Genomic DNA, 57,671 nt, shown 5'->3' with positions numbered 1-57,671 from the left:
GTCCCCGGGGTACTGCTGGGCGAGGTCGGCCAGCCAGGGGAGCCCGCCGCCGGCGAAGCCCTCCACCTCGTCGGCGGACGCGTCCAGGGCGGTCCGCAGCGCGCGCCGCCGTCGCTCGCCGTCGGACCCCGGCCCGGTGAGGTCGGCGCGTATGCGACGCGCCAGGTCCGCGTCGAGCCGGTCGAGGTCGCGGACGCACTCGGCGACGGGTCGGAAGCCGATCAGGCCGGTGAACGGCGTCAGGGCGAAGACCATCTCGGGCTTGTGGACCGGGTCCTTGAACCGTCGCCGGGGATCGTCGCGCGGAATGCCGGCCGCCTCGTCCTCGCGGAAGCCGGCCTCGGCCAGGTGCGGCTCGGGGTGCACCTGCAACGAGACGGAACGGCCCGGGGCGAGCAGTTTCACCAGGAACGGGAGCCGGTCGCCGGCCACGTCGCGAAGGGTCTCGTCACTGCCGGCGACGGGGCTGGGCGCGTCCTCGTGGGCGCCGAACCAGACCTCGGCCACCGTCCGGTCGGGATCCGGCGGGTCGCCCAGGAACTCGGGGATCACGGTCGGCGATCCCCAGTCGTAGTGCCGGGCGACACCCAGGATGCGTTGCACTGCTTGTCCTTCGAGGTGGTCGGGATGCTGGGCTAGCGGCGGCGGACGACGTTGAAGGCGATCTCGCTGCTGCGGTGGTAGTCGATGGCGTACAGCAGCCGCTCGCCGTCGCGGGTCACACAGGTCTCCTCGACCAGCAGCCAGGGGTCGTACCTGGACAGGTCGTAGGTCGTCGAGTACTCGGCCGGAAGGTTCGCGGCGGACAGCCGGGCGATCGAGAAGACGATGTAGTGCCCGTGCCCCTCCAGGCTCTTGGTGACCGACGCGCCCCAGTTGCGGAACTCCAGCGGGCCGGGCAGCGCGTCGCGCCGCATGATGTTGATGCTGAAGACCAGCGGCTGGTCGTCGCCGAGCCGCAGGCGCACCAGCCGGATGATCGGATCACCCTCGTCGATCTGGAGTTCGCGGGCGATTCGCGCGTCCGCGATGCCCTCCTCCACGCTCAGCACCACATTGGTGACCTTGTAGCCGAGGCCCTGCAACAACTCGGTGATGCTCTCGTAGATGTTCACCGGACGCTCGATCGGCAGTGAGCCCAGGGCCGACACGAACCGGCCGCGTCCCTGGATGGCGGTGACCAGGCCGTCCTGCTCCAGCAGCTTCAACGCTTCCCGGATCTTGTTGCGGGAGACTCCGAAGTGCTCGGACAGCTCGGGCTCGGTGGGGAGCTGGTCGCCCGGCCCCATCCCGTCCTCGGTGATGAGCTGGTGGATGGCTTCCTTGAGCTGGGGAGCCATGGTCGAGCGCTTGGCGGGGCGAGCGCCGGCTGGGGACGTCAAGGTCTTCTCCTCGTCGGAGCGCGTCACGGGGCAGGAGGCATGGTCACTGTACGGTCGGTGGCCGAGTCCGCCGTGGCGGAGACTGCGGTTCGCCGTCGCACCAGTTCAGCGCGGCACGGGCGAGGAAGGCAGCGGACAGGGCGATGTTCTCCAGCAGCACGCGCTCGTCGGCGGCGTGGGCACGACGGACGTCGCCGGGCCCGCACACCAGGGCCGGGATCCCCATCGCCTCGTAGAAGTTGGCGTCCGACTGCGCCGCCGCCGTGACCGGCGCGGCCAACGGGTTGACCCGCGCGTCGGCGCTCGCCAGACGCGACCGCTCGGCCATCATCCGCCGGGTGAAGTCGCCGTCGGGGTCGGTGTACGCCGGGGGCCAGGTGTCGGTCCAGGTGAACTCGACCGGGTGCTCGCGCAGCCACGGGTCCAGCTCCGAGGCCGTACGGATGTGGTGTTCGATCTCCGCGCGGATCTGCTCGGAGGTCTCCCCCGGCGGGAAGGACAGCAGGTAGTCGATGCGCGCCCGGTCGGGGAAGAACGGCGCCGCCTCGACGCCGACGTCGGCGCGCAGCACGCCGGGGTGGATGATGAAGGCGCCCGGCGGGAAGGCCGGATGGGCCTTGCTGAAGGCCCACTGCTCCTCGAGCTGGCGCATGGCGTGGTAGACGTAGACCGCCTTGTCGATGGCGTTGACGCCGACCGCGTCGCCCGTGCCGCCGGCGCGGATGGCGAGGTTGCGCGCGGCCCAGTGCGCCGACCTGCCGCGGACGGTGAGTGAGAAGAGGTAGTTGCCCGCCGCGACGTTGGAGACGTCGAGCACCCGTGGCTCCGGCGACGTGGGCTCCGGCACCAGCGCGCCGTCCACCGTGTAGCCGGCCTTCAGCACGGCGGTCGTGCCGATCTCGTGGCTCATCGTCTCCTCGCCGACCACGGAGTGGATGTGCAGGTCGCCGGCGAGCGTGACGCCGGTGTCCCGGAGCGCCTTGGCGGCGAGCCACATGGCCGCGTGCCCGGCCTTCATGTCGGTGGCGCCGAGCCCGTACAGGTAACCGTCCTCGACGACCGCCGTCCAGGGGTCGTCGAAGCGGCCCCGCTGCGGGGCCACGGTGTCGATGTGCCCGTTGAACGCCAGCGAGCGACCGCCGCCTCGGCCGGGCCGCACGGCGACCAGGTTGGGCCGGCCCTGCGCCACCTCGACCCAGTCGAGGTCGAAGTCGAGCGGACGCAGCGCCTCGGCCAGGATCTGGTTGGCGCGACGTTCGCCGCCCTCGTAGTCCGCCGCGTCGACGCCGGGCTGCAACGGGTTGACGCTGCGGCAGGCGACGAGGTCGACGAGCAGCTGTTGGGCGTCGCCGGCGGACGCGGCGATCGAGGCGTCGATCGCCGCCAGGGTGCCGTCGAGATCGTTCACCGTGACTCCTTGTCCAGTGGCAGGTGCGGCCAACCCGAGCGGTACGCGCAGGTGGCCGCCGCGAAACGGGCGCCGGTCGCCAGCGCCTCGGGCAGGGTTCCGTGATCGAGGCGGGCCGCGATGAAGCCGGCGATGAAGCTGTCGCCGGCGCCGGTGGTGTCGACGACGACCGCGGGCAGGGCCGCCTGCTCGTACCATTGGTTCTCGCTCAGGCAGACCGAGCCCTCCGCGCCACGCGTCGCGACGACCACCTCCACCCCGGCGGCGGCCGCGTCGGCGGCCAGCTCGCGGACGTCGCCGGTCTCACCGGCGCTGAGGAACGCGACGTCGAGGTCGGTCAGCCCGGCGGCGACCGCGCAGTCCTGGCTGACCGTCGTCCGGCCGGCCAGCGCCGTCCGCAGGCGTGTCGCCTCCGGCAGCATGCCGATGTGCACCCAGGCGGCCCCGGCGATCCGGTCGAGCTGCGACCGGGTCGGGAAGTAGTCCACGGTCACGCCGAAGTCCTCCCGGTCGAAGGTGCGGTCGCCGTTGGCGGCGACGGTGATCTCGGTGACCGCCGTGGGCCCGTCGAGCACGGTGAGGTCGTCGGTGGGGATGCCGTTGACTTCGAGCCCGGACCGGATGACCGCCTGCAGGGCGTCGGTGCCCACCGCGCCGAAGTAGCGGACCGTCACTCCGGCCCGGGCGAGCTGGACCGCCACGTTGAAGGCGTTGCCCCCGGAGTAGTCGCGGTCCTCGCCGCCCCGGTAGCGGTCGACGCAGTTGTCGCCGACGACCGCTACCCAGGGCGTTCGTCCGGTGCTCATAGGGTCTGCGCTCCGGTCATGATCGCGACGGCGTCGGTCATCGAGTGGCTCTGCGGGGTGATGGTGCCGGCGCACTTCCCCAGCCGCTGGATGTGGATGCGGTCGGCGACCTCGAACACCTGGGGCATGTTGTGGCTGATCAGGATCACCGCGGTCCCCCGGTCGCGCAGGGTCCGGATGAGCTGGAGCACCTGGTTGGACTCGCGCACCCCGAGCGCGGCGGTCGGCTCGTCCAGCACGACGACCTTCGACCCGAAGGCCGCGGCCCGGGCGACCGCGACGGCCTGACGCTGGCCGCCGGAGAGGTTCTCCACCGGTACGGTCACGTCCTGCAACGTCGAGATGCCCAACTCGGTCAGCTCGGCCCGGGCCCGTTCGCGCATGCCCTTGACGTCGAGGGCCCGCAGCACGGTCCCGGCGAAGCCCTTGCGTCGGATCTCCCGCCCGAGGAAGAGGTTGGCGGCGACGTCGAGCGCCGGGGAGACCGCCAGCGTCTGGTAGACCGTTTCCAGTCCCGCGTCCCGCGCGTCCTGGGGTCGCTTGAAACTGACCGGCGTGCCGTTGACGAACAGCTCACCCGAGGTGGGGATCTCCGCGCCGGTGAGGCACTTGATCAGCGTGGACTTGCCGGCGCCGTTGTCGCCGACCACGGCGAGGATCTCACCCGGGAAGAGCCGGAGTCCGACCCCGTCGAGGCCGACCACCCGGCCGTACGTCTTGACCAGGTCCCGTGCTTCGAGGACGGGCTGGCCGGCTCCTGTCTCGACGGTCATGACTTCGCCTTCCGGATCCACTGGTCGACTGCCACGGCCAGGATCACCAGGACGCCGACGGTCAGGGTCTGATAGAGCACGTCGAGGCCGGCGAGTGCCAGGCCGTTGCGGAACACACCGACGATGAGGGCGCCCAGCAGGGTTCCCCAGATGGCGCCCCGACCACCGAACAGGCTCGTCCCACCGATGACGACCGCGGTGATGGAATCGAGGTTGAGGTCGATGCCGGAGTTCGGGCTGGCCGCGTTGGTGCGTCCGATCTGGATCCACGCGGTGACCGCGATGATCGCCCCGGCGACGAGGTAGACCGAGGCGAGCACCCGGTCCACGCGTACGCCCGAGAGCCGCGCGGCCTCCTTGTCATCGCCCACGGCGTAGACGTGCCGCCCCCACGCCGTCCGGTTCAGGACGTACGCGACGAGGACGTAGAGGGCGAGCATGATGAGCACGCCGATGCTGATCTTGATGCCGAGCACCGGCAGCGTGTTGCCGGTCAGGGTGAGCGTGTCGGACAGTTCCGAGCCGCGCACCGTGTTGCCGCCGGTGTAGAGCAGGGTCAGGGCGGTGAAGATGCTCAGCGTCCCCAGGGTGACGATGAACGGCGGAAGCTTGAGGCGGGTCACGAGGAGCCCGTTCAGGCCGCCCGCGGCGATGCCGGCGAGGAGGCCGAGCACCAGGCTGAGCACCGGCGGGATGCCCGTGGACGACGCCGACTGAGCCATCACCATGGCGGACAGGATCATGGCGGCGCCGACCGAGAGGTCGATGCCCGCGGTCAGGATGATCAGGGTCTGCGCGATCGCGAGGGTGCCGACGACGGCGACCTGCTGGGTGATCAGGGAGAGGTTGGCCGGTGCCAGGAAACGGTCGTTGAGCAGTCCGAACACGAGCACCGAGACGACGAGGACGACGGCGGGGCTGATGGCGGGATGCCGGTGCAGCAGGTCGCGCACCCGCGAGAGAGGTGTCGAGCGGTCGAGGAAGGCCGAGGACAGATCCGGTGTCGCGGTCGGCGGCCGTACCNGTGCTCACGCACCCCCGCCCGCCAGCCGTCAGAAACAATCCTTGAGGCCCTCGGCCGTGTCGACGCTCTTCACGCCGTCCGTCCTGGGGGTCCTCGGTCACCAGGTTCACGCCGGTGCTGACGAAGTTCTTGCCCTCGTCCGACTTCGGTTCCGTGCCGTTGGCCACCAGGTCGTGGATGGCCTTGACGCCCATCTCCGCCATCTTCAGCGGATACTGCTGGGCGGTGGCCTGGAGGATGCCGTCCTTGACGTAGTTCACGCCGTCGCAGGCGCCGTCGATCGAGACCGTGATCAGGCCCTCGGTCTTGCCCGCCGCCTTCAACGCCTGATAGCCGCCGTACGACGCCGGCTCGTTGATGCCGTAGATGACGTTGATGTTCGGGTTCTTGCTGAGCAGCGTCTCGGTCGAGGTGCGGCCGCCCTCCTCGGTGCCCTGCGTTGGCAGGTTGCCGACGATGGTGTACCTGCCGCCCTTGCCGCCGGTGTAGGTTCCGGTCTTGGCCTCGTCACCGTTGACCTTGGGGTCCGCGACGTTGATGCCCATCCCGGTCAGGAAGCCCTGGTTCCGGTCGTAGTCCACGGTCAACACCTTGTCGCCGAACAGGTCGAGCAGGGCGATGGTGGCGTCCTTGCCGTCGAGCTTCTTCGCCGTCCACTCCCCGACCAGGCGGCCCGCCTCGAAGTTGTCGGTGGCGTAGGTCGTGTCGACAAGCGACGCCGGGTCCGGAACCGTGTCCAGGGCGATGACCTTCNGATGAGGATGCCCTGGTCGCCGCGGGAGACGGCGTTCTCGATGGCCTGGATCTGGGTGTCCTCGTCGCCGTCCACCTTGCCGGCGGCGACGGTCAGGTTGACGCCCAGATCCTTCGAGGCCTTCGTGGCGCCGTCGGCCATCTTCTTGAAGAAGGAGGTGCCCTGGGTCTTGATGATCAGCGAGACCGACACCTTCTTGCCGTCGCCGCCGGCCGAGGCGTCGTTCTCCGACGAGCAGGCGGTGAGGGCCGTCATGAGCAGCGCCGCGCTGGAGGCGGCGAGGACCTTCCGAGTAAGCATGGGGGTTCCTTATCCGGGTCAGTAGTCGATGCGGCGGTAGTACCGGCGGGTCGTCAGGGGGTGGTTGCGGACCTTCTCCAGGTGCGCGCTGAAGCGCTCGAGAACGGTCGCGTGCACGACGTGGCTGACCAGGGCGCGCAGTCCGGCGTCGACGCCGGGCATCGCGAAGTCGGCCGTGTCGATGACGGTGAACGTGTCGGTCACGGTCGGGACGAACCGCTCGACCCGCTCGGCCAGCTCACGGGTGGGGCCCTCGCCCTTGAGCAGGAAGACGCTGACGCCCTTCTCGACGAGTTCCAGCGTGCCGTGGAAGAAGTCCGAGGCGTGCACCGGACGCGTCCGGATCCACTGCATCTCCTCGAGGATGCAGGTGGCGTAGTACCAGGACTGAGTCCAGGACGCGCCGGCCCCGGTGAAGATGTGGTAGCCCTCGTCGGCGAACTGGTTGGCCAGTTCGGCGGCGCGGTCCTCGAACGCGCGCTTGGCCTCGAGCAGGTGACCTGGCAGCGACCGGAGTCCGGCGACCAGCTCGGCGTAGTCCTCCCGCTCGCCGCGGTGCTGCTGGATCGAGAGGGCGATCAGCAGCGACTGGAGGTAGAAGGACTCGGAGGAGGTGTCGTCGGCGGCCCGGACGGTGAAGTTGTGATCGGCCGCCGTCGCCAGCGGGGACTCGTCGTTGCCCGTCAGCGCGACGACCGTGGCGCCCTTCTTCTGCGCGAACTCGCTGACCGCCAGGGCCTCCCTGGTCGTGCCCGACAGCGAGGGGATGACGACGATGGACTGCGGGCCCAGGTTCTTCGAGTCCACGGCCAGCAGCTCGGCCGCGTTCTCCAGGAACGTGGGAAACGCCGACTCGCGCTGCATGAGCTGCGCCGCCGGCTGCATGAGGACACCGGCGCCGCCGGCGCCGAGGAAGAAGAGGTTCTGGGCACCCGCGTCCAGCAGCCGGCCGACGAGGGCGTCGATCGGTTCGGCCAGGTCGACCGCGGACGCCTGGATGGCCAGGAAACGGTCTTCGTCGAAGTTCAGCAAAGCTTCGGCTCACTTTCGTGCGGACGCGCGGTGCTCGCGCTGAGCGATCGGGCTTCCGCCCACTTCTTCTGACCTGCGACGCGTCACCGACCCCAGTTGTCTGATGACTCAGCAAGTCAGTGGACGATAGTTTTCTGTTGTCTGATGAGGCTGTCAAGAGTGTGAACGAATTCGTAACCGGGGTTGACGGAGGAGCAAAGTCCCGTCACGGACAGTGCGGTAGCCGAGGCGCGAATCCGAGAGGTCGCCTGCCTCCCGGCCCGCGACCGCACCGGCACAGCCGAGGGTCCGCGAGGCGGGCGCGATCGAACACACCCCGCTGAGCTGCGGCAACACCTTGACAGGTTTAAGTATTCTCCTAATACTTATCCCCTCCGAGAGAGGGGGCGCCATGAGGCAGCCCAGAGCGCGCGGAGCGCGCAGAGTGACAGCCACCGTGGCCGCGGCGATCACCACGACGCTGGTGATCGCCGGATGCGGAGAGGACGCCGGCGGTTCCGAGGACAAGACCATCACCGTCGCGATCTCCTCCAGCCCCAGCGCCACCGCGCTGAAGGCGCTGGCACCGGGCTTCGAGAAGGAGACCGGGATCAAGGTCGAGTTCGTCGACATCCCCTACGCCCAGTTGGCCGCGAAGACGTTGCTCGCCGCGAAGCAGCCCAAGGGCGGCTACGACGTCGTCCAGTTCGACAGCCCCATGCTCGCGCCGCTGGCCGGCGGTGGGGCGCTCACCGACATCGGCGGCCGGGCCGAGGGGTCGTCGAGCTACGACTACGCCGACATCCCGGACCAGGTGAAGGACTACGCCAAGTACCGGAACACCACGTACGGGCTGCCGCTGTCCACGGAGCCGTACGTGCTCTGGTACAACAGCGACCTGTTCTCGAAGAACAACCTCAAGCCCCCGACGACCTGGGACGAGTACACCGCCAACGCGACGAAGCTCAAGGCGGCCGGGGCGTACGGCAGCGACTCCGGCTTCGGCAGCGAGATCGGCGCCTACTACTGGCTGGAGACGATCTACACCTTCGGCGGGCGACTGCTCAAGGAGGGCACCTGCACCCCGGCCCTGGACAGCCCCGAGGTGCTCGCCGCCACGAAGACGTACCTGTCGTTGAAGGACACCACCCCGGCCACCGCCGTCAACGGCGGCGGCAACGAGATGACCACCGCGTTCGTCCAGGGTGACGTCGGCCAGATGATCAACGCCACCGGCTACTACTCGATCATGGCCGACCCGAAGCAGTCGAAGATCCCGGGCAAGTTCGCCGCGGCCGTCCCGCCGCTGGCCGGCGACCAGGGCCGCACCCTGCTCTTCGGCTGGCTGATCGGACTCGGAAAGAACTCCAGCTCGCCGGAGAACGGCTGGAAGTTCCTGGAGTACGCGATGGGCAAGGCGAACCAGTCCACCTTCATCGAGCAGGGCGCCCCGCCGCCGGCCCGTAAGTCGCTGCTCACCGATGCCGAGGCGCAGAAGAGCCTGCCGTACCTCAAGACGTTGATCGACGCGGCGGAGACCGGCGTCCACCTGCCCTACATCAGCCAGATGCCGGAGATCATCACCGCCCTCTCGGCGCAGCTCAGCAGCGCCGCCACCGGCGGACAGTCGGCGGAGCAACTGGTGAAGGCGGCCAACGACAAGGTCGCGTCCATCCTCGACGGCGAGGACGACTGCTCGTGACGGTCGCTCCGGTCCCGGGCGTCGCGGCCACCGGGCGGCAGCCGTCCCGGTCGCGACGCCCGGGGCGGCCCGGCCGGCTGCGGTGGCTCGGCACGCTGCTGACCACGCCGGCCTGGCTGCTGCTTCTCGGCGCGGTCGCCGTGCCGCTCGCCGTCGCCGGGTACGCCTCCCTCACCGACGAGAGCCTCAGCTCCGTCGGCCCGGCCGAGGTCGTCGGGGCGGAGAACTTCAGCCGTGAGGTGCTGCACGGCGGGTTCTGGCACAGCCTGCGGGTCACCGTGATCATCATGGCCGCCAGCCTCGCCGTGCAGATCCCCATCGGGTACGTGCTGGCCCGCGCGCTGGTCCGGCCGCTGCGCGGCCGGGCGGTGTTCCGCACCGCGATCACCCTGCCGATGATGCTCACGCCGGTCGCGGTCGGCCTGATGTGGCGCTTCCTGTCCGACCCGGACCTGGGTCTGACCCGGGTGGCCGCGTCGGCGTTCGGTGACTCCTCGCCGGTCAACCTGCTCGCCAGTCAGTTCGGCGCGCTCGCGCTGGTGGTCGGGGTCAACTCCTGGATCAACATCCCGTTCGTCACGCTGATCCTGCTCGCCGGGCTGCTCAGCGTGGACGAGGCGCTGCTGGAGTCGGCCGCCGTGGACGGGGCCGGCTGGTGGCAGGTCGAGCGGTACGTCCGGCTACCGATGATCGCCCCGGTGCTGGGCGTGTGCTGCGTGCTGCGCGCCGCCGCCGACTACCGGATGTTCGACCTGGTCTACACCGTCACCCGGGGCGGCCCCGGCGACGCGACGCTCAACCTGTCCATGCTCGCCTACCAGCAGTCCATGGTGAACTTCGAGATCGGCCGCGCGTGCGCGATCGCGGTCGCCATGGCGGTGCTGGCGCTGCCGGCGTACTGGCTGTTCACGAAGGTGACCCGACCATGACCGTCCGGATCCGCTCGATGCTGCGCTTCGTGCTGCTGACGATCGCCGCCCTGCTGGCGGTCGGCCCGGTGCTGTGGACCGTGTCCACCTCGTTCAAGACGCAGGTCGAGACGCAGACGTACCCGCCGACGGTGGTGCCGAACGAGGGCACGCTGGCCAACTACGCCCGGCTCTTCACCGACCCGCAGTTCCTCTCCGCGTCGCTCACCTCGGTCGGCGTCGCGCTGGTGGCGACGCTGCTGGTGCTGGCCGTGACATTCCCCTGCGCGTACGCGTTGGTGAGGTTGCGCCCGCACGGCCGCCGCTCGCTGATCCTGCTGGTGATGCTGGCGCAGACCGTACCGTCGATCGTCTTCGTCATCCCGCTGTACTCGATGGCGCTGGAGGTCGGCCTCTACGACACCCGCCTGCTGCTGATGCTGGTGTACGCCGGGTTCCTCGTGCCGTTCACCACCATCCTGCTGGCGTCATTCGTCCGGGGCCTGCCCGAGGAGGTCGAGGAGGCGGCCCGGGTCGACGGGGCCGGTTACCTGCGGATGCTGCTGCTGATCGTGCTGCCGATGATGCGCGGCGGGATGGCGTCGGCGGCCATCTTCACCGGCTTCTACGCGTGGAACGAATTCCTCATCCCGGTCATCCTCGGCGGCGAGCAGGCCCGGCCGTTGACCGTCTACGTCGCCTCGTTCGTCACCCAGAAGACCATCGAGTGGGGACCGCTGACGGCCGCGGTCACCCTGGTCCTGCTGCCGGTGGTCGTGGTGGTGCTGACCCTGCAACGCCACCTGGTGGCGGGGCTGACCGCCGGCGCGACCAAGGGGTGACACCCCGGCCGGGGCACGGCACCGCCGGGCGCGTCGACGCGTCCGGCCCGAGCGGAACGCACCGCTGTCGAAAGGAAGGCACGACGTGGGGAACAGGATGCGGATCGGCATCATCGGCGCCGGGGTGATGGGGCGGGTCTACGCCCGTACCGTCACCGACGGTGACCTGCGGTGGCGGGCCGAGGTGGTCGCCGTCTGCGACCGGGACCGCGCGCTCGCCGCGGAGCTGGCCGGCCACTGCCGCGCCCGCGACTTCGACGACGCGGAGCGGATGTTGCGGGAGGTCGAGCTGGACGCCGTCTACCTGGCCGTCCCGGACCACCTGCACTGCGCGCCGTTTCTCGCCTGCATGGCCGCCCGCGTGCCCACGCTGGTGGAGAAGCCGCTGGCCACGACCATGGTCGACGCCGAGCGGATGCGCGCGGCGGCGCGGGAGGCCGGCGTGCCGGTGCAGGTCAATTTCTCCAACCGGGCCAACCCGGTCTTCGTCCGGATGCGACAGGCCATCGCGGCCGGCGACATCGGCGACGTCGTCGGCGTCAACGCCCGGCTGAGCAACATCGTCGACTACCCGACCCGGATGCTGTCCTGGGCGGGCAGCACCACCTGCGGCTGGTTCCTGCTCAGCCACGTCTTCGACCTGGCCGCCTGGCTCACCGGCGCCCGCGCGGCCGAGGTGACCGCCAACGGCGTGAAGGGCCGACTCACCGGCGAGGGCATCGACACGTACGACATCATCCAGGCCCTGGTCCGCTACGACCGCGGCTTCGCCGGGCTGTACGAGTCGGCCTGGGTGCTGCCCAACTCGCTGCCGTCGCCGGTGGACTTCAAGGTGGAGGTGGTGGGCAGCCACGGCGCGCTCTACGCCGACACCCAGGACCAGATGGTGCACGTCGCCAACGACAAGGCGTACACCTGGCCCGGCACGCTCGACTGGACCCAGGCCCGGCTGTCGGACTTCCTCGACCTGGTCGCCGGGGGTGACGCGCCGGCCGACGCGCTCGACGACGCGCTGGAGAACTCCGCCCTGCTGCTGGCCCTGCACCGGGCGGTGGCCGACGGCGGCACCGTCGCCGTCGCCGACGTGCTGGCCCGGACGGCGGCCGGCGCCACGGCGACCACCGACGGAGCGTCCCGATGAGCGCGGCGACGGGCGACCCGGCGGCGCTGCTGCTCGCCCCGGCGCTCGCGGCGGCGGACGCGGAGCGGGAGACGGTGGCGCGGGTGGCGTCCCGCGTCGCCGACCGGCTCGCCGACGGCGGCCATCTCTACACCTTCGGCGCGGGGCACTCCTGGGCGTTCGCGGCCGAGCTGTGCTCCCGGGCCGGTGGCCTGCGGCCGATCACCGCGATGAACCTCGACGACCTGCGGGACACTCCCCGACCGGCCTGGCGGCAACTCGCCGACTCGATGCCGGAGCGGGACCCGGCCAACGGCCCGGCGCTCCTCGACCGGTACGACGTCGGTGGACGCGACTGCCTGCTCATCGCCTCGCAGAGCGGCCGCAACGGCGCCAGCGTCGCGATGGCCGAGCAGGCCCGCCGCGATGGCGTGTACACCGTGGCGGTCCTGTCGAAGGCGCACTGCGCCGCCTACCCGTCCCGGCACCCGTCCGGCCGGAAACTGCCCGAGGTGGTCGACGACGTGATCGACAACCACTGCCCGATCGGTGACGCGGCGGTGCCCGCGCCGGACGGTGGCCGGGTCGGCGCGGCCTCCACCGTCTCCTTCGCGCTGCTGGCCCAGCTTCTGGTCGTCGAGATCGGCGCGGCGCTGCACCGCCGGGGGCGTACCGCCGAGGTGATCGTGAGCGCCAACGTGGACGCGCCGACCCGATGAGCGCCCCAGCCGTCGCCGTGGACATCGGCGGCACGAAGATCCAGGTGGCGGGCGTCGGCGCGGGCGGGCTCACCCGCGTGGTGGAGCTGCCGACCCCGGTGGACGCCGGCCCGGAGGCGGTCGTCGCCGCCGTCGTCGGCGCGGCGGCCGAGCTGCGCGCCGCCGGCCCGACCGTGGTGGCCTGCCCGGGCAGCCTCGACACCGCCGCCGGGATCGTCCACCACGCCGCCAACCTGCCGTTCGCCGGCTTTCCGCTGGCCCGCCGGTTGGGCGAGGAACTGGGCGGCCCGGCCCGGCTGGTCGGCGACACCGTCGCCGCGGCGGTCGCCGAGTTCACCACCGGCGCCGCCGCCGGCACGTCGCACGGGCTCTACGTCACCGTCTCCACCGGCATCGGCATGAGCATCGTGACGCACGGGCGACTGGTCACCGGCGCCGAGGGACAGGCGGGCGAGTTCGGTCACGTGCCGGTTGTCCACGGCCCGCGTGCGCGGCCGTGCGGCTGTGGCCAACGCGGCTGCCTGGAGGCGTACGCCTCGGGCCGCGCCCTCGCCGACCGCGCTCCGACCCGGCTCGGCGGGCCGGGTCCGGTCACCGCCGCCCGGGTCGTGGCCGCCGCCCGGGCCGGTGACCCGGACGCGCGCCACCTGGTCGGCACGGCGGTGGACCTACTCGCCCTCACCGTGGCCGGCACGGTCCGGGTGCTCGCCCCGGAGGCGGTCGTGCTCGGCGGCGGGCTGCTGCTGGCGGGAGAGCTGGTCGGGCCACTGCGTGAGCGGGTGGTGGAGCTGCTGTCGCGGACCGTCCCGCACGTCGGCGAGGTCCTGCGCCCGGCCCGGTACGGCCGGCTCAGCGGCCTGTACGGCGCGGCGATGCTGGCCCGTGGCGACCGTGCCGCCGAGCTGCTGCTCACCGGGCCTGCGCCGGGCGACCCCGCCCCGGCCCGGAGCGCCGGACCGGTCGTTCCCACCCCGACCCGCGTCACGGTCCCCGCCGAGGGCCCGCCGTCCGCACCGGGGGTCCGACCGTGACCGGGCCGCTGCGCGTCGGCGCGGCCCGCGTCGCCGTCACCCCGCCACCGGGGGTACGCATGTCCGGGTACGCCGCCCGCATCGACGTGGCCGATGGGACGCTGGACGAGTTGTACTGCCGGGCGGTGTTCCTCGACGACGGGGTCGCGCCGGTGGTGATCGCCGTCTGCGACCTGCTCGCGGTCACCGCGCGGCTGCGCCGGCGGGTGTGCGCCCGCCTGCGGGAGCGGCCCGGCCTCGACCCGGCCCGGTTGCTGCTCGCCGCCACGCACACGCACTGCGGTCCGGCGGGGCTGGCCACGCCGGACGACGAGCCGGTGCTCGACCGGATCGTGGACGGGATCGTCGCCGCCGTCCGCGCCGCCGCGGACGCGGCGGAGCCGGCCCGGCTGCTGACCGGCGAGGTCGACGTGGAGGGGATCGGGGCGAACCGCCGCGACCCGGACGGCCCGCTGGACATCACCGCGCGGGTGGTGGCCGCCGTCCGCCCCGGCGACGGCGGCGTCATCACGGTGCTGGCGAACCACGCCTGCCACCCGACGATCCTCGAACACACGACCACCGGCTGGTCGGCCGACTTCCCGGGCGCGGCGGTCGGGACGATCGAGGCGCTCTGCGGCGGCACCGCGCTCTTCCTGCAGGGCTGCGCCGGCGACGTGAACCCGGTGTTCGTCGCGCACACCCCGGCCGAGGCGCACCGCACCGGAGCCATCCTGGGGGCGGCCTGCGCACAGCGGGTGCTCGCCCTGCAACGGTCGGCGGCCGATCCCCGCGTGATCAACCTGAGCTGGGAGGAGGAGACCCCGGCGCCGGCCCCGCGCCTCGGGCGCGTGGTGCCGCCGGCTCCCCTGCGGGCGGAACTCGTCGACGTGCCGGTGACACCCCGGCAGCGGACCGATCCCGAGTGGACCCGGCGGGAGGCGGCCGCCGCGCGGGCGGCCCTCGCCGACGCTGACGGCCCGGCCGCCCGGCGTGCCGCCGGACCCCGCGCCGCCCAGCTCTGGATCGAGGACCTGCTGCACGCCCGCGCCGCCCACTTCGACTGCCTCGACGCCCCGCCCGCCGGCGACGCCACCCTGCCGGTGCAGGCGCTGCGAATCGGCGACGGCCTGGCCGTGGTGGGCCTGCCCGGGGAGCCGTTCACCGCGACCGGCGGGCTGATCCGCGCGTCCGACCCCGGCACGGTGCTGGTCGTCGGTTACGCCAACCACTCGTCGGGATACCTGCCGACGCGGGAGGAGTTTCCCCGCAGCGGGTACGAGGTAGGCTGCAGTCAGTACGCGGTCGGCACCGCCGAGCGACTCACCGAGGCGGCCACCGGCCTCCTGGCCGCGTTGAGAAAGGCCTGACCGATGGGCCAAGCCCCCACCGACGACGCCCAGGCCCCCACCCGCACGGGCCGCCGCACCACGCTGCTGTCCAGTGAGGACGTCGGTGCCGCGAACCGGGCGAAGATCATGCAGGCGTTGGCCGACCACGGCCCGCTGTCCCGCGCGGAACTGGCCCGGATGGCCGGCGTGCCCCGGGGCACCATCGGCGTCATCGTCAGCAGCCTGATCGAGTCCGAGCTGCTCCAGGAGACCCGGGTCCGGCGGACGACCGCCACCGTCGGCCAGCCACCCCGACCGCTCTGGTTCGGCCCACGGCTCGGCCCCACCGGCGCAGTCGTGATCCAGCCCGGCACGGTCCGCACCGCCGTGGTCGACGTACGCGGCCGCATCCTCGCCGCCGACACCGCCACGTTCCCCGTCGATGCCGGCGGGGAGGAGCTGGAGCGGCTGCTGACCGGGCACGTACTCGGGGTGCTCGCGCCGTTCGCCGGGCGGATCGCCGGCACCGGCGTCACCGTACCCGCGATCTGCGACCCGGCCACCGGCGAGATCCTGGCCTGCACCCCGCTGCCCGGCCTGGTCGGCTCCGGGCTCTCCGCGCAGCTCGCCCGCCTCACCGGCGCACCCGTGACGCTCGAGGAGGACGTGCGGGCGCTCGCGCTCGGACAGCGTTGGTTCGGCCGGGCCCAGGGCGCCGAGGACTTCGTCGCGTTGCAGCTCGGGCCGGGCATCGGGGCGGCGATCATGAGTGGCGGCCGGCTGCTCCGTGGTGACCTGCGCATCTCCGAGATCGGGCACACCTGCGTGAACGTCGACGGTGAACGCTGCCCCTGCGGTCTCACCGGTTGCTGGGAGACGATCGCCTCCACCCGCTGGCTGCGGCGGGAGGCGGCCCGGCGCGGCGTCGGGGACGCGGCGTCCACCACGCCCGCGGAGCTGGTCGCCCTGGCGGAGAAGGGCGACCGGCCGGCCGACGAACTGCTGGACGACTACGCCGACCATGTGGCGGTCGGCATCGCCAACCTGGTGCACATGCTGGCGTTGTCGCTGTTCATCCTGCACGGCGACGTGGTCGGCGGCGGGGTCGTGCTGCGCGACCGGGTGCGGGCCGCCGTGGACGCGCGGGTGCTGCCCCAACTCGCCGGCCGGGCCCGGGTGGAGTTCTCCGAGCTGGACCAGGAGGCGGGCCTGCTCGGTGCCGCCGCCGTGGTGATCACCCACCAGTTGGGCATCGTCGCCTGAGGCACACGTCCCCGGCGACACCCCACGGGCTGGGTCAGCTCGTCGTGCTCCCGATGAAGTACGGCTCGGCCGCTTCCAGCCGGGGCACCGGCACGCCCCGCCTGCGTGCCTCCGCGAGGGTGTCGCGGCAGACCGCCCGGAGTTCCTCGGGGTTGGCGTGGGCCTGCGTCACCCGGCGCGCCGGCGGGAAACGACGGAGCAGCCAGGACAGCGCCGGCGCGGCCAGCCAGACGGGCGCGGTGAACGGCAGCAGGCTGGCCCGGTGCCGACGCAGGTCGACGCCGCGCGCCTCGACGAGCGGGAGCAGTTCGCGGGTGGCGAGGATCGCCTCGCGGGCGTCGCCGGGCGTCAGCGTGGACAGCGAGCCCCGCAGGCTCCGCGTGTGCAGCCCCGCGTTCTGGACGAAGTGGATCCACAGCCAGCCCCGGAAGTCGGCGTTCTCCTGGATCTTGAACCCGGCCCCGCGAAACACCTGGCGCACGGCCCGCTCGCGCTCGGTCGGCGGGCGGTCGAGCGTGCCGAGGAAGACCACGGGCAGCAGCGCCGCCCGCAGCACACCGTCGTCGCCGAAGCCGCCGCCCGCACCGGGAAAGCCCCAGGCCACCTGGTCGGCGGGGAGGTGTTCGATCGCGGTCAGCGGCTCGACCCACAGGTTGTTGAAGACGAGCACGGTGGCCCCGCCCACCCTCGGCCCCAGGAACGCCGCAGCCTCCGCGAAGCCGTAGTGCTGCACGCTGAGCACGATCAGGTCGAAGTCATGATCCGGCTCCAGCGACTCGCGGTAGCGCACCGGCCATCTCTCGGCGACACGCCTGCCCCACGGCCGCCGCCGCGCGTCGAGCAGATCGAGTTCGATCGCCTCCCCGTACGCCGCCGCCCGCCCCGGCCGGACGTAGAACTCGACCTGGTGCCCCGCCCGCTCCAGGGCCCACCCGTACGTCACGGCGATCACGCCCCGGCCGAACATCAAGATCTTCACGCGCTCACCCTCGTGCCTATAATCGGAGGTCATCTCCACTTCCAAAATATGGAGACCGTCTCCACTTGTCAACCCGAGGTCCCGCATGAGCCACGCCAAGCCACTACGGGCCGACGCCCGCCGCAACCGCGACGCCCTGATCGCCAAGGCCCGCGAGCTGTTCGCCGGCGGCTGCTTCGACCTGCGCTTCGACGACTTCGCCAAGCTGGCCGGCGTCGGCACCGGCACGCTCTACCGCCACTTCCCCACCCGGGAAGCCCTGGCCGAGGCGGTCTACCGGGAAGAACTCACCGCGCTGTGCGACCGCGCCCGGGAACTGCAAGCCACCCTCCCGCCCGACGAGGCGTTGGAATCCTTCCTGCGGGGCCTGGTGGACCACCTGCACGCGAACGAGGGCCTCGCCCGCACCTTCGCGACGCTCATGGCCACCCGCTCGGGCACGCTGGCCGAGGGCACGCTGGCCGAAGGCACCCGGGCCGTGGGGCAGGTCGTGGCCGACCTCGTGGCCGCCGCCGCCGGGGCCGGAACCATCCGCGACGACGTGGGCGCGGGGGCCGTCATGACGGCCCTCCAGGGCATCTGCGCGACCTACGGCCAACCGTCCCACCGGGACGACTCGGGCGACCTCATCACCCTCGTCCTCGCCGGCCTCCGCACACGACACCCCCAGTGACGCCCGGTCGCCGCATCGAGACCTCTCGGCGTGTCGCCGCCACCGAGGCAATGCCGCCGAGCGCGCCATGACTCAGGGTCATAATTATGACCCTGAGTCATAGCACTCTATGGCGCGGGGCTACACCAGGGCCGTCACCAGGTGGCCAGATCCGTCCGACCGGTGCGATGATCGACACACGGGTCGCTAGCTCAACTGGCTAGAGCATTCGACTAAGTAGCGCGTCCACTCTCCGCCAGCGCGGCCATGGGGGCGCTTCCTTCTCCTTGTCGGATCGAAGGGTTCGGGGTTCGAGTCCCCGGCGACCCACCGTTTCGCGGCGGCAGGCCGGAAGGAGGAGCACGTGCTCGACAAGCTGATCATCCAGCGGACACTGCGCGTGCCGGCCAGCACCGGCGCGGCCGGCGACGGCACGGCGGTGGCTCGGCAACTGGACGCGGCGCTGCTCGATGTCGGGTTCGCCGCGTCGCGGGCGCTGCTGGACCACATCGGCGCCCTGGCGCCCGCGCCCGCGATGGACCTCGCCGCCACGGTCGTCTCGGCGGTGCGCGAACTGGTCGGCGACCACGTTCAGCACAACGCCTACTTCATCGGCTTCCCGGACGACGTGCCGGACACCGTCGAATTCTGGGTCGACCGGCTGCGGGCCGCCGTGCTCACCGGCGGGGGCACGGCGACCGACGCGCAACTACGGGACGCGGTGGCCTCCGGCGGGGTGAACCTGCTCGACCTGCCGGGTTACGGGACCTACCAGCACACGTACGCCGAGTTGCTGGCCGCGCACGACGACCTGATCCGTGCGGTCGGCGACCGGGTGACCCTGCTGCGGCTCGGCGACGTCGCCGAGGTGGAGGCGGAGCGTCTCTACCTGGCCCTGGCCGGCCGTTCGACGCCTCTCGGCGAGACGGACCTCGCCCTCCTCGGCGAACTCACGGTCGCCTGTGTGGACGGCGCGCAGCCGGCCGAGATCCCGGTACGGGGGAACCGCGCCGTGCTCAACGGGGTCCGACTCGTCCTCGGGCGGCCGCTGGTCGGCATGGACACGACGACCGACGTGCTGCGCCTCGCCTGCCAGGCCTCCGGCGGGGACGTCTCACTCGTGACTCCCACCCGGTTCCGTTCCTTCCGGCGCCCGGAGCGGCGGATGCTGCTGGCCGCGCTCGACGCCGTCGTCGGCGCGAGCCCGGCCAAGCTCGGTGACGTCGCGCGTTACGCCGAGCGGTGGAAGCGGCTCGGGGAACGGCTGCACCCGCACGAGTACGACCAGTGGCCGCACGCGCGCGAGGTGTTCGCGGTGGCGCGTGGCGAGCGACGCGTACCCAGTCTCGCCGGTCGTGCCGAGGCGGCGATCCGCGCCGGGGCCGTCGGCCCGGCCGCGGCGGTGCTGTCGGCGGCGCCCGGCCTGCTCCTGCGATCCGCGGACCGGTTGCTGCGGTTGGCGTCGGCGTCCGAGCGAAGCGAGGTCGTCGGTGCGGTCACCGCCGCGTTCGGCTCGGCGTCGGGCCGCGTGCTCCTCTCGCTGCGGGAGCATGTCGACAACCGGTTGACGCCCGCGTCGGCCCGGATGTACGCGAGCCGCTCGCGCACCGCGTGGGTCGGTCCCGACGAGCGGCCACCGCTGCCCGCCGACCTGGTGGCCGAGCTGTCGCGGCTTCTCGACGACGCGGTCGCCGCCCGGTTGCCGGATCCGCAGCGACCGCTGCTGGTGGATCCGGAGGTGCTCGACGTCGCGCTGCCGCTGTCCGGCAAGGCGACCGAGGCCGGTTTCGCGGTCCTGCCGCGGGGCTCGCGGGCACCGGTCTCCGGTGAGCTGCTGCGCTTCTTCACCTTCTGGCGTCAGACGAGTCGTCGCACCGACTACGACCTGTCGGTGCTGCTGCTCGATGCGGACTTCCACAGCGCGGGCCAGGTGTCCTGGACGAACTACCACCACGACGGGGTGGTCCACTCCGGCGACGTCACCGACGCGACGCACGGTGCGACCGAGTTCATCGACGTGCCGCTGGCCGACCGGGGGCACTACGTGGTCCCGCAGGTGAACATCTACGCAGGCGAGTCGTTCGACCAGGTCGCCGAGTCGATGTTCGGCTACCAGACCCGTGACCGGGACCAGCGCGGCGCCCCGTTCGACGCCCGGACCGTGCGGGCGCGTTCGCAGTTGCGCGGCCCGGGCCGGGTCGCGTTGCCGGTGGTGTTCGCCCGGACCGAGCGGGGCTGGCAGGCCGTGTGGCTGCACCTGTACCTGCGGGGCTGGCCGGTGTTCAACCGGGTGGAAGGAAACACCTTCACCACCGCCGACCGGGTGCGAGCGCTGATGGAGCGGCGGTACCTCACCGTGTCCTACCTGGTCGACCGGTGGCGTACGCGGGCCGAGGTGAGGACGTGGGACGGTCGACTGCCGGACGAGCCCGTCACGTTCGTCGGCATCGACGCGCCCGAGGGTCTGCCCGACGGATCGGAGGCGTACACGCTGGATAGACTCAGCGAGTTGATCCCTGGGTGAGCGGCGAGAGCCGAGGCCATGCGGGCGCTTCCTCCCCACACCGTTCGATTCGGGACCTCCGCCATGCGGAGGACTGGCAGCAAGCGCCCGCGCTCTCCTCGGCTCTCGCGAGCACCGTCGTCGCGTGGCGCGTCAGGGATCCAGCTTCGCCAGCCTGGCGTGGACCTCGCCGACGTCGGGGTGCTGTAGGTCGTCGAGGATCGTCAGGGCCTGTCGCCAGGCGATCCGGGCGGCCTCGGGGTCGCCCGCCGCAAGGTGGGTGTCGCCGAGATGGACCAGGACCTCCGACTCGGAGTAGCGGGCACCGACGTCGCGCGACAGGTCGAGAGAGCGCTGATAACAGGTGATCGCCCGGACGTGGTGGCCGAGGTGGTGGTGGGCGTAGCCGATGCTGTCCCAGGCGGCGGCCTCGCCGGCCCGGTTGCCGAGTTCCTGCTGCAGGGCGAGCGCCTGGTGGCAGTAGCTGAGCGCCTGCCGCTGGTTGCCGAGTTGGGCGTGCTGCCAGCCGACCTCGTTGAGGGCGTTGGCCTGTCCGCGCCGGTGGCCGATGGCCGAGTACAGGTCGAGGGCCCGCCGGGCGTGGTCGAGCGCCCGTCGGTGATGGCCCTGCTGCGCGAACACGAGGCCGAGGGCGATGTGGGTGGTGGCCTGGCCGGCGTGATCGCCGGACTGTTCGTGGACGTCCAGGCTGCGTCGGAACTGGGTCCGGGCCTCGCCGAAGTGGCCCAGGTTCCGGTGCGCCGTGCCGACGAAGTAGTGCGCGTGGGCCTGTGCGGGCCGGTCCGCCAGGCGTTGGGCGGCGGCCAGGGCGGCCTCCTGGGTGGCCGCCAGGTCGTGCCAGTGGCCCTGCCGGTCGAGGTAGATCGCGAGGGCCCCGGCGAGTTGCCAGAGGTGGGCGTCGAAACCGGCCGTGGCGGCGTGCCGGATGGCGGCCAACAGCACCGCGTGCTCGGTCGTGAACCAGGCCAGCGCCCGGCCGGGATCGGTGTGGACCTCCGGGGTCACGCCGGGCCGCGGCGGTGCCGGCGTCGCCCACTCGCGGGCGGGGCTGAGCAGCCGGCAGGCGGTGTGGGCGGTGTGCAGGTAATGGTCGAGGATCCGGTGCGTCGCGGCCCGGCGCTGCTCGGGGTGGTCCTGGGCGTGGACGAGTTCGGCGGCGTAGGCGCGTAGCAGGTCGTGCAGGGTGTACCGGCCTCGGATGTGTTCCACCACGAGGCTGGCGCCGGTCAGCTCGGCCAGCAACGGCCGGACCAGGGGTGGTGCGAGGCCGGCGAGGCTGGCCGCGGCTTCCGCGGTGATGTCCGCGCCGAGGTGCAGCCCGAGCTGTCGGAACAGTCGCGCCGCATCGGGCGTGAGAGCCGCGTAGGACCAGGAGAACACCGCCCGGAGGTCGGCGGCCGGGTCCGGGTCGGCCAGTACATCGAGGCGCGTACCGGCCTCGGTCAGGTTGGCGACGAGATCGGTGAGGGAGAGCTGGGGGTTGGTGGCGGCGCGGGCGGCGACGATGGCCAGCGCCAGGGGCAGTCGCGCGCACAGGGCGGCGAGCGCGTCGGCCGCCTCGGGTTCGTCGGCGATCCGGTGGGCGCCGAGGCGACGGGTGAGCACGTCGCGGGCCTCGTCGGCGGTGAGCAGGTCGAGCGGGATGACGTGGGCGCCGGTGGTGGCCACCAGGCTGGTGAGCCGGTCGCGGCTGGTGACCAGGACGAGGCAGCCGGGTGCTCCGGGCAGCAGCGGGCGGACCTGAGCGGTGTCGCGGGCGTTGTCGAGCACCACGAGCATGCGCTTGTCGGCCAACTGTGTGCGGTAGAGCGCGGCCTGGGCGTCGCGGTCCGCGGGGATCCGTTCGGGCGGCACGGCAAGAGCGTCCAGGAAACCGCGTACGGCGTCGGCCGGCTCCACCACCGCCCCGCTCGGGTCGAATCCCCGCAGGTTCACGTAGAGCTGTCCGTCGGGGAACCGCCGGGCGGCCTGGTGCGCCCAGTGCACGGCGAGGGCGGTCTTGCCGACGCCGGCGGTCCCGGCGATCGCCGAGATCACCACCGCGGCCGAACCGGCGTCCCGGTCGACGGTGGCAGCGATGGCGTCGAGGCGGGTGAGGTGGTCGCGTCGGCCGGCGAAGCCGCGCACGTCGGCCGGGAGCTGCGCCGGCACCGCCCGCACCGCCGGGAGTACGCCGGGAGGTGGGGGCAGGTCCGCCTCCCGGCGCAGGACGGCCTGGTAGACGGACTGCAACTCGGCGCCCGGCTTCTCGGCCAGTTCCTCCTCAAGCCGGGCCCGGGTCGTCGTGTAGCAGTCGAGGGCGTCGGCGCGGCGGCCGGCCGCGTAGTGCGCCCGCATCAGCATCGCCGGCAGCGCCTCGACCAACGGATAGCGACTGACCAGTTCCGTCAGCGGACCGACCACCGTGCTCGGGTCCCCGGCCCGGATCTCGGCGTATGCCCAGCCCAGGACCGCGTCCCGGTACTCACCGTGCCAGGCGTCGCGGGTGCGGTCCACCCACTCCCCGTCCAACGCTGCGAGCGGCTCACCCCGCCACAACCCCATGATCTCGCGCCACAGCGCGGTCCGGTCGGCGTCCGCCGGCCCGTGCCTGGCGGCGTTCGCGACCAGGCGACGGAAGCGGTGCACATCGACCATGTCCGGGTCGACGTCGAGCACGTAGCCGCCACCGCGGCGGACCCGGACCGTCTGGCCCGGGACGCCGATCCGGTCGAGCAGGGTACGGATGTGGGTGATGTGGGTCTGCACCGTCCGCCATGCTCCCGACGGCGGCGACTTGCCCCAGACCCGGTCGATGAGCACCTCCCGGGGCGTCAACCGGCCGGCGTCGGCGGCCAACGCGGCCAGGACCAGGCATCGCTGCGCCGGGCCGACATCCACCAGTGCGCTGCCGGCGCAGAGCTGCACCTGCCCCAGAAGCCGAATCCACATCCCTGTCCACCAGTCCCAGGACGGATACCGTGGGTGACTTTACATAGACCGTTGACAATCGGTCAACGTAGCGACCTACATACCCCGGCGACCCTCGACGCAGGTCGCGCCCCACATCCGGTGGCCGGCCGGCCGACTCGAATCCGGGTCGGGACGTCAACCGAGAGGTGGCTCTGGGACATGATCCAACGACGCGGTATCCGCACGGCTCTGCTGGCGCTGGCGCTGGCGGTGGGGACCCTCATGGCCGTGAGCGGTCCGGCTCAGGCATCCACCGGAGCCTCGGCCGGTTCCGGATCGTTCGCCCGCACGGCGTTCGACCCGGCGACGATCAGTGCGGCGAATCTCCGGGCGGCCAAGGTCACCAACGTCGCGACCGAGGCCCGGAAGGGCACCGACGGCGTCCTGCCGGGGTTCTGCACCCTCGACGGCATCCAGGGCGCGACCTCCTACATCACCTGCTCGGTCGTGCAGCCGGCCACGGTGTACGTCCTCTGCAGCAGCGGGGACATCTTCGGCGGCTACCTGCCCGGGCCGGGGATCTACTCCCTGTCGGCCACCCCGTGCTGGGCCACGCAGTACGNGGCCACCCGGTCGGGTGGCCGCCCGCGACCGGACATGGAATCGGTCAGGCGCGGGTGCGCTGCCGCAGCCGGGTCGAGACCACCGCGCCGACCGCCATGAGGACCGCGACGACCAGGGACGGCAGGGCGTCGGGTCGGCGCAGCAGCTCCCCCGTCGACATGGTGTTGCCCAGTTGGTGCAGCGTGCCCAGCAGCAGGGTGGGCACGACGGCGATCAGCAGCCGCTGGTCGGCCGTCGCCACCCACAGGAAGGCGGCCACCCCGGCGACCACCATGGCGGCGGCGACGACCTGCGACCTCGTGTCGGCCAGCCGGAAGCCCTCCGCCGAGATCAGGTGCAGGGCGAGCACCCCGGCGGTGACGAGGACGGCGTTGGCCCGGGGTGCCGGCGGCACGTCCGCCGGACGCCGCAGACTCACCAGGATCAGCGGCGCGGCGACGACCGGCGCCCACCACTGCGGCAAGCCGTTGAGGAACAGGTACGGGGAGACGACGGTCGGCACCACCGCCGCGGCCACCACCAGTACGGCAGCGGTGCGGGTGCGGCCCGCGACGAGCGCCACCAGCGCCGCGCCCACCATGACCTCGTGGACGCCCTGGTCCCGCAGGACGCGCAAAGGATCCGAGAGCCCGCCGAACTGGAACGCCTCGACGAGGTCGTCCAGGCCGATGAGCACACCCAGCGCCAGCACCGCCATGGCACCCAGGTGGACGCCCTGCCAGAGCAGCACGGCGGTGGGCCGGGTCGCGGTGCTGCCGCCGTACACCCTCAGGGCGCCCCGGACCAGCGAGGCCGACTGCCGGACGCTGGGCCAGCGGCGGGTGGTCGGTTCGTCGCCGATCAACGTGTCGATCAGCTCGTCGGCACGTTCGCGGCGGTAACCGGCCGGATAGGCCCGCAGCAACATGCGGTAGCGCTTCTCCAGAACATCGGAACTCATGCTGGTCTGATCCTCGTGGTAGAAGGTGCACTCAGGCTCGACAGACGGTCCGTGACCACCCGGGCGGCCCGGGCGAGCCGGTCGGCTTCCTCGGCGAGCACGCCGCGGCCCTCGTCGGTGAGCCGGTAGTAGCGGCGGGCACGCCCGTTGACGATCTCCTCACCGTCGGCGGCGACGAGGCCCTCACCGAGCAGCCGGTCGATCACCGAGTACAGCGAGCCGGCGGCGAGGGTCACCCGCCCGTCGGACAGCTCGGTCACCCGCTTGATCACGGCATAACCGTGCAGCGGGCCGCCGAGCAGGGCGGCAAGGACGAAGTACGACGGTTCCCGCAGCGCGGGACGCGAAGTCGATCGCATGGCACCGAATATACAACTAACATGAGTATCTAGCCAAGATGACTGTCCACGTTCGAGGTCAGCGGGTCCGCTGGGGATCGTCGCGCTCGGGTCCGGCCGGGCCGGTCGCCGTGTTCCGCCGCCTCACCTCCTCGGCGATGCGGAGGACGTCACGGGCGATGGTCGCCACGGCGCAGGTCCACGTTCGACAGACGAGGCAGCGTCCGTCGGATCCGGGCCGGTGGTCGCGGAGGACCCTGCGGGCGGTGAGGATCAGCCGGTTGCAGACCTGCGTCAGGGACAGGAACGGGCCGGTCATCCTCAGCCCGCTCCGAGCGTGGCGGCGAGGTCGATGAGCGTCGACGGGGCATCGGGCTCGCGGGCGACCCGGGCGACCAGGTCCCGGCCGGCTGGCCGGTGACGGATCTCGGCCGGCGCGATGCGGTCGGCCCCAATCAGGGTACGGCCGGCGTTGACCGGGTCGTCGGCGTGGAGGTAGGCGCGGGCGGCGTCGATCAGGTACGCGGCGCGGTGTTCGGCGTGCAGCCACCCCCAGCCGTCCCGCGTGATCACCTCCTCATGCCGGACGACAGCCTCCCTCGCGTCGCCCAGCTCCACCATCGCGGCGATCCGGGCAAGCTCCACCGCCGTGGGGCCGAATCCGGTCCGGTGGTGGTCGTGGCCCTCCCCCACCCGCGCGGCCATCCCGGCGGCCTCGTCGATCAGCGTGGCCGCCGTACGGTCGTCCCCGTCGCAGGATGCGGCCAGGGCGGCCTGGACGAGGAGCGTTCCGCAGAGGGACAGCTCGGGTGGGGTGCCGTGCTCGATCACCGGCGGGGCGACCGAGTAGGCGGCGGCCAGCATCGCCGACGTCGCCACCCTCGCCCGCCCCGACCCGCGCAGGACCGGGCCGAGCTGCACCGCGACGGCAGCCACCGAGAGCCGGTCACCGGTGGCAGCGATCATCGCCCGGTCGACCGCCAACCACGCCACGTCGGCGACACCGAGCTTCATCAGCAGCGAAGCCGTCACCCGGTATGCCTCCACCAGCGGCGCTCGACCCGCCTCCGGATCGTTCGCGTGGGTGCGCTGCGCGTCGACCAACAACTGCGGCGCCAGGTCGATCACCTGCGGATACCGGGCGTGCTGGAAGGTGCTCCACAGGTGCGCGACCTCCCGCGACAGCGCCTCGACCGACAGCACCGGACGGCGTCCGGCCGGGCGCCCCAAGGCGATCTCGTAGCTCGACAGCGCAGCGCGGATCCGCTCCACACCCTCGACGCGCTCGGCCATCCCGACCGGCAGTGCGTGTCGACCGAGCAGCACCGCCAGGTCGATCCGCAGGGCGGTGGCGACCTCCCGAAGTGTCGACACCTTGTCCAGCGACCGGACACCCCGCTCGACCTTGTCCACCCAACTCTTCGACTTACCCAGCCGGTCGGCCAGCATCTGCTGGGAGAGTCTGCGGCGACCCCGCCAGTACGCCACCTGACGGCCGACCGGAAGCAGGTCAACGCTCTCCACGCCGCCACCGCCGGTCCGGCACCGCCCGGGTCGTCTCCTCGGCCGGTATGCGATCCGCCTCGGCCTGCCGGAGGATCCGCTGCCGGGCGGCCTCCCGCTCCGGTTCCTCGATCTGCTCGCCTCGGCTTCCGGCCCGGGCCTGCTCGCTCATCCCCACCTCCGCTGACGGGGGCGCGGCGGCGTACTCCGGCAGTCGGCGGGCGGTTTCACCGGCGAATTCTCGAAATCGAAAGGCATGCGTCGACGATGCCGGCCACCGGCGGCCGGCTCCATGGCAAGCAGTCATGTCACGGTGACATGAGACGGCTCGACCAGCGCGATTGGGCACCATACGCTCACAACTCGAACACCATGAGTAGTCGGAACGCAACGCTGGGAGCCGCCGTGCTGCTCGATCCGCTTCGGATACCGGAGGACGCGTGGTCGCACGGCGAGGTGCTGACCGCACTGTCCGTCCGCGACATCGGCAGGCTGTTCCACTGGATCACCCGGCTCACCGGTGCGAGCCAGAGCCGGATCGGGGCCGCGGTCGGGCTGGAACAGGGCTACGTCAGCCGGATCATGGCCGGACGCAAGGTCACCTCGATCGACGTCCTCGAACGGATCGCCGACGGATGCCGAATGCCGGACCAGGCACGTACCACGATGGGCCTGGCGCCCCGACAGACCGCACCGCCGGGCGGTAGCGGCCAGCTCACCCCCGAACGGCCCAGCGAGCCGCCGACCAACCGGACATGGCAAGACGACGTACGCAGTGCCGCAGAGCTTTGGCGAGGTGACGTGAACCGTCGAGACGTCCTCCGGCAGGTGGCATTCAGCTCCGCCGGCTACACCCTGCCGGCGCTGCGCTGGTTCACGGCTCCCAGTCCGGCCCCGGTCACCCAACCTGGACGCAGCTCGGTCGGTCAACCGGAGATTGACACCATCCGCGCGATGACCGCGACCTATCGCCAGTTGGACAACCAGTACGGCGGCGGACACGCCCGCGACACCGTCGCCCGCTACCTCCACCAGGAGGTGACCCCCCTGCTCACTGACGGCCGGTATGACCACGCCATCGGTCAACGGCTGCTCAGCGCCGCCGCCGAACTGGCTCAACTNCCCTCGCCCTGGACTTCGCCCACGCCGCCGGTGACGACGGCCTCGGTGCGGAGATCCTCGCCGCGATGAGTCACCAGGCCATCTATCTCGGGCACACCACCACCGGCCTCGACCTCGCCCGCGCCGCCGGCCAGACCGCCCGTCGCGCCGGAGTCCCCGTCCTGACCGCCGAAGCCCACGTCATGGAAGCGCACGCCCTCGCCAAGGCCAACGACGAACGGGCCTGCGCCGCTGCCCTGCACCAGGCGGAACAGGCCCTTGACCGGGCCGACCGCACCACCGACCCGCACTGGCTCAGCTACTTCGACGAGGCGTACCTGTCGGCCAAGTTCGGCCACTGCTTCCACGCCCTCGGCCGCAACACCCACGCCGAACGCTTCGCCGCCCGATCCCTACGCATGGACGATCGCTACGTACGCGGCCGAGCCTTCAATCTCGCCCTGCTCGCCAGCATCCACGCCCAGCAGGGCGAGCCCGATCGGGCCTGCGCCCTCGGCGCTCAGGCCCTGGCCCTGACCACCCAGCTACGCTCTGCCAGAGCCGTCGGCTACCTGCGCGACCTGCAAGCCCAGCTCGCCCCGAACCGGCGGCTGCCCACCGTCCGGCACTTCACCGGCCGCATCGACGCCACCCTCGGCCCACGACGCTGACCATCACAACTGGCCCCGGGCCCTACGCGCGATCAGCTCCAGCACCGCGATCACCGTGCCGGCACCGACGATCTCGCCCCGAGCCACCAGCCCGTACGCCTCGTCGAGCGGAATCCACGCGACCTGCTCAGCCTCGTTCACGTCGACAGGAGTGCCGATGTGCTCGGCCTGCCGGGCCAGGAAGAGCAGGTTCTCGGCATCGGCGGTACCGACCCACGGTTGGAAGGACAGCAGCGGCTCGACTTCCTGGGGCCGCCAGCCGGTCTCCTCTTCGACCTCCCGCACCGCACACGCCGACGGCTCCTCCTCGTCGTCCACGTAACCGCCGGGCAACTCCCACACCCAACGGTCGAACACGAACCGGTGCCGCCGCATCAACAACAGGCGCTCCCACTCGTCGAGCACGGCGACCATGGCTGAGCGGGGAGCCCGGATCACGTACTGCTCGAACCGAACCCCGTCCGGCAACTCCACCTCGGCGATACTCAGCCGCGTCCGCCTGGTGTCGTCCACGACCCGCTCGCCGTGGATGGTCCACCGGGTCGAATCCGCCGACTGCTTCTCCACCACCCCGCCAGTATCCGCGCCGAACGCTCTCCTGAGCCGCGCGGGCCGTTGGCGTNCCTCGTAGACCTCGCGCAGCGTCGACCGCGCCATCTGGTCGGAAGGACCCGCGATCATGAAGTTAGCGGCCGGCTGAGCCAGTTTTGCCACAGTCAACTTCATGATCAACGGATCGGTGACACCAGGCGTGCCCGCCGGGACGGCTATCCGGGGCCGCCGCGAGGGCGGCCCCGGTGCCGGATCAGCTCCCGCAGATGGCGTATGCGTTGAGGCTCCACGAGCCGGCGAAGCCGTCGGCGTCCTCGTCCGCCCGCACCCGCACGGTGTTCCCCCCGGTGATGTTGACAACGCTCAGCAGCACCTNCACGGCTTCAGGCCGGTGTCGGACGGGTTGCTCGCGCTCGTCCCCGTCGTCACGACCCGCTCCAGCCCGGCGGGCCCGTTGGCGCAGACCGCGATCGAGGTGGCGCTCCAGCCGGACGGTGCGGTGCCCTGCACGGCGACTGCCCGGACGGTCACCGAACTCAGGTCGAACGACGGCACCACCTGGTCGAGCACGACGTCGCCCAGGCCGCTGTTGATCCGCCCGCCCATCCCGATGACCTTCTTCGTCCCGCAGCTCGCCGTGACGAACTCCGTCCCGACCGCTCCGGTCGCGGTCACGACCTGGTATCCGGTTGGGGCGGGGGCACACTGGGCGAGGGCCATCAGCCCCCAGTCGCCGCCGAAGTTGACCGGGCCGACCTCCCGCATGGTCGCGATGAACCCGGTGCCGTTCGCCAACGGCTCCAGCCGGTCCAGCCCGACCCGTCCGGCGGCCGACGAGCCGGTGGGCAGGAAGGCGCCGCCCCCGGTGACCACCTTGCCGGCCGGGCAGGACGCGAGCGCCGACTTGTCCGCGCTGCTCTCCGCCGCCGACTGGCTGACCGTTTCCAACCCCGCCGGCCCCGCCGACGCCGGTGCCGCCCAGCCCAGGCCGCCCACCACGGCAGCCGTCGACACGACGGCCGTCAGCATGCCCCGTCGCTTGGTTACTCNCCCCCCCCCCCGCCGTACCCACGGGTTCGGCGGCTGGGGAAAGCCTCGGCGGGGCCGCTTGTCGTCTGCTATCCGACGGCTTGGCGCCGGCCGTGCCGGCCGCGCCGTCAATAGACTGTGGTCGTCCGATCACGACTGACGGGGAAAATCATGCGGTGGTCCCTCCTCGGCCCCGTCCAGGTGACCGCCGGGGGTCGGGTCCTTCCCATCGACCGCCCCCAGCAACGCGCGGTGCTCGCGCTGCTGCTCCTCAACGCCGACCGGCTGGTCCCCGTCGGGCAGCTCGTGTCGGCGCTCTGGGCCGACGACCCGCCGGCCAGCGCCCGGACCCAGGTCCAGGTCTGCGTGTCCCGGATCCGGGCGGCCCTGCGGGAGGCGGGCGCGACCGACCTGTTGACGACCCAGGGCGGCGGCTACCGACTGACCGTACGCGGGGGCGAGCTGGACCTCGCCGAGTTCACCGTGGCGGTCGAGCGGGCCCGCGCGGAGGAGGCGGCCGGCCGGCGGGCGGAGGCGGCGCGACTGCTGCGCGACGGCTTGGCGCTCTGGCGGGGGCCGGCGCTGGCCGGCGCGGCCGGAGCGTTCGTCGACGCTGCCGCCGCCGGCCTGGACGAGCAGCGGCTGCTCGCGTACGAGCGGCTCGCCGCCGTGGAACTCGACCTCGGCCGGTTCGCCGCGACCGCGCGTACCCTGCGCCCCCTGGTGGCCGAGCATCCGCTGCGGGAACCGCTGGTGGCCGGGTACCTGCTCGCCCTGGCCGGGTGCGGCCAGCAGGCCGCCGCGCTGCGGCTCTACGCCGAGACCCGCCGCCACCTCGTCGACGAGTTGGGCGTGGAGCCCGGCCCCGAGTTGAGCGGGGCCCACCTGCGGGTGCTGCGGGGGCGGACGCCGGCCGAGCCCGCAGCCGCAGCACCCGCACCCGCGGAGCCCGCGACCGCCGTACCCGCCGGTCCGCCGCCGGCGCAGCTTCCCGGCGCGCCCGCCTGGTTCACCGGCCGCGCGGCGGCGCTGCGGCAACTGGACGCGTTGCTGCCCGCCGGGCCGACGGGACCGGCCCGGGACGGCGGCGAGGGCGGTCCGGGGCCAGCGGTCGTCATCTCCGCCATCGCCGGCACCGCCGGGGTCGGCAAGACCACCCTCGCGGTGCACTGGGCCCACCGGATCGCGCACCGCTACCCGGACGGGCAGCTCTACGTCAACCTGCGCGGGTTCGACCTCGACGGCCGGGCCGTGTCGCCGGGCGAGGCGCTGCGCGGCTTCCTGGAGGCGCTGCACGTACCGCCCCAGCGGGTGCCCACCGACCTGCCCGGTCAGGCCGCCCTCTTCCGTACCCTGCTCGCCGACCGCCGGCTCCTGGTGCTGCTCGACAACGCCCGCGACGACGAGCAGGTACGTCCCCTGCTGCCGGGCTCCTCGGGCAGCCTGGTCGTGGTGACCAGCCGCAACCGGCTCACCGGCCTGGTGGTCAACGCCGGGGCCCACCCGGTGACGCTGGACCTGCTGCCCCCGGCCGAGGCCCGGGAACTGCTGACCGGTCGGCTCGGTCGCGGGCGCGCCGGGCGCGAGACGGCGGCGCTGGACGAGATCGTGCGCCACTGCGCCGGCCTGCCGCTGGCCCTGGCCGTCGTCGCGGCCCGCGCCGTCGGGCAGCCCGACGTGCCGCTGGCGGCGCTCGCCACCGAACTGCGGGACACCGACCCGGACCGGCTCACCGCGCTGGCCACCGGCGACCCGGCGACCGACGTACGGGCGGTCTTCTCCTGGTCGTACCGGGCGTTGGACGCCGAGTCGGCCCGGTTGTTCCGGCTGCTCGGGCTGCACCCCGGCCCGGACGCCGGGCGGGCGGCGGTGGCCAGCCTCGCCGGCCTGCCGCCGGCCCGGGTCGGCCCGCTGCTGGCCGAGCTCACCCGCGCGAACCTGCTCACCGAGCGGACCGCCGGCCGGTACGCGATGCACGACCTGCTTCGCGCGTACGCCTCGGAGCTGTGTCACGGCACCGACCCCGAGGCCGAGCGGAAGGCGGCCCGACGCCGCCTGCTCGACCACTACCTGCACGCCTCGCACGCGGGGGACCACCTGCTCGACCCGTACCGGTTGGCGCGGCCGGCAGCGCTGCCGCCGCCCGAGCCGGGCGTGACGGTGGGCGGCCGCCCGGAGCATCCGTGGGCGATCGCGTGGTTCGCCGCCGAGCACCACGTCCTGCTGGCGTGTGTGGAGCAGGCCGCGGACGCCGGCCTGGACCGGCACGCGTGGACGCTGGCGGCGGCCCTCACCACGTACCTCGATCGCAGCGGACACTGGCCGGAGCTGGCCGCCGCGCAGCGGACCGCCCTGGCGGCGGCGCTGCGCCGGGGTGACCTGGCCGGTCAGGCCCTGGCGCACCGGGGTCTCGCCATCGCCTGCACCTGGTCGGGCGACCACGAGGCGGCGCACCGGCACTACCGACGCGACCTGGAGCTGTACCGCGAGTTGGGCGACGACACCGGTCGCGCGCACACGCACATCGGGGTGAGCTGGGTGCTCGCCCGGCAGGGCCGGCTGCGGGCGGCGCTCGACGAGACCCGGCTGGCCCTCGACCTGTACCGGGCCGCCGACTACCGGGTCGGGCAGGCCAAGGCGCTCAACAACCTGGGCTGGATGCACGCCCGGCTCGGCGAGCCGGGGCCGGCGCTGCACTGCTGCCAGGCGGCGCTGCGGCTGCACGAGGAGACCGGCGACCGGCACGGCGCGGCGCTGACCTGGGACAGCCTCGGCTACGTCCGGCACGGTCTGGGCGACCACGACCGGGCCGCAGACTGCTACCGGCGGGCGCTGGCGCTGCACCGGGAACTCGGCGACCGGTACGACGAGGCGGAGGTGCTGGACAACCTGGGTGACAGCCTCCAGGCGGCCGGCGACCTCGACGCCGCGCGCCGGGCCTGGCGGGAGGCGCTGACGATCTTCGACGAGCTGCGCCACCCGGACGCCGACCGACCCCGGGCCAAGCTGGCCGCCCCGGCCGTGCCGGCGGCGTCGGCGGGCTAGGTGTTCTGAGTCAGATACGGGCGGCGGTCGCGGCGACGGTTGCCAGGTCGTCGCCGGTGAAGCCGGCGCGGCTCAGCACCGCCAGGGACTTGTTCGTCGCCAGCGCGCACAATGCCCGCTCGGCCGCCTCCTGCTCACCGACCCCCGCCGCCAGCAACGCCTGCTCCAGCATCGTCCGCAGGCTGACGATCATGGTGCGGACCATCGTCTGGCTCTCCGGGTCGAGTGCCGGGAGCTGCGCGGCCGACATGGTGAGCAGGCAGCCGTCCGGGACCGCCGGGTCGGCGATGCGGTTCAGGGTGACCCGCAGGTAGGCGGTGATCACGGCGCCCGGGTCGGCGTGGGGGCCGGACAGCGCTTGAAGGTAGAGCGGGTGGTAGGTCTCGGCGTACCGCTGGAGGCTCTTGCGGAACAGGGTGCCCTTGTCGCCGAAGGTGCCGTAGAGCGAGCCCCGGCCCAGGCCCGTGCCCTCGGTGAGGCGCTCGATCGAGGCCTCGGAATAGCCCCAGCGCCAGAAGACGAGCATCGCGCGTCGTAGCGCCTCGTCGACGTCGAACTGCTTGCGGCCCGCCATGTGGGTCAGTCTAACCATCTTGTACTGATCGTTCAAAGATGCGTATGCTTCCCGGCATGACAACCTTGAGTTCGCTGCGGCTGCCCGACGGGTTCACCGACGTCTTCACCAGCCGCCTCGTGGACGTGGACGGGCTGCGGCTGCACGCCGTCACCGGCGGGCACGGCCCGGCGCTGCTGCTAGTCGGTGGCTGGCCCCAGACCTGGTACGCCTGGCGGAAGGTGATGCCCGCGCTCGCCCGTGAGCACACCGTCGTCGCCGTCGACTCGCGTGGGGCCGGGCTCTCCGACAAGCCCGACGACGGTTACGACGCCGGCACGCTGGCCGCCGACCTGGCCGCGCTGATGTCCGCGCTCGGGCACGACCGGTTCGACGTGGTCGGCCACGACATCGGTACGTGGACCGCGTATGCCCTCGCGGCCGATCACCCCGATCGGGTGGGGCGGCTCGCCGTGCTCGAAGCCGTGATCCCCGGAGTCGTCCCGTCCCCGCCGTTCTTCGGCCCGGCCTCGGCCAACCAGAAGCTCTGGCAGTTCGGCTTCAACCGGCTCACCGACCTCAACGAGGACCTGGTCCGGGGGCGGGAGCAGCTCTTCTTCGGCTGGCAGTTCGCCACCAAGGCCGCCACCCCGACCTCGATCCCCGCGTACGCCGTCGACGTCTACGTCGACGCGATCGTCGCGGACCCGCGCGGGCTACGGGCGAGCTTCGCCTACTACCGGGCGCTGGACGAGACGATCGCGCAGAACCAGCAACGCAGCAGGACCCGGCTGACGCTACCGGTGCTCGCCGTCGGCGGCGCGCTCTGGAGCGGCCCGGGCGCCGCCCACACCATGCAGCTCGCGGCCGACGACGTCACCGGCGTGGTCCTCGACGACTGCGGCCACTACCCGGCCGAGGAACAGCCGACGCGGTTCACCGAGATCCTGACGGACTTCCTCGCCGCCGACCGGTAGCCGGCTCGCCGGACTACCGGGCGTCGCGCCGACGACGCGCACGCTCGAACTCGGCGACGTCCGACATCCAGGGCCCGTGCTGGTCGAGTGCGGCGCAGCCGCCGCGGACGAAGGCGCGCACCAGCTTCCGGTACCCGCCGATGCCGTCGACCAGGCGGTACTCGACCTGGTACTGCGGATCCGCACCGGCCTGGTGTCGCACCGTCGTGATCCGGGCGATGGAATCCGCGTAGAAGTGCAGTTGGATCCCCTCCCCCAACTCCTCGTCCTCGATGGTGAACACCTCGTTGTCCGAGGCCGAGCGATCGGCGACGAACGCCCAGAACTCGGCGGAGGCACCGCGAGGACCGCCCCGTACCCAGGTCTTCTCGCCGCCCTTGTCGTCGGTGAACGACAGGGCCGCCTTCGTCGACTCGGCAGCCTCCTCGTCGTCTTCCACCGGGGCGCTCCGGGCGCGGTCCGCAGCCTCCGAACACATCAGGAAGCTCACCGTCCGCACCGCGTCATCCACCAGTTCGGGGTACGCGCGACGGACGGCATCGTCGACCGCCGCCGTCATCCGGTCCCAGTCGCGCCTGTCCGTGGTCCGGTTTCCCCGCCGCGGATCGAGGCCGATCCGCATCCCGGCGCACGCCTGCTCCGCGGTGGCGATCACGCGCATGACCTGGGGCAGCAGCGCGGGGTCGACGGCGTCGGGCAGCCGCCTCGGAATCGTCGCGCCATGCACGTACTGGCCGGTGAACCTCAGGAGCCCGGCGTCGAGCGGACCGAGGACCACGCCGCGCTCGGCGCGACGGAGGTTCGCGTGATGCTCCTGCGCACGTTTCTCGTCCGCCCCCTCCGTCGCCGCGCGCATCGCCTCGCAGACCCGACCCCGCTCCAGCAGGTCGATGTCGGCGCCATGGGCGACGAGCCGGCTGCTGTCGGACCGGATGCGTCGGAAGAGCGCGTCGACGTCCTCGGGCGGGGAGAGCAGGACCGGGTCGAGGAGCGCGACGGCAGCGTCCTCGTCGAGCCGGCCCTGGATGCCGGCGGCGTCGCCCAGCGGAAGGAGCGCGCTCCAGAGCAGCAGGTGTCGACCCAGGTCCGCCCGGATCACCGCGAGGTGGGCTTCGGAGATCGGAAACGTGAACGTGCGGGGCTCATGGTTGGCGTCGGCGCCGGCGGCGAGCATCAGCCTCAGCTCGCCGTCGGAGCGGATCACGCTCGGGATCCAGGCGTCGCTGCGCGCGAAGACGACGTCCCTCACCGCCCTGCTCACGCCCACCGGGCGCACTCCGCGTCGAGGCGCGGGTCGGCACGCACCCAGACCTCGCCCCCGTGAGCCCCGGCCGGGGCGTCGACGCGTTCGAGACCGAGAAAGTCGATCAACTGGAGCAGTTCGGCTCGTCCGGCCCGGTCATGGTCGGCATCCTGCGACTCGAAGAAGACGTAGTACTGGTCCGTCGGATCGACGATGCCAGAATCCGCCCAGATCCGGCCGACTTCGTCGATCGCCGCCGCCTCCGTCGTGAACGCGGCGGCGCGGGCGGCGCCGCGGGTTTCCGGCGACTCGTCGAGGTCGGAGAGTTCGGGAAACCACTGGCCGAAGTAGTCGAGGCCGGCATATCCGTTCTCGAAGAACAGCATCGCGCCCGGCAGATAGCGGTTGGCGCGGTCGACCTTGAGGTGTTCCGACCGAGGTTGGTCCGCGTCCTCGATCCGACTGATCGCCCCCAGCCGGGGCCTGAGCACCAGGCTCTGCCCCGCCGGCTCGTCCCTGACGGTATAGGTGTCGGACTCCCGACCCCGGAAGAACGCGGAGAAGGCCTCGTAGGCTTCCTGCGGGTCGCCCACCGAGACGTGGTGGGCGTCGCCGTCACCGGCGGTGAAGACGAACTGCTTCGGTCCGGGACGGTAGGGGCGGGCCATGGGCATCCTTCGGTCATGTGGGACAGCGCCACCAGCGTAGTGGATCAAGGGTGGACGTGCCCCCGTCGTGGTGAGTGCCCCGTCCGCGAACAGCGCAATTTGCGGGGGTGATGCCGCAACCCGGGGCGGGCCGGGTCCGTCACCGGCGGGTAAGCGGTGGCTGGCGGCGTCCGGCCGCCCCTGTGATCCCCTGATCCCGAAGGGCAAGACGTGTCAGACAGCGAACGGATCGTTCTGGTCATCGGCGGCTCCGGTGGCATCGGCCGCCGGGTGGCCGCCCGGCTCGCCGCGGACGGCATGACCGTGGTGGTGCACTACGCCGGCAATCCCGCACCCGCGGAGGAGACAGCGAAGCAGATCATCGCGGACGGCGGCGCCGCCGGGACCGCGCAGGCCGACATCACCGACCCGCAGCAGGTACGGGATCTCTTCGACACCGTGGAGCGCGAGTTCGGCGGCGTGGACGTGGTGGTCAACACGGCCGGCGTCATGATCCTCAGCCCGCTGACCGAGATGGATGTCGAGGACTTCGACACCATGCAGCGGATCAACGTACGCGGCGCGTTCCTGCTCAGTCAGCAGGCGGCGCGGCGGCTGCGTAACGGCGGCGCTCTGATCAATTTCGCGTCCACGGTACGGAAGTTGGCGCTGCCGACGTACGCCGCCTACACGGCGAGCAAGGCGGCCGTGGAGGCGCTGACCCCGATCCTGGCCAAGGAGCTGCGCGGCCGGGACATCACGGTCAACGCGGTCGCGCCCGGACCGACCGCCACACCGTTCTTCCTGGACGGCAAGCGGCCGGAGGTGATCGACGGCATGGCCAAGGCGGCGCCGCTGGAGCGGCTCGGCGAGCCGGACGACGCGGCCGAGGTCGTCGCGTTCCTCGCCGGGCCGGCCCGCTGGGTCAACGGCCAGACCATCTTCGTCAACGGAGGCGTCATCTGATGAGCAGGATCATCCTGGTGACCGGCGCGTCGAGCGGGTTCGGCGCCATGATCGCCCGTTCGCTGGCCAGCGGCGACGACGTCGTCTACGCCGGCATGCGCCACACCGCCGACCGCAACGCCCAGGCCGTGACCGATCTCGCCGCGTACGCGCAGGAGCACCGCGTCCACGCGCGGGCGATCGAGCTGGATGTCTCCGACCAGTCGTCCGTCGACGCCGCGGTGGAGCGGATCATCGGCGAGCACGGGCGCGTCGACGTGGTGGTGCACAACGCCGGCCACATGACGCTCGGCCCGGTCGAGGCGTTCACCGTCGCGCAGCTCGCCGACGTGTACGACACCAACGTGCTGTCGACGCAGCGGGTCAACCGCGCGGTCCTGCCGCACATGCGCCGTCGGCGCGACGGCCTGCTGGTCTGGATCGGCTCGTCCAGTGCCCGCGGTGGCACGCCACCCTGGCTGGGGCCGTACTTCGCGGCCAAGGCGGCCGAGGACGCGCTCGCGGTCAGCATCGCGGCCGAGGTGTCCCGTTTCGGCATCGAGTCGTCGATCGTCGTGCCGGGCTCGTTCACCACCGGGACGAACCACTACGCGCACGCCGGTCATCCGGAGGACGAGACGACCGCCAAGGAGTACGACGAGCTGTACGCGTCCACGATGGACGACCTGCTCGCGAAGCAGGCGTCGCTGTCGCCGGAGGACGCCGACCCGGGCGAGGTGGCCCGCCAGGTCGCGGCGCTGGTCGGCCTGCCGAAGGGTCAGCGGCCGTTCCGCGTCTACATCGACCCGGCGCAGGACGGCGCGGAGGAGGTCTTCCGGATCGGTGACCGGATCCGCCGCGACTTCTACCGCACGCTCGGGTACGAGGAACTGCTGCACCCCGCGCCCTGACCGGCGCGGACGCCGAGCCTGAGCGTCCCGGGCTCAGTTGCGGTAGGCGGCCGGCGTGATGCCGTACTGGCGGCGGAACGCGGCTGAGAAGCGGCTGGCGCTGGCGTACCCGCAGGCCACGGCGATCTGCTGCACGCTCAGCTCGCTGCCGCGCAGCAGGCCCGCCCCGTGCCGCATCCGCTCCCGGGTCAGGTAGCGGTACGGGGTGAGGCCGGTCGACCGGGCGAACATCCGCAGGAAGTGGAACTTGCTGACGTTCGCCACCGCGGCCAGCTCATCGAGCTGAATGTTCGCGCCGAGGTTCGCGTGCATGTAGTCCACCACCCGCGCCAGCTCCCGCCTGCTCAGCGGCCCGGCGTCCACGCCCGTCCCGCCCTGGTCAGGCCGTACGCGCAGGCCGGTGTGCACCAGGTGGGTCAGCAGCGCGCCGGCGACCGTGTCCGCGTAGAGCCCGGCCGCGCCGGCGCCGAGCGCCCGGTGCAGGGCGAACAGCGACGACGACAGGTACGGGTCCGCCAGCGACAGCGCGTCCAGCCGCTCCAGATCGCCGTGGGCCATGGCCAGGTCGTCGAGCGTCTGGTGCAGCACCGCGGACGGGAACCGCAGGTGGAACGAGCGCAGCGTCTGCGTCCCGGTCGAGTGCCACCGGAACACGCTCTCCCGGCCGGGCGCGTTCACCGCGACCGATCCGGGCCGGTAGCGCGCTGCTCCGGCCCGGCTCTCGATCGTGTACCGCCCGGCGACCACGAGCACCATCGTCAGGTCCGGCCCGGCCGGCGCGACGAACTCCCTGAGCTGCGCCGGATCCGCGCACAGGCTGGCGCTGACCGTCCGCCAGCCCAGCCCGTCGCTGGTGGCCAGGGACGTCCCGGGCCCGCTCATCGGCGACCATGCGGATCCGGCCGGGTCGGCCGGGGGCCGAGGACGCGGTGGTCGTTCATGGCGCGATCCTCCATCCGGTTCCGCACGCTGTCGAGCGCATGGTAGAACCGCGGGACGGGATGCGAGGTGGAACGCGTGGCTTCCCCCTGCGGCAGGTGACGGCCGGATGAGCGTGGTGTCTGCGTTCGTACCGATCTGGATCCTTAACGCGGTCGGCTACGTGGCCTGCCGTCGGGGTCTGCTGGGCGAGGCGGTGGCCTGCGTCTGCCGTCGGCGGCCGACGCGTCGCTCACCCTGCTGTCGGGCGCCGCGGTTCCGACCGCCCTGGTCGCGCTCGGCGCGTCGCTGCACCGTACGGCGCCGGCCGAGCCAGCCGAGCCGGCCGGGCTGGCCGTGATCTGCGCGCTGAAGCTCGTCGCACAGCCGGTCACCGCGTATGCGGCCGGGCTAGTCCTGCACCTGTCCGCGCCGCAGTTGCTCGCCGTGGTGGTGTGCGCGGGCCTGCCGACAGCCCAGAACGCGTTCATCTTCGCCCAGGAGTACGGCGTCGGCGAGGTGGTGGCCAACCGGACGGTGGTGGTGACCACGACCCTGTCGCTGGGGACCCTGACCACGGCGGCGGCGCTGCTCGGGTGACCGGGGCAACATCATCCTGATGGGTCTCGACCGGCGGTCGGTCTTCCGTGTCCGGATCGAACTGAGGGCTGGCATCTCAAGCCGCTTGAGGTCGCATAGTGGTGCACATGGACATGAAGGATCTCTACGCGATCGGGGATGTCGCCCGGCGTACCGGATTGAGCGTCAGCGCCGTCCGGTACTACGCGGACGCCGGCGTCGTCACGCCGGCCGCCACCACCCCGGCCGGCCACCGCCTGTACGACGTGTCGGCCATCGCCCGGTTGGAGCTGGTCCGGACGCTGCGGGAACTCGACGCGGGTCTGGACGAGATCCGGCGGGTGCTGGCCGGCGAGGCGACGCTGCGCGAGCTGGCAACCACCCACCTGGCCCTGCTCGCGCGGCAGGAGGCGCGGCTGCGCAGTCGCCGCGCGGTGCTGTCAGCAATCGTGCGGCAGGACTCCACGGCCGGGCAGGTCATGTTGATGCACAAGCTGGTGGGCATGTCGGACGAGGAACGCGACCGGCTGATCGACGATTTCTGGACCGAGGTCACCACCGGTTGGGAGCCGCCGGAGCGGATGGTGCAGTGGTGGCGGGCGGCCCGGCCGGAGCTGCCCGAGCAGCCCACCGCAGCCCAGTTGGAGGCGTGGATCGAGCTGGCCGAACTGGTGCGCGACACCGATGTCCGGCAGGCCGTACGCCGTGAGTTGCAGGAAGCCTGCACCACCGGTGCGGGGCCGTTGATGACCTCGTCGCCGATGCTGGATTCCCTGGAGGCGGGTGCGGCGATCGGTCAGCCGGTGATGGACGCGGCGCGTGGGCAGGTGCCGCCGGACTCGCCCGAGGGGCGGGCGATAGCCGATCAGTGGATGGGGTGGCTGACCGGCATCTTCGCGACACCGGACGCCCCCGGGTTGCCGGACACGCCCGAGTTCCGGGTCCAGACGGCCGACCACATGCTGGCGGGCGCAGAGTGGGACCGCATGCCGGCGGAGGGCCCCTTCGAGCGGTACATGGAGCTGGTGGCCGCCGTGGTCAACGGGCCACCGGAGCAGTTCCCGTACGAGTGGCTGGCCGCGGCACTGCGTGCGTCCGCCGTACCGGCTCCCTGAACGGCGCCTTCGAGGCTCCTGCCGAAGGTGATCGTGAGGAACGGATGCGGGCCGCCGCATCCTCGCCTAAGCTGCGTCACATAAGCATCGATGTCTATCGATAACAAGTGGCGGCGGCCGAGGCCGGTTCACCGGCAACCACGGTCCTGGCATTCACCGACCCCGATTGGAGTACCCCGATGACCTGGCGTCCCACCATCGCCGCACTCACCGGCCTGTGCGTGGCACTCACCACCGCACCAGGCCCTGCCGGTGCCGCGCCCGCACCCCCGGCACCTCGGGACGCNTCGCCGGCCCACCCGGCGCGCCCCCCGGGGTCTGCCCGGGGGGCACCGGGTACGGCCCGCCCCTGCCGGCCAGCTCCGTGTCCGCGACGAAGATCCAGAGCGGGTTCTCGTTCCTCGAAGGACCGGTCTGGATCGCCGACGGCGGCTACCTGCTGATGTCCGACATGGCCGCGGGCACCGGGCCGAACAACGTACAGCCCGCCACGATCCGCCGGTTCACCCCGCCGGCGACCTTCGACACCTTCATCGCCAACGCCGGCAGCAACGGTCTGGCACTCAGCCCCGACGCCCAGCAGCTCATCGCCGCCACCCACGACCAGCGGACCGTCTCCGCATACCGGCTGAGCGACCGGGCCCGCAGCACCGTCGCCGCCGACTACCAGGGCCGCGCGTTCAACTCACCCAACGACGTCGCGGTCCGTTCCGACGGCGTCGTCTACTTCACCGACCCCAACTTCCAGCGTGGCAGCCGACCCGACCAGATGAGCGGACGTACCAGCGTCTTCCGCGTCTCCGGCGGCCAGGTGTCGCTGGTGGACGACCGGCTGCGGCAACCCAACGGCATCGCGCTCTCCCCGGACGGCGGCACGCTCTACGTGGGCGCCTACTCCGAGAACAAGATCTACAAGTACGTCGTCCAGCCCGACGGCAGCACCGGCGCCCGCAGCGTCTTCGTGAACTACCTCGGCGGTCCCGACGGGGTCACCATCGACTGCGCCGGCAACGTGTACTGGGCCTCCGGCTCGGACGGGCTGATCCACGTCTACTCGCCCGCCGGCGCGCAGCTCGGCACGATCCGCTCCGGCGGCGCCGGCACCACCAACGTGGCGTTCGGCGGACCCGACCGGCAGACCCTCTACATCACCTCCGGCCGAACGAACGACTCCGGCCTGTACAGCGTGCGACTCAACGTCCCCGGCTACCCGTACTGACCAGAAACCCCGGGAAGGAAGAACACCCGTGCGGACCAGTCCCCACCAGNCGTACCCGCCAACGCCGCGACGGCCGCACCGGCGACCAGCAGCCGGCCGGCGGCCGGGTTCGCCGCCGACACCAGCCCGCCCACCCGGCCGACCGGCCTGCGCAGCACCCGGCTGACCTGCCAGTCCGTCACACTCTCCTGGTACGCCTCCCAGGACAACGTCGGCGTCGCCTTCTACGACATCTACCACGACGGCCAGCTCGTCACCTCGGTCTCCGGACGGACGCTGACCGCCACGCTCAGCGTCGTGCAGGGTGTCACCTGGGGCTGGTACGTCAACGCCCGCGACGCCGCCGGCAACGTCTCGCAGGCCAGCTCCACGCTCTCGGTCACCCCGCCGTTCTGCCAGCAGGACACGTCTGCGCCCAGCACGCCGACCAACCTGGCCGCGACGGTCAACGGCACGGACGTGACCCTCACCTGGTCGGCCTCCACCGACAACGTCGCGGTCACCGGCTACACCATCCTGCGCAACGGTACGGCGGTCGGCTCCACCACCGGCACCGCCAGCAACCCGCCGGCGACCAGATTCACCGACACCGGGCTGACGCCCGGCACCGACTACCGGTACACCGTGACCGCCCGGGACGCCCAGGGCAATGTCTCGGGGGCGAGCGCCGCGGTCACCGCGCACACCGGCTCGGGCTGCACGAGCCCGATCTGCGGCGCCACGGCGGTCACCACCGAGAAGGACCTGCCCTGGGGCCTGGTGCAACTGCCCGACGGCACGGTCCTCTACGGCCGGCGCGACCTGTTCGACATCGTCGCCATGAACCCGGACGGCACCAATAAGCACAGCATCGGCACCGTGCCGAACGTGGCCGGCACCAACGGCGAGGGCGGCGTACTCGGGCTGGCCGTCTCGGCCACCTTCACCACCGACCGTTGGCTGTACATCTACCACACCACCACGACCGACAACCGGATCGTGCGCATCCGCTACGACGGCACGCTGCAAACTGACACCAGGCAGGTGCTCGTCACGGGAATCCCGCGCAACAAGTACCACAACGGCGGCCGGCTGCGCTTCGGCCCCGACGGCAAGCTCTACGCCGCCGCCGGCGACGGACAGAACCCGAACGTGGCCCAGGACACCAACAACCTGGGCGGCAAGGTGCTGCGGCTCAACCCCGACGGCACCGTGCCGGCGGACAACCCCTTCGGCAACTACGTGTGGAGCTACGGCCACCGCAACCCGCAGGGACTCGCCTTCGACTCCCAGGGCCGGCTCTTCGAGCAGGAGTTCGGCAACAACGTCATGGACGAGACCAACATCATCGTCAAGGGCGGCAACTACGGCTGGCCCGCCTGCGAGGGCACCTCCGGCGACTGCGCCAACCCGAACTTCAGGGCCCCCATCCGGACGTACCCGGTGGCCGACGCCTCGTGCAGCGGCATCGCGATCGTCCGGGACGTGCTCTACATCGCCTGCCTGCGGGGCAACCGGATGTACCGCGCGGAGATCAGCGGCAACACGCTCACCAACGTCCAGCAGTACTTCGTCGGAACGTACTTCCGGCTGCGCACCGTCGAACCGTCCCTCGACGGCAACCTGTGGCTCACCACGAGCACCGGCGGGGACAAGGACAGCACCCCGAACAACAGCAACGAGAAGATCCTCAAGGTGACCCTCGGTCAGGCGGCGTCNGGTGCCCGCGTCGCGCGGGCACCCGCCGATCGCGTGCGAGTGACACGTAGCGGGCGGCGAGACTGTCGAATTCGTTACGGCAACCTGACGGAGCGGTGGGACGCGCCTACGCTGAGCGCACGTTTCGCCCGGCGACACCGAACGAGATCAAGATGCTTGAGCGAGAGGCAGGACGGGCACCGGCAGGGAAGGGTGCTCCGGCGCCGTACCTCAGGCCCGAGCCGAAACGGCGTGTGGCGGCCTGCGGGTCAGCATCGGGATGGCAGAGATGTAACACGCCTCACCGAACTGCGGGTCGCCCACGACGGTGGCCAGCTGGTCAACCGCAGAGTGGTGTCCTGTCACCGCCGCCTCGAGTTCGGTGAGTTGATGTGCTCGGCGCTTCGGGTCCATGGCGGGGAACGCCTCGCCCGAGCGCATCTTCGCCAGCTCTTCTGTCCCGTACGCCAAGGCGCACTGAGGCCGTTGGCGTATCGGGCTTTTGCGAACTCCGGGCGCATCCGATGTCTCTCCCGGCCGTTAGATAGGAGCAGGTGGTTCGGTAACTCGTTACACGAGACCCCGAGCCTGACCGGAGCCGACCGGAGGAGCCGAGGTGGTACGACAGGGTTACCTCGCGACGCTGGTCGTGATGGGCGTGCTGCTCGCCGGATGCAGCAGGCAGAGCCACCCGGAACCCGCGAATCCGCAGCCGATCTCGAGAACCAGCGGGCCTGCGGCGCCGTTGACGCCAGCGTCACTGATCGGTTCCTGGANGGTCGGCAGCCGCTGCGGCACTCTGGGCGGATCCTGGCGGGCCAGCAGCGACGGCACCTTCCTCGCGGACATCTACACGGCCCCCACCACCGCGGTCGAAGGCATCCCCGGCTGCGCGAAGGCCAGTCAAGAAACCCCCGAATGGCTGCGCCGCGTCACCGCCTACCAGCTCGACGGCGCAGGACTACCCGTACTCCTCGACGCACGAGCACAACCGGTCGCCCGGCTGATCCCCGGGGCGACACCGACCCCCGAGCCCGACAAGGCCGACGACCTACTGGAACCGCCGGTGATCACCGACGAGGCCCGCCGGGCCCTGACACCAGCGGTCGCCCTACCAGCGAAGCTAATTCCGGTGGACCGACACCGGCTGGCGGGTCGCTGGATACCCCTGACGGGACACAAGGCCGCATACGTCAAGTTCACGGACGACGGTGAATGGCGCGGATCCGACGGCTGCAACGACGAGAGCGGTCGATGGATCACCGCCGCCAGCGGCACACTACTCACAACCGCAAGAGGAACCACCCTGACGTTTTGCGCCGACAGTGTGTCAGTCGGAAGATGGCTCGTGACGGCCAGACGAGCAGGTTTCGACGGTCAAATCCTGGTGCTCCTCGATGCCCAGGGCACGGAGACAGGACGTTTGCGTCCCGCGAACTAGGGCCTGTGTCGAAGTCGGTCACAGCCACTCGTTGATGGCGGCGAGGTGGATGGTGGCCCGCCCGGGCCCAGGGATCGCGAGGCACAGCAACGGGCGGGATCGTCGTGCTCCCAATCTGCCCCCAAACTTGAGGGGCAACGGCGGAAAAGCCCGTTACCGGCGATTCCGGTGACGGGCTTCCGACCTGCATCTATCTACGGTGGGCGATACTGGGACCGAACCAGTGACCTCTTCGGTGTGAAAGAATGATCAGTCGCCGATGAGCTGGGCGAGCAGCCGTGGTGAGCTGCCGGCACAGTCCACCATCGTCCGTAGGCGTCCGGCGTCGATCGCCCCGTTCGTCACCCAGTTGTTCACTCAGACGAGCGCTTCATGCGTCATCACAGGTCTTCATCGTCTTCGTCTGGTGGCAGGTCGGCTTGCCACCAAATCCGTATCAGATACTGCTCCATGCCGGAGTGCTTTCGTTGCAGGTCGGCGATGCGCTCATCGTCGCCGTCAGTGCCCATCACCCTCAAAATCTCGCGGAATGCCTCGTCTGCCTGCTCACGCCCGCGATGAAACAGCGCGACCGCATACCGGCCAGGCCCCCTTGGCGGGTCAATGCCAGAAATGGCCGTGCCGAAGATGTCGCCAATCTGCAAATTGCCGGTAGGACAATCCAGGTCGAACGTCAGGGGACCCGTCCACCCGGACGCGCTCAGGTCATCATCGGGGGCCTCGTTCCAGATCTCCACGTCGGCTCGTACCTTGATGAGGTCCTGGCTCACGACGATGTAGATCTCGTATCCGGTGCTCGCTGCCACATTCTTGTTGGCCTCCCTGATAGCGGCCGTTGAGCCCACGGCGGCGTCGCAATAGACGTCACGTAGGACGACCATCCGGTAGTCCGGGCTTAACGTCAGGCCATGACGGCTGTGCCGGGTCGGCATGGTTGCTCTCCTACGAACGGCCGGCAGCTCGATACCCTCACACGGTAACCAAGAGCAATTTGCGGAACATCTTGCCATCCCGNGGCCCGCCACGTCAAGCGGACCGCACGTACGGACGCTGGCGGGTCGGGCGGTGGTCTGCTCGGCTCGCCCGGGTCGTCGGCTGACGGGATGGCTGCGCGCAACCACCTACGGACCGCAACGCGCAGACGGAGCCCGGCCATCCTGGAGTCGTTGCGCCCCCGCCGGAGGCGCACTGACCGCGACCGGTCCACCGCCGCGACTCGCCGCGCGGACCCAGCGTGGAGCCGCAGCCGCGTATCCGGGTGGCGCGACGGTGGCGGACGGTCGATCAGTGGTGCGACCGGCTGAGCACGGCCGCCGCCCCGCCACCGCGGCGTTCCGGCTCAGCCACGGCCAGCATCTGGCCGCCGCGGAGGAACTCGATACCGGTCGCGGCGCCGATCTCCGAGGTCGCGGTGAAGGCGTGCCCCGGCGGGAGACCGTCGGCGTACGAGGTGATGAAGGCGGGCTCGGCCTGCGTCGCCGCGCCGTTTCGTTGCGATGCCCGCGGCGCGGCCAGCGCCTGCGGCAGCGACATGCCCAGGTCGATCCGGTTGACCAACGTCTGCAGGACGGTGGTGATGATGGTGGCTCCCCCGGGCGAGCCGACAGCCAGGAAGGGTCGTCCGTCCGCGAGCACGATCGTCGGCGACATCGAGCTACGCGGCCGCTTACCCGCGGCGGGCAGGTTCGGATCGGGCGCGCTGCCCTGGGTTGGGACGAAGTTGAAGTCGGTCAGCTCGTTGTTGAGCAGGAATCCCCGCCCCGGAACGACCATCCCGTTGCCACCGGTCGCCTCGATGGTCAGCGTGTACTCCACCACGTTGCCCCACCGGTCGGCGACGGTCAGGTTGGTCGTGCCCGTGCGGTCGTCACGGATGTCCGCGGCGGGGGCCGCCGGGCATCCGCCGTAGCTGCCGTCCGGGACGCCCGGGTCGACCGGCTTGGGCAGCGCGGCTGCCGGATCGATACGGCACGCGCGTTCGCCGGCGTAGGCGTCGCTGAGCAACTCCCGCAGCGTCCGGCGCGGGGTGCCGTCGCCGACATAGCGATTCCGGTCGGCGAACGCCAGCGCGCTGGCTTCCAGGTAGTGGTGCAGCGCCTGGCTCGTGGTCATCGATGCCAGGTCGAAGCGTTCGAGGATGTTCAGGGCCTCCCCGACCGCGGTGCCGCCGCTGGATGGCGTCGCCATGCCGTACACCTCATAGCCGCGGTAGTCCGAGCGGGTCGGTACGGGCGAGCGGGTGCGGTAGGAGGCGAGGTCGGTGGTGGTCATGGCACCTGCGCGGACCGGATACGGCCACGCCGCGCCAGGTTGCGCGACCGTCGGTGGGTGCTGCACGGTGGCGAGCACATCCCGGCCGATCTGACCTCGGTAGAACACGTCGGTGCCCCGCTGCGCGATGAGGCGGTAGGTGGCGGCGAGGTCGGAGTTGCGCAGGGTGGTGCCGACCGCCGGTGGCCGGCCGCCCGGCAGGTAGAGCCCACTGGTGGAGCTGAACTGCGCGAAAGCGGCCTGGTTCGCGGCCACTTGACCGGCGAACGTCTCGTCAACGGTGAAGCCGGTCCGCGCGACCCGTTCGGCGGGCTGCAGCATCTGCGCCAGCGGGCGGCTCCCCCACCGGTCCAGTGCGTCTCGCCAGGTCAGCAGCGTGCCCGGGACCCCGACCGACAGGCCGCTGATGCGGGCGGCGTCGAAGGGATACGGCTGCCCGGTGGCCGGGTCGACGAAGAGGGTCTCGGTCGCTGACATCGGAGCCGTCTCGCGACCGTCGATCGTGTGCACCCGCCTGGTCCGGGCGTCGTAGTAGACAAGGAAACCGCCGCCGCCGATGCCCGCCGAGAAGGGTTCGGTGACACCGAGCGTCGCGGCCGCCGCCACCGCCGCGTCGACGGCGTTGCCGCCACGCTTCAACACGTCGAGTCCCACCGCCGTGGCGGTGGCGTCGACAGTGGCCACCGCTCCTCCGTAACCGACGGCGACGGGCTGCTTCCGGGGTTCGGCGGCCCGCGCCCGGGCGGGAGCGGAGATCCCGACCGTCCCGACAGACGCCAGAACCGTCGCCGCGGCAACGAGGGCCGAAGGTCTCATGCGTTCTCCTCGGATAGACGCGAGCGGATCTACTTGTTCCTACCGGCCACACGGAGGATCGGCAAGCGGTGCCGGACCGGTGTGCTGCTCCGGTTGTCCATCGGTGTCGGCCATAGATCTGTCGTCTGATGATTCAGATGCGGTTGGCCTGCCCTCGCGACCTCCCATGTCATCGGCCGGCCGTTTTCCTGCTGGCCCCTGGCCAAGCTGCGCGACTACTTGATCGACGCGCGGGCTACGTCGCGGCGGCCAACGTCGAGACGATCCGGCGGATCCTGCACGAGCGAGGGGTGTCGTGGCAGGCCACCAAGACGTGGAAGGCCAGCACCGACCCGGACTTCACGAGCAAGAGGCACCGCATCCTGACCTCTACGACCACCCGCCCGCCGACGGCAGGTGCTATGCGTGGCCGAGTTCAGGCCGCTGAACCTGCAAGACCGCCCCGGCCGGGCCTGGCAACCTCGCGGACAGCCGGTGCGGCTGAGGACCACTACACCCGTGACCAACGCGTGCGGCACATGATCGCCGCCCTCGACCTGGCCACGGTAAGGCCCGGGCGGCTGCACGATCTTCGGCGTGTCCACGGAGGAGATCGCCGCTCCCGCACGTCCTGCCATACCTTTCCCCCGGGCTTCGGTATGACCGTCGTCGTCCGGGTAGCGGTCGGCCGCCGGGGCGTTTGGCTGCACGCCGCCGCGTGTATACTCACCGAAATGATGCCGGCGTGCGCTCCCCTATGCCGCGCGGGCTCGTGGCCGCGCGGCCCGGCCGGCTGCCGGCCCACCCCTCACCGGCTAACCCGTCTGTCGTTCTGCGGCGGCCCCTTGGGCTTCCCGCTTCCGCGCCAGCCGCCGGGCGTGTTGCGTGGCCGGAGTCGGAGCGCCAGCGGAGCGACGGACGCGCGCCCAGGCGGCGGCGCGTGCGGCCCGTTGCGGGCCGCCTTGATAGACGTACAGAAAGTCCTCCCACACAAGCCGGCAGTCAGCCCGGCCTCGCACGACAACGGGGTCCGCGTCGCATAGGCCACCCCACCGTTTCGTCGCCGCCCTGCAAAGATGACGGCATGGACCGCTTCGAGGGCCGGTGCTGGCTGGACTGGTGGGCGGACTCATCCACCGTCCTCGGCAGCGTCGAGGTGGCCATCGTGATTGCCGCCGCCACCGGCGACTGGGAGGCCGACGGTCGCCTGGTCAGCGCGAGCAACGAGGACCGCGAGGCGTTTGCGTTCCTCTGCGAACTCGATCCGGTCTTCACGCTGCGATTCGAAGACGGAAGCGTTCTCGCCGTCACCGTGCTTCCCACGGATGGGCATCGCCGCTTCAGCCTCACTGAGTACACCGGTCCCGTTCAGCGAGCGGTCGTCAACCGCATCGCTCTATAGGCAGCACCGAATCTGATTGGCTCGACGTTAGTTTCGCGTTACGTTGACGTGTCGGCACCCAGTGCTACTCTGACGCTCGTCGAGCACGCCAGCGCGGCTTTCCCGCCGGATCGCTGCACTCGACGTCGGAGATGCCGAGCGGCCTTCCTTGCGGGCCACGTCCCGCCGGCTCTCGACCACTCCGGCCACCATGCCGGCCTGAATCCACTAAGCGGCCCAGTACGGCCTTCCCCGCCGTCCACGATGGCCCGGATTCGTTCGTCTCCACGGGTGGGGCAGCCTGCGGCAACCATCCGCGCCACCTACCGCCCCGAAGAAGACGACGAACCGGCAGACACGATCACCCTCGGAACCCTCACCTACCTCGGCTCCGGCTGGCTCACCGAAGGCGACGCGCTCCTGGCCAACACCGCCGCCAGACAACGACGTGAAAGCCCCTTCCCTCGCTCGCGTGGCGGACGCACCGCCCGCCGGCCCGATTGTGTTCCTGTCATCAGCCCTGCTCTGCGCCCAATGCACCGAACCCATGAACCCTGCAGCGGGACCCCGTCGGCGTGCTGGGCTACCAATCCGTCCCCGGCTGCGGAGCCGGCCACTACCCGCCAGACCGCTGGTTCACCGTGTCGGCCGTGCCGTGCTGGCCAACGCGCCGCACCTCATCACCCACCCAACCGGGGTGGAGGCCCCCGAACTTGCCGCCCGCCACGCCAACCGGCCGATGCGCGCCCCCGGCCCGACCAGATAGAGTCTGACGTCAACTGCAGGGTTGAACCTGGGTAAGGAACTGAGTTGCCGACGTGGCTAGAAGAAATTCCAACAACGGGTTCGGTGAGCCTGCCCCCTGATCCGCACGCACTTGACGGCCTTGGCCGAAATCATCGCATCGAGACGGCTCTTGCAGACCTTGTCGACAACGCTGTCGACGCTGCCTCGAGCGAGGTGATTATCAGATTCGTGCAGCGCCGTGGGCGCTTGAGCTCCTTATACGTTGCCGATAATGGACGTGGCATCTCCTCCGAGCTAATTGACTCCGCCATGACCGTCGGTGGGCGGCGTAACTACCAGAACGGAAGCCTTGGCAAGTTCGGCGTTGGCATGAAAGGCGCATCATTTAGCCAGGCTCGCGGCCTGACTGTTCTGAGTCGCCACGCCAACGGCGAGCTCAACGGTCGCCGATGGTCTCTAGGTGACATCTCAAACTTCCGATGCCATGTCGTGCCAACCGACTTCGTCGACTCCGAGCTCGCTCAAGAATGGGGTTTCCGAGCAGCCGGCGCAGGCGGCAGCACGGTCATCCGCTGGGACGACATCACTGGATTCACGGTGACGGACGACCCTGACCGCGTGCAAAAGTTCCTCAGCGCGAGCATCTCCAGAATCCTTGACCACCTTGGGTTGGTGTTTCATCGTTTCCTGACCCGAGGATCCTTGCGGATAGCCATCGATGTCGCTGACGCCGATCGCGCAATTATTGGCGCGCCTTTCGAAGTCGAGCCGATCGATCCGTTCGCCTACCACCACACTGGTCACCCGGGTTACCCCAAGACGCTCGTGGCAGAGCACGACGGCCACAGCGTGGCGTTCAACTGCCACATCTGGCCCGGCCGCTCAAAGTCCCCGAACTTCCGCCTACACGGCGGCGTCGTTGAACGACAGGGTCTGTACTTCTACCGAGCTGATCGGCTGTTGCAGGCTGGCGGCTGGGATGGCCTGACCGCTGCCGACGCCCGGCTACAGCTCGCCCGCGTCGCCATCGACATCACCGATGACGTGACCGGTCTGTTCTCGATGAACCCCGAGAAGTCACGAGTGACGGTTGGGCCGGACTTCGCCCACCTCGCCGAAGCCGCTCGCGATGACGACGGCACCCGCATGGCCTCCTACCTTCGGGAGGCCGAAGCCACCTACAAACAATCACGGGAACGCCGCCGAGACCGGCGGCGGATGCTTCCCCCCGGCAAGGGATTCGACCCCCTCCTTCGAAGGGCAATCAGCGACGAGGTCCCGTTCGTGCCCGGCGAGGACCCCATCGACATCAGATGGCGCCGCTTTCAGAGCCTCGACCTGTTTGCCGTGGATCGCGAGAACCGCACCTTATGGCTCAACGACCACTACCGCCCTGCCGCCACGGGCAGCGGACGCGGCGGCCTCAACGATGCGCCCTTGATGAAGGCTCTGCTGTACCTCCTTCTCGAGGACACGTTCGAGGGCGAGTACCTCGGCGCGAAGGACAAGGACAACATCGCCATGTGGCAGGAGATTCTTACGAGCGCCGCCCGATCCCAGCACGCCCGCGGCGCAACCTGATGATCCCCGCTAGGCAGCACCTGAGCATCGCTGGCTTCCGTGAATACCTCGCCGCTGGCGTTCCCATGGCGCATCCGATGGGCAAGAAGCCTCCCCTGACCCTCACGATCGATCCAGAACATCGCGCCATCACCCTGCAGGGGCCGCTCGCGGATCGCGAAAGCGTTCCGCGATTGCGCCTGGAGCACCTCAGCGTGCAGCTATCGCCTCGCGATCCTGGCCAACTGCAGGTCGTGATCACAGATGCGGCGCTCTTCGTCGACGCCTATCCCATCCTCTGCGCGATAGCAGATCGCGCCCAACTGGACGGTAAAGGATTCGGAGCCGCCGTCACAGAGACGCTTCGACTGCTCACGCGGTTAATGGGACACAGCCGATCCATCTCCCGGGAGCATGAGCTGGGCCTCTGCGGCGAGCTGCTGACCTTGATTGGCGCCTGCCGACGGCTCGGCCCGCAGGCCGCTGTCTCCTCTTGGCGCGGGCCGCACGGCGAAGAGCACGACTTCGCCATCGCGGACGTCGACGTCGAGGTCAAAACCACCGCCTCGGAAAGCCGCTCGCACTGGATAGGTTCGCTGACCCAATTGCAAGCGACGCCGCCGACGCCGTTGTGGCTCGTCTCCCATCAGCTCACCGAAGCCGGCCCGGGACAGGGCTGGAGGTTGAGCGAGCTCGTAGCCGCCGCCCGAGACGCGGCCGCCGGCTCGACCGCCGGCATCGAGCTCGATGCCAAGCTCGCTATGGCAGGCTGGGCCGAGCCGTTCGATGAGCTGTGCGTTACGCGTTGGCGGCGGCGAAACCGGACGCGCGCCTTTCTCGTCAACGACGGCTTTCCGAGGCTCACCGCGCGCCAGCTGGCCATCACGGGATATGACTACAGCCACGTCACCGACGTCAGGTACCGCATCGACTTGTCTCACCAAGAGGCGGGTGCGCCCATCCCGGAGCCGCTCGCCGACGTCATCGCCACCGAGGTGAACCCATGACCGAACTCTTCACGACCAGCTACCGCGAAGCGCTTAAGGCCATGGATATACGCGGACCCCGGCGTCTGCACGCGCTAGCGGCGGCGCTGACCGAGGACCAGTCGATCAACGCCGACGACGACAGCCTCTGCGCCCACCTCGCGGCCACCGACCCCAACGACAGCCTCCGCAAAGACCTCGCCGTGCGTCTCGCCACCTGGGACGCCGCCGAAGACAGCGCCTGGGCTGATGGCACGCACCACCGCACGCCGCAACGGCGGGAGCGTGTTGTCTCGCTGCTCGGCCTTGGCGACAAAGCAGCTGCGCTGCTGCTCGACTTGGTCCCCATCGCAGCTGCTGGAGCCACGGTCATTGATGGCGATTGGGCTCCGTGGTACACCGAGAGCCTCCGCCGCGACCGTGACTTTTACTGGGGCCACTACCGCAGCCACCTGCTCCACGCCCGCGGCTTCGACCCCGCCGCGGTGGCCGCGCTCGACGCCTCCTCCACCAAAGTGCTGGAGCGCCTCGCGGATCCCACCGCTGCCAAACGCCACCAAGCCAAGGGCCTTGTTGTCGGCTACGTCCAAAGCGGCAAGACAGCGAACTTTACCGGGGTCATCGCCAAGGCCATCGACGCCGGCTACCGGCTGATCATCGTGCTCAGCGGCAGCGCGAACCTACTGCGGACCCAGACGCAGCGGCGACTCGACATGGAGCTCGTTGGCCGCGAGAACCTGCTTAGGGGCATCAGCGAGCACGACACCGAAGCGTTCGATTACCACGCTGATCGAGACTGGCAGGAAGACAAGTTCGTTCGACACGGCGTGCTGCCTCGCGACGTCGGCCAACCCGACGTCGTCCGCCTCACCACGCGAGACTTCGACTACCGAAGCCTGCAGCAGGGCATCAGCGCCCTGGACTTCGAGCGGCCAGATCGGTTTCGTCCGCTGTATGACGACGTCAATCTGAGGGGCAGCCATGCACGCCTGGTCGTCGTGAAGAAGAACAACCTCGTGCTGACCAAGCTAGTCAAGGATCTACGTAAGATCACTACACGGCTCGCCGACATCCCGGCTCTGATCATTGATGATGAGTCCGATCAAGCCTCCCCGAACACCAGCAACCCGAAGAAGTGGGAGAAAGACCAGAAGGAGCGGACCAGCATCAACCAGCGCATCAGCGAGCTGCTGACGCTGCTGCCGCGCGCTCAATACGTCGGCTACACCGCGACGCCGTTCGCCAACGTCTTCGTTGACCCCAGCGACACCGAGGACATCTTTCCAAGCAACTTCATCATCTCCCTCGATCCCCCGCCGGGCTATATGGGGGCAGCTGACTTTCACGACCTCGACACTCACCTCGACGACGCCGAACGCGACTTCGCGAACTCGAAGGAAAAGGCGCACGTCCGTCCGCTCCCGGACGACCCGGACGACGAATCGCATCTTCGGCAAGCCCTCGATGCCTTCGTACTGACAGGAGCGCTGAAGCTCTATCGGCAGGACCGAGGAGAGGGATCCTTCCGACACCACACCATGCTGGTGCACCACGCGATGCACCGCACGGTCCACGGCGACAAAGCCACGGAGGTGCGCAAGCTGTGGGACACCGGCGGCTACTTCGCGCCCGCCAGCGCGGACCGGCTACGCAAGCTCTACGACGACGACATCCGCCAGGTCAGCCACGCGCTCGCGCAGGGAGACAGCTTCCCCGATACCTACGAAGAGCTGACGCCCTACGTCGCGAAGGCAGTCCGCAACATCAGCCAGGGCGGTGACCCAGTCATCGTCGTCAACAGCGACAAGAGCCTCGAGAACAAACAGCTGGACTTCGACCAGCACCATGTGTGGAAGATTCTCGTTGGCGGCAACAGCCTAGCTCGCGGCTTCACCGTTGAGGGCCTCACCATCTCCTACTATCGACGACTGACGAAACAACAAGACACCCTCATGCAGATGGGTCGCTGGTTCGGCTTCCGGCCGCACTACCGCGATCTCATCCGCCTCTACATCAGCCCGTCCCTGCACACCGCCTTCGAAGCGAGCTGCCGCGACGAGGATCACTTCCGGACCGAGCTCCGCCGCTACGGCACCCCCGTGGACGGCAAGTCCCAGCTCACACCCGCGCAGGTGCCGCCTCTCGTCGCCCAACACCTCGACTGGCTCAAACCAACCGCGGCGAACAAAATGTACAACGCCGCCCTCGCCGAACGTCGATCACCAGGCATTGCCGTCGAGCCGCGACGGTGGCCGTCCGATCCCAAGCTCATCGAGTCCAACACCAGAGCGTTCCAGCCACTTCTCGACGCCGCGAAGACTCACGCCCACCTCTACGGGCAACTGCCTTGCGCCGCGAAGCCTGATCACAGCGAGTCGGAAGGAGCACCTGACAGCTGGGACTACCACGCCTGGATCGGCAGGGTCAGCCATCCCGTCCTGCTTAGCGTCTTGCAATCGCTTCGCCTAGCGACAGACGACGCGTTGACGCCCGACCTGCGGTGGCTAAGTTCGCTCACCGACGAGCAAGTCAGCGGCTGGGTCATCATCCTTCCGCAGCACAAAGGCTCAACAGCTGTCCGACGGATCCTGGGACACGACCAGCTCAGCGTCCATACTAGGACCAGACAGAAGCGTGACTACTACGGGGGCATCAGCAAGCTCGAACACCGCGGCCCCGGAGAAATTATTAAACGCGCGCCGCTAACGCCCGACACGTCTCTCAACAACACGGAGATCGGCGAGGAGCAAGCGAGGCGGCACGTCGAACCCCGATCGGGATCAATTTTAATTTACCCGGTCGTTAATCGAGCCAAGGAAGGCCAACAGTCCCTCAGTGGCGCAGTAAACGACGAGCTACGCCCGGATGAGGTGACTTTGGCTTTTCGCTTAGTCGCGCCCGAATCCGCCGTTGGGCGCGACAAGCGCCTTATTTTGTTCGAAGCTATAGTTACCTCGCGCCAGAACGCGGCAATCGTCGATAAATAAGAGTAAGAAAGAGTTGTAAATGCTGTCGTGCAACGCCGGGCCTTCGATAGCGGCCGCAAAACACGACGCCTGCATCTCAAGCGACGGGGGATGTCATTGGTCGCATAGGCAGATCTAAGGCGGTCGCAATCAAGGGCGGCAGGCTGCGCGCGAAGATGCATGGGCCCGGCTCACCCCGTTACACTGGAAGCACTAATTCGTTACATTGAGTAGTTGCTCGAACGGGGCGGGCAGGCAATGCAGGCTACCGGCGATCGGGTTGGTCACAGGCCGGCGTCGCCACTCGTCAGCTTGTCAGAGCAGCTATAGACTGCGGCGAAGATGACGGGCAGTAGAGGACGCGTGGAAACCAAGTCCATCAACGCGGCAGAATTTTTTGCCGGCATCGGGCTCGTGCGGACGGCCCTAGAGCCGCTTGGGGTAAACGTTGTCTGGGCTAACGACATCAAGCAGGCAAAATTCGAGGCATACCATGCCAATTACCCTGATGCCAAAGACCACTTCAAGGTTAATGTTCTGGCAGTTCGCCCGAGTAATCGGAGCTCGGCGGCGCCCTGGGCCCGAATCGTCTCCTCAACCTTCTAAGCGCGCAGCGCGACCGAGTCCTCGTCGGCCGGCCCTGGCACGCCTTGCGCACCCCGCAATGATCTTGGTTGGCTGAACGGCTCGATCACCCCGCTGCACTTGACCACAGCGAGGACCGCCTCCTCGACCGTGGTGAACCGCGTGCCGCACTCCGGGCAGGACCGCCGCCAGGGGATGAGCTGACCGTCGTCAGCCTCCCACGAGTCGACCACCCGGGAGCCAGCACTACGGCAGTACGGCAGGGCGAATCAGCATCCGGCGTACAGGTCGACTCGTCCGTCGCCCACCAGCTCAGAGCCGTGATCAAGGTTCTGAGCTGGCTCTTTATCTGGTGACGTTGGTTGACCTTGGTCATCGTTGGTTGGCGTTTGACGGCCTGGAGACGGCCTGAGTGCTGGCTCAGCGGACCTCGGATACGCCCTCGCCCTGCCTTCGCCTTGAGGGCCTTTCGGTGGCGTGTGGGCTTTGCCGCTGTGCCGCCGGCTGTCGTGGAGGTCGGGCACGTCCTGGCGGTGGGGCTGGTGACGCACTTNGACTGGCGCGGCAGGCGGAGGCCCCGTCCATCCGACCAGATCGAGCCGCCGGCTTCCGTCACGGCCTCGCCGAGGCTGGTTCCTCTTCCCGTGGGGCGGTGTCCCGGCGGCTGTCGGTGGCTCACCGCCCCGGCGCCGTAGGCGGCCGGGGCGGCTTGCCGCCGGCCAGGCTTGCCGCCCCGCACCGCGCGAAGCGCGGTGCCTTGATCCAGAACAGAAGAAATCGGCAGTACCTGTCGGATCACACTTGTCCCGTCACGGGACATGCTTTGACAGTCGCGTGAGTTCCCCCCGCTTTGATGGAGCGGTGGTTACCTGCTGCCGGCTGGCCAGGGGCGGCGGTAGTTGGCTCGGCTGGCTGCGTCTGGCGGGTGTGCCAGGCGGTCTCGTACTCGTTG

General features: G+C 70.7%; 46 protein-coding genes, 1 tRNA gene and 3 pseudogenes (1 of these 50 cut by a window edge). 26 read left to right on the top strand and 24 right to left on the bottom strand.

Annotated features, from left to right (window positions below; translation table 11 throughout):
• The 7 genes and pseudogenes from manA to B1205_RS31195 form a co-directional block, all read right to left on the bottom strand.
• Window positions 1-603: the 5' portion of a mannose-6-phosphate isomerase, class I gene (gene manA / locus B1205_RS10535; RefSeq protein WP_176308533.1), read on the bottom strand. It extends 540 nt beyond the left edge of the window; only the first 603 of its 1,143 coding nucleotides appear in the window; the start codon lies at window positions 601-603; its stop codon lies off the left edge, out of view.
• 32 nt (window positions 604-635) lie between these two features.
• On the bottom strand, window positions 636-1,382 hold the full coding sequence (locus B1205_RS10530) for a GntR family transcriptional regulator (protein WP_217809772.1): 747 nt from the start codon (window positions 1,380-1,382) through the stop codon (window positions 636-638).
• 43 nt (window positions 1,383-1,425) lie between these two features.
• The gene (locus B1205_RS10525; protein ID WP_176308532.1) at window positions 1,426-2,790 is read right to left on the bottom strand and encodes a M20 family metallopeptidase; all 1,365 of its coding nucleotides are present in this window, start codon (window positions 2,788-2,790) and stop codon (window positions 1,426-1,428) included.
• Window positions 2,787-3,596, bottom strand: coding sequence for a PfkB family carbohydrate kinase (locus tag B1205_RS10520; protein WP_089155444.1), 810 nt, complete (start codon window positions 3,594-3,596; stop codon window positions 2,787-2,789). Before B1205_RS10520 ends, B1205_RS10525 begins: the two co-directional genes overlap by 4 nt.
• On the bottom strand, window positions 3,593-4,369 hold the full coding sequence (locus B1205_RS10515) for an ATP-binding cassette domain-containing protein (protein WP_089155443.1): 777 nt from the start codon (window positions 4,367-4,369) through the stop codon (window positions 3,593-3,595). The genes B1205_RS10520 and B1205_RS10515 overlap by 4 nt, the downstream gene beginning before the upstream one ends.
• Window positions 4,366-5,322 (bottom strand): ABC transporter permease, encoded by a 957-nt coding sequence (locus tag B1205_RS10510; protein ID WP_254909840.1) that lies wholly within the window; start codon window positions 5,320-5,322, stop codon window positions 4,366-4,368. Before B1205_RS10510 ends, B1205_RS10515 begins: the two co-directional genes overlap by 4 nt.
• Window positions 5,323-5,614: 292 nt before the next feature.
• A pseudogene (locus B1205_RS31195) lies at window positions 5,615-6,288 on the bottom strand (substrate-binding domain-containing protein); the annotation flags it as partial.
• Between B1205_RS31195 and B1205_RS33335 the strand changes: the two are divergent.
• Window positions 6,188-6,472 carry a hypothetical protein gene (locus B1205_RS33335; RefSeq protein ID WP_441338465.1) on the top strand — a complete coding sequence of 95 codons (285 nt, stop codon included), beginning with the start codon at window positions 6,188-6,190 and terminating at the stop codon, window positions 6,470-6,472. The pseudogene B1205_RS31195 and the gene B1205_RS33335 overlap by 101 nt on opposite strands.
• On the opposite strand, the gene B1205_RS10500 is transcribed toward B1205_RS33335, so the two are convergent.
• Complete coding sequence (locus tag B1205_RS10500; RefSeq protein WP_089155441.1) at window positions 6,466-7,479, bottom strand: SIS domain-containing protein; 1,014 nt, start codon at window positions 7,477-7,479, stop codon at window positions 6,466-6,468. The two genes, B1205_RS33335 and B1205_RS10500, sit on opposite strands and share 7 nt — an antisense overlap.
• A gap of 424 nt (window positions 7,480-7,903) precedes the next feature.
• Between B1205_RS10500 and B1205_RS10495 the strand changes: the two genes are divergently transcribed.
• From B1205_RS10495 to B1205_RS10460, 8 genes are all read left to right on the top strand, one after another.
• A complete protein-coding gene (locus B1205_RS10495) occupies window positions 7,904-9,160 on the top strand; it encodes an ABC transporter substrate-binding protein (protein ID WP_176308531.1) in 1,257 nt (418 codons plus the stop codon).
• Complete coding sequence (locus B1205_RS10490) at window positions 9,157-10,089, top strand: carbohydrate ABC transporter permease (RefSeq protein WP_089155439.1); 933 nt, start codon at window positions 9,157-9,159, stop codon at window positions 10,087-10,089. The genes B1205_RS10495 and B1205_RS10490 overlap by 4 nt, the downstream gene beginning before the upstream one ends.
• Window positions 10,086-10,910, top strand: a complete 825-nt coding sequence (locus tag B1205_RS10485; RefSeq protein ID WP_089155438.1) for a carbohydrate ABC transporter permease — start codon at window positions 10,086-10,088, stop codon at window positions 10,908-10,910. The genes B1205_RS10490 and B1205_RS10485 overlap by 4 nt, the downstream gene beginning before the upstream one ends.
• Window positions 10,911-10,995: 85 nt before the next feature.
• Window positions 10,996-12,051, top strand: a complete 1,056-nt coding sequence (locus B1205_RS10480; protein ID WP_140158001.1) for a Gfo/Idh/MocA family protein — start codon at window positions 10,996-10,998, stop codon at window positions 12,049-12,051.
• The gene (locus tag B1205_RS10475; protein ID WP_089155436.1) at window positions 12,048-12,749 is read left to right on the top strand and encodes a sugar isomerase domain-containing protein; all 702 of its coding nucleotides are present in this window, start codon (window positions 12,048-12,050) and stop codon (window positions 12,747-12,749) included. The genes B1205_RS10480 and B1205_RS10475 overlap by 4 nt, the downstream gene beginning before the upstream one ends.
• Window positions 12,746-13,780, top strand: coding sequence for an ROK family protein (locus B1205_RS10470; protein WP_089155435.1), 1,035 nt, complete (start codon window positions 12,746-12,748; stop codon window positions 13,778-13,780). The genes B1205_RS10475 and B1205_RS10470 overlap by 4 nt, the downstream gene beginning before the upstream one ends.
• Entirely contained in the window at window positions 13,777-15,129 is a 1,353-nt protein-coding gene (locus tag B1205_RS10465; protein WP_089155434.1) for a neutral/alkaline non-lysosomal ceramidase N-terminal domain-containing protein, read from the top strand. The genes B1205_RS10470 and B1205_RS10465 overlap by 4 nt, the downstream gene beginning before the upstream one ends.
• A 3-nt stretch (window positions 15,130-15,132) precedes the next feature.
• Window positions 15,133-16,353 carry an ROK family transcriptional regulator gene (locus B1205_RS10460; RefSeq protein WP_089155433.1) on the top strand — a complete coding sequence of 407 codons (1,221 nt, stop codon included), beginning with the start codon at window positions 15,133-15,135 and terminating at the stop codon, window positions 16,351-16,353.
• A gap of 34 nt (window positions 16,354-16,387) precedes the next feature.
• On the opposite strand, the gene B1205_RS10455 is transcribed toward B1205_RS10460, so the two are convergent.
• Window positions 16,388-17,332 (bottom strand): ketopantoate reductase family protein, encoded by a 945-nt coding sequence (locus B1205_RS10455; protein WP_089155432.1) that lies wholly within the window; start codon window positions 17,330-17,332, stop codon window positions 16,388-16,390.
• An 85-nt stretch (window positions 17,333-17,417) separates the two neighbouring features.
• On the opposite strand from B1205_RS10455, the gene B1205_RS10450 reads away from it, so the two are divergent.
• The 3 genes from B1205_RS10450 (at window position 17,418) to B1205_RS10445 (ending at window position 20,508) form a co-directional block, all read left to right on the top strand.
• Window positions 17,418-18,005: a TetR/AcrR family transcriptional regulator gene (locus tag B1205_RS10450; RefSeq protein ID WP_089155431.1), complete on the top strand. Its 588-nt coding sequence runs from the start codon at window positions 17,418-17,420 to the stop codon at window positions 18,003-18,005.
• 180 nt (window positions 18,006-18,185) lie between these two features.
• Window positions 18,186-18,314 (top strand) — tRNA-OTHER (locus B1205_RS29625).
• Between the two features lie 34 nt (window positions 18,315-18,348).
• The gene (locus tag B1205_RS10445; RefSeq protein ID WP_089155430.1) at window positions 18,349-20,508 is read left to right on the top strand and encodes a TerD family protein; all 2,160 of its coding nucleotides are present in this window, start codon (window positions 18,349-18,351) and stop codon (window positions 20,506-20,508) included.
• A 132-nt stretch (window positions 20,509-20,640) separates the two neighbouring features.
• On the opposite strand, the gene B1205_RS10440 is transcribed toward B1205_RS10445, so the two are convergent.
• From B1205_RS10440 to B1205_RS29620, 6 genes are all read right to left on the bottom strand, one after another.
• Window positions 20,641-23,439 (bottom strand): AfsR/SARP family transcriptional regulator, encoded by a 2,799-nt coding sequence (locus B1205_RS10440; RefSeq protein WP_089155429.1) that lies wholly within the window; start codon window positions 23,437-23,439, stop codon window positions 20,641-20,643.
• 628 nt (window positions 23,440-24,067) lie between these two features.
• Entirely contained in the window at window positions 24,068-24,964 is an 897-nt protein-coding gene (locus tag B1205_RS10430; RefSeq protein WP_089155427.1) for a hypothetical protein, read from the bottom strand.
• Window positions 24,961-25,323, bottom strand: coding sequence for a PadR family transcriptional regulator (locus B1205_RS10425; RefSeq protein WP_089155426.1), 363 nt, complete (start codon window positions 25,321-25,323; stop codon window positions 24,961-24,963). The genes B1205_RS10430 and B1205_RS10425 overlap by 4 nt, the downstream gene beginning before the upstream one ends.
• Before the next feature lie 58 nt (window positions 25,324-25,381).
• The gene (locus B1205_RS31185; protein ID WP_089155425.1) at window positions 25,382-25,621 is read right to left on the bottom strand and encodes a hypothetical protein; all 240 of its coding nucleotides are present in this window, start codon (window positions 25,619-25,621) and stop codon (window positions 25,382-25,384) included.
• Window positions 25,622-25,623: 2 nt separating this feature from the next.
• Window positions 25,624-26,826: a helix-turn-helix domain-containing protein gene (locus tag B1205_RS10415; RefSeq protein WP_176308530.1), complete on the bottom strand. Its 1,203-nt coding sequence runs from the start codon at window positions 26,824-26,826 to the stop codon at window positions 25,624-25,626.
• Window positions 26,813-26,977, bottom strand: a complete 165-nt coding sequence (locus B1205_RS29620) for a hypothetical protein (protein WP_176308529.1) — start codon at window positions 26,975-26,977, stop codon at window positions 26,813-26,815. Before B1205_RS29620 ends, B1205_RS10415 begins: the two co-directional genes overlap by 14 nt.
• Window positions 26,978-27,210: 233 nt before the next feature.
• Between B1205_RS29620 and B1205_RS10410 the strand changes: the two are divergent.
• Window positions 27,211-28,577 (top strand): annotated as a pseudogene (locus B1205_RS10410) (helix-turn-helix domain-containing protein).
• A gap of 3 nt (window positions 28,578-28,580) precedes the next feature.
• Here the strand turns inward: B1205_RS10410 and B1205_RS10405 are convergent.
• On the bottom strand, window positions 28,581-29,234 hold the full coding sequence (locus tag B1205_RS10405; RefSeq protein ID WP_441338475.1) for an NUDIX hydrolase: 654 nt from the start codon (window positions 29,232-29,234) through the stop codon (window positions 28,581-28,583).
• Window positions 29,235-30,329: 1,095 nt separating this feature from the next.
• Between B1205_RS10405 and B1205_RS10395 the strand changes: the two genes are divergently transcribed.
• Complete coding sequence (locus B1205_RS10395; RefSeq protein WP_089155423.1) at window positions 30,330-33,203, top strand: AfsR/SARP family transcriptional regulator; 2,874 nt, start codon at window positions 30,330-30,332, stop codon at window positions 33,201-33,203.
• Between the two features lie 10 nt (window positions 33,204-33,213).
• On the opposite strand, the gene B1205_RS10390 is transcribed toward B1205_RS10395, so the two are convergent.
• Entirely contained in the window at window positions 33,214-33,777 is a 564-nt protein-coding gene (locus B1205_RS10390) for a TetR/AcrR family transcriptional regulator (protein WP_089155422.1), read from the bottom strand.
• Window positions 33,778-33,833: 56 nt separating this feature from the next.
• Between B1205_RS10390 and B1205_RS10385 the strand changes: the two genes are divergently transcribed.
• On the top strand, window positions 33,834-34,733 hold the full coding sequence (locus B1205_RS10385) for an alpha/beta fold hydrolase (RefSeq protein ID WP_176308527.1): 900 nt from the start codon (window positions 33,834-33,836) through the stop codon (window positions 34,731-34,733).
• A 13-nt stretch (window positions 34,734-34,746) separates the two neighbouring features.
• Here B1205_RS10385 and B1205_RS10380 read toward each other — a convergent pair whose 3' ends face one another.
• Complete coding sequence (locus B1205_RS10380; RefSeq protein ID WP_176308526.1) at window positions 34,747-35,982, bottom strand: DUF6357 family protein; 1,236 nt, start codon at window positions 35,980-35,982, stop codon at window positions 34,747-34,749.
• A gap of 8 nt (window positions 35,983-35,990) precedes the next feature.
• A complete protein-coding gene (locus B1205_RS10375) occupies window positions 35,991-36,569 on the bottom strand; it encodes a hypothetical protein (RefSeq protein ID WP_254909839.1) in 579 nt (192 codons plus the stop codon).
• A 285-nt stretch (window positions 36,570-36,854) separates the two neighbouring features.
• On the opposite strand from B1205_RS10375, the gene B1205_RS10370 reads away from it, so the two are divergent.
• Window positions 36,855-37,589, top strand: a complete 735-nt coding sequence (locus B1205_RS10370; RefSeq protein WP_089155419.1) for an SDR family oxidoreductase — start codon at window positions 36,855-36,857, stop codon at window positions 37,587-37,589.
• Entirely contained in the window at window positions 37,589-38,479 is an 891-nt protein-coding gene (locus B1205_RS10365) for an SDR family oxidoreductase (RefSeq protein WP_089155418.1), read from the top strand. Before B1205_RS10370 ends, B1205_RS10365 begins: the two co-directional genes overlap by 1 nt.
• Before the next feature lie 33 nt (window positions 38,480-38,512).
• Here B1205_RS10365 and B1205_RS10360 read toward each other — a convergent pair whose 3' ends face one another.
• On the bottom strand, window positions 38,513-39,361 hold the full coding sequence (locus B1205_RS10360; RefSeq protein WP_089155417.1) for an AraC family transcriptional regulator: 849 nt from the start codon (window positions 39,359-39,361) through the stop codon (window positions 38,513-38,515).
• Window positions 39,362-39,586: 225 nt separating this feature from the next.
• Here B1205_RS10360 and B1205_RS10355 point away from each other — a divergent pair, with 225 nt between their 5' ends.
• The 3 genes from B1205_RS10355 (at window position 39,587) to B1205_RS10345 (ending at window position 42,310) form a co-directional block, all read left to right on the top strand.
• Window positions 39,587-39,997, top strand: a complete 411-nt coding sequence (locus B1205_RS10355; RefSeq protein ID WP_369597281.1) for an AEC family transporter — start codon at window positions 39,587-39,589, stop codon at window positions 39,995-39,997.
• A gap of 107 nt (window positions 39,998-40,104) precedes the next feature.
• The gene (locus B1205_RS10350; RefSeq protein WP_089155825.1) at window positions 40,105-41,091 is read left to right on the top strand and encodes a MerR family transcriptional regulator; all 987 of its coding nucleotides are present in this window, start codon (window positions 40,105-40,107) and stop codon (window positions 41,089-41,091) included.
• Between the two features lie 364 nt (window positions 41,092-41,455).
• The gene (locus B1205_RS10345) at window positions 41,456-42,310 is read left to right on the top strand and encodes an SMP-30/gluconolactonase/LRE family protein (protein ID WP_254909838.1); all 855 of its coding nucleotides are present in this window, start codon (window positions 41,456-41,458) and stop codon (window positions 42,308-42,310) included.
• Window positions 42,311-42,543: 233 nt separating this feature from the next.
• On the opposite strand, the gene B1205_RS31180 is transcribed toward B1205_RS10345, so the two are convergent.
• Window positions 42,544-42,780 (bottom strand): hypothetical protein, encoded by a 237-nt coding sequence (locus tag B1205_RS31180; RefSeq protein WP_254909837.1) that lies wholly within the window; start codon window positions 42,778-42,780, stop codon window positions 42,544-42,546.
• Between B1205_RS31180 and B1205_RS10335 the strand changes: the two genes are divergently transcribed.
• Entirely contained in the window at window positions 42,770-45,202 is a 2,433-nt protein-coding gene (locus B1205_RS10335; RefSeq protein ID WP_254909836.1) for a PQQ-dependent sugar dehydrogenase, read from the top strand. The genes B1205_RS31180 and B1205_RS10335 overlap by 11 nt on opposite strands.
• Window positions 45,203-45,808: 606 nt before the next feature.
• Here B1205_RS10335 and B1205_RS10325 read toward each other — a convergent pair.
• Together B1205_RS10325 and ggt are read right to left on the bottom strand one after the other, a co-directional pair.
• A complete protein-coding gene (locus B1205_RS10325) occupies window positions 45,809-46,360 on the bottom strand; it encodes a hypothetical protein (protein ID WP_140157999.1) in 552 nt (183 codons plus the stop codon).
• Window positions 46,361-46,712: 352 nt separating this feature from the next.
• A complete protein-coding gene (ggt, locus tag B1205_RS10320) occupies window positions 46,713-48,515 on the bottom strand; it encodes a gamma-glutamyltransferase (protein ID WP_089155413.1) in 1,803 nt (600 codons plus the stop codon).
• Window positions 48,516-49,578: 1,063 nt separating this feature from the next.
• Here ggt and B1205_RS10310 point away from each other — a divergent pair.
• From B1205_RS10310 to B1205_RS29000, 5 genes are all read left to right on the top strand, one after another.
• Window positions 49,579-49,896: a hypothetical protein gene (locus B1205_RS10310; protein ID WP_089155412.1), complete on the top strand. Its 318-nt coding sequence runs from the start codon at window positions 49,579-49,581 to the stop codon at window positions 49,894-49,896.
• Window positions 49,897-50,685: 789 nt separating this feature from the next.
• The gene (locus tag B1205_RS10300; protein ID WP_089155410.1) at window positions 50,686-52,203 is read left to right on the top strand and encodes an ATP-binding protein; all 1,518 of its coding nucleotides are present in this window, start codon (window positions 50,686-50,688) and stop codon (window positions 52,201-52,203) included.
• A 77-nt stretch (window positions 52,204-52,280) separates the two neighbouring features.
• Window positions 52,281-53,189 (top strand): PD-(D/E)XK motif protein, encoded by a 909-nt coding sequence (locus B1205_RS10295; RefSeq protein ID WP_089155823.1) that lies wholly within the window; start codon window positions 52,281-52,283, stop codon window positions 53,187-53,189.
• Window positions 53,186-56,155 (top strand): Z1 domain-containing protein, encoded by a 2,970-nt coding sequence (locus B1205_RS10290; protein WP_089155409.1) that lies wholly within the window; start codon window positions 53,186-53,188, stop codon window positions 56,153-56,155. The genes B1205_RS10295 and B1205_RS10290 overlap by 4 nt, the downstream gene beginning before the upstream one ends.
• A gap of 321 nt (window positions 56,156-56,476) precedes the next feature.
• Window positions 56,477-56,740, top strand: a complete 264-nt coding sequence (locus B1205_RS29000; protein ID WP_140157998.1) for a DNA cytosine methyltransferase — start codon at window positions 56,477-56,479, stop codon at window positions 56,738-56,740.
• Here B1205_RS29000 and B1205_RS10285 read toward each other — a convergent pair.
• A pseudogene (locus tag B1205_RS10285) lies at window positions 56,740-56,982 on the bottom strand (NrdR family transcriptional regulator); the annotation flags it as partial. The gene B1205_RS29000 and the pseudogene B1205_RS10285 sit on opposite strands and share 1 nt — an antisense overlap.
• Window positions 56,983-57,671 lie beyond the last annotated feature (689 nt).

The organism is Micromonospora sp. NBS 11-29 (assembly GCF_002140155.1).
Lineage (GTDB): Bacteria > Actinomycetota > Actinomycetes > Mycobacteriales > Micromonosporaceae > Micromonospora.
This window is presented reverse-complemented; position numbering and strand designations above follow the sequence as displayed.

Coding starts and splice junctions, on each gene's coding strand:
- B1205_RS10395 (WP_089155423.1), top strand. CDS start 30,330: ATGCGGTGGTCCCTCCTCGGCCCCGTCCAGGTGACCGCCGGGGGTCGG.
- B1205_RS10450 (WP_089155431.1), top strand. CDS start 17,418: ATGAGCCACGCCAAGCCACTACGGGCCGACGCCCGCCGCAACCGCGAC.
- B1205_RS31185 (WP_089155425.1), bottom strand. CDS start 25,621: ATGACCGGCCCGTTCCTGTCCCTGACGCAGGTCTGCAACCGGCTGATC.
- B1205_RS10425 (WP_089155426.1), bottom strand. CDS start 25,323: ATGCGATCGACTTCGCGTCCCGCGCTGCGGGAACCGTCGTACTTCGTC.
- B1205_RS10520 (WP_089155444.1), bottom strand. CDS start 3,596: ATGAGCACCGGACGAACGCCCTGGGTAGCGGTCGTCGGCGACAACTGC.
- B1205_RS10470 (WP_089155435.1), top strand. CDS start 12,746: ATGAGCGCCCCAGCCGTCGCCGTGGACATCGGCGGCACGAAGATCCAG.
- B1205_RS10385 (WP_176308527.1), top strand. CDS start 33,834: ATGACAACCTTGAGTTCGCTGCGGCTGCCCGACGGGTTCACCGACGTC.
- B1205_RS10515 (WP_089155443.1), bottom strand. CDS start 4,369: ATGACCGTCGAGACAGGAGCCGGCCAGCCCGTCCTCGAAGCACGGGAC.
- B1205_RS10440 (WP_089155429.1), bottom strand. CDS start 23,439: ATGTGGATTCGGCTTCTGGGGCAGGTGCAGCTCTGCGCCGGCAGCGCA.
- B1205_RS10485 (WP_089155438.1), top strand. CDS start 10,086: ATGACCGTCCGGATCCGCTCGATGCTGCGCTTCGTGCTGCTGACGATC.
- B1205_RS33335 (WP_441338465.1), top strand. CDS start 6,188: ATGGCCTGGATCTGGGTGTCCTCGTCGCCGTCCACCTTGCCGGCGGCG.
- B1205_RS10325 (WP_140157999.1), bottom strand. CDS start 46,360: ATGCCGACCCGGCACAGCCGTCATGGCCTGACGTTAAGCCCGGACTAC.
- ggt (WP_089155413.1), bottom strand. CDS start 48,515: ATGAGACCTTCGGCCCTCGTTGCCGCGGCGACGGTTCTGGCGTCTGTC.
- B1205_RS10350 (WP_089155825.1), top strand. CDS start 40,105: ATGGACATGAAGGATCTCTACGCGATCGGGGATGTCGCCCGGCGTACC.
- B1205_RS10390 (WP_089155422.1), bottom strand. CDS start 33,777: ATGGCGGGCCGCAAGCAGTTCGACGTCGACGAGGCGCTACGACGCGCG.
- B1205_RS10295 (WP_089155823.1), top strand. CDS start 52,281: ATGGGCAAGAAGCCTCCCCTGACCCTCACGATCGATCCAGAACATCGC.
- B1205_RS10460 (WP_089155433.1), top strand. CDS start 15,133: ATGGGCCAAGCCCCCACCGACGACGCCCAGGCCCCCACCCGCACGGGC.
- B1205_RS29620 (WP_176308529.1), bottom strand. CDS start 26,977: ATGAGCGAGCAGGCCCGGGCCGGAAGCCGAGGCGAGCAGATCGAGGAA.
- B1205_RS10365 (WP_089155418.1), top strand. CDS start 37,589: ATGAGCAGGATCATCCTGGTGACCGGCGCGTCGAGCGGGTTCGGCGCC.
- B1205_RS10310 (WP_089155412.1), top strand. CDS start 49,579: ATGGACCGCTTCGAGGGCCGGTGCTGGCTGGACTGGTGGGCGGACTCA.
- B1205_RS29000 (WP_140157998.1), top strand. CDS start 56,477: ATGACGGGCAGTAGAGGACGCGTGGAAACCAAGTCCATCAACGCGGCA.
- B1205_RS10475 (WP_089155436.1), top strand. CDS start 12,048: ATGAGCGCGGCGACGGGCGACCCGGCGGCGCTGCTGCTCGCCCCGGCG.
- B1205_RS10360 (WP_089155417.1), bottom strand. CDS start 39,361: ATGAGCGGGCCCGGGACGTCCCTGGCCACCAGCGACGGGCTGGGCTGG.
- B1205_RS10430 (WP_089155427.1), bottom strand. CDS start 24,964: ATGAGTTCCGATGTTCTGGAGAAGCGCTACCGCATGTTGCTGCGGGCC.
- B1205_RS10290 (WP_089155409.1), top strand. CDS start 53,186: ATGACCGAACTCTTCACGACCAGCTACCGCGAAGCGCTTAAGGCCATG.